The sequence below is a fragment of the Calothrix sp. FACHB-168 genome, from assembly GCF_963889195.1.
GTDB lineage: Bacteria > Cyanobacteriota > Cyanobacteriia > Cyanobacteriales > Nostocaceae > Aulosira > Aulosira anomala_A.
In genome coordinates this window covers 57,672-102,652 of record NZ_CAWPNJ010000032.1, presented here as the reverse complement: position 1 = coordinate 102,652, position 44,981 = coordinate 57,672, and the positions used below count along the sequence as shown (strand labels likewise).

Below are 44,981 nucleotides of genomic sequence, written 5' to 3'. Positions count from 1 at the left end.
TGTAGGTAAGGTCACCTGTAGATTACAGGTTAATAGGCTCTATGTGGAAGTGCAGTAATGCATGTAGCAGAGGAGTACTAACAGACCGAGGGCTTGACCTCAACATAATTCGTAATTCGTAATGCGTAATTCGTAATTATGGATTGCTAATTATCACAACATTGGTTTCGCGTTACTTGCAGTCTTCAGGGTTTTGTGAATTTTAGATTTTAAATTTGAGATTTTGGATTGATTAGTCCAATCTAAAATCTCAAATCCAAAATCCAAAATCGACAGGTTTTCCTGGTGTCTATTGCGCGGTGGAACCACTCTGACCCCATCCCGAACTCAGAGGTGAAACGCTGCTGCGGCGACGATAGTTTGAGGGTTGCCTCCTGCTACAATAGCTCGATGCCAGGTCTATTCATAAACACAAAAAGCCGCTTCTACACAAGAGTAGGAGCGGCTTTTTGCTTAGTGGGTAAAGCAGGCCTATATTAGGCAACCTTGAGATTTTCGATTTGCTGTATGACTGAAACTGCATTTGCAATGCCATTTTCTGCTTTGATTTTTGCGCCTAAGTTAGCTGCTCGTTGACGCATTGTTTTATCGGTCACTGCTTTTTGAATGGCTTGTGCAAGTCGTTCAGCTGTAAGTTGTTTACGTGGAATTGGTTTTGTACCAACGCCTAATTGTGCTACACGTTGTCCCCAAAAACCCTGATCTCCAAAGAAGGGAATAATAATCGTCGGAATTCCCGCCCGTAAACCTGCGGCTGTGGTTCCAGCACCACCGTGATGTACGACTGCTGCGACACGCGGGAAAAGCCATGAATGAGGTATGGAGTCTACAAGATAAACGCTATCTGGCAAATTTTCTGTCTGCATACCACTCCAGCCAGAGTAGATGATAGCTCGTTGTTGAGTTTTTGCTAGGGCTTGTAAAACAAGATTGGCTGTTTCTTCTGGATTGCGGTTACCCATACTGCCAAAGCCAATATATACAGGGGGTGGCCCCTTGTCCAGAAATTCCATGAGGGCTGAGGGTGGAGTCCAATTAGGTGCAGGGTCTAAAAACCAGTAGCCTGTAACGACGGTATTTTGCCAATCTGATGGTTGGGGAATTACAGATGGGCTGAAACCATAGAGAGTTGGATAGCGATGGAGATGGCTGGACTTGTAGGGGCCTAAAAATGCTGCTGGGGGTAGGTTTAGCACTTGCTTTCGGGCTAATGTATCGCCTGTACGAGATCCTTGCCACATGATTTGTCTAATCAAATGATGGGATAGCCAATTGACAGTACCTCCGAACCTACTTAGGGAGTGGGGAAAAAGAACACCAGGAAATGTTTGTGTTGGGGTAAAGGGAAAGACGTAGGCTTGTAGCAAGGGAATGTCCAATTTTTCGGCTAGTGAAATACCAAGGTATAGTCCCCCAACTCCTGCTACCAATAAATCCATGTCTTGACAAGCTGCTAAACCTGCTTGCGCCCAATTGATAGCTGCACGTTGGGTTTCTTTTGCTGTGCGGGTGGTAATCGCCAGAAAATTTCCTTTATCCAAAAGATCTCGCATTTCCTGAGTTTCGATGATTTCTTGAACATTACCCTGCATTGGACAAAACTCTAAATCATAGGAACTCACTAGCCCAGCAAAGTTTTCATGACTCAATAGACGTACAATGTGACCTGCTGCTTTTAAGCCTGTTCCTAAAGCAAGGTAAGGTTGAACATCCCCTTGACTTCCCAAGGCAATGATAGCGATCCGCATAATTGGCGCTCCTGTTGCACATGATTAGCGATCATTAGCAAATAAATGACATTTATGTCATATTGACGATAACGTCATTTTGATGATGGCGTCAACGCTAAGGTATGCTAAGTTCATTGCTATTTTTCTGCCTCAATATGAAGTCATCGCGTCGAGCATCTATAGGTTTAGAAAAACGAGAACGGACACGATCGCGTTTAATTGAGGCCGCCTATCAGGTATTTGCTAGCAAAGAAGCAGATGCTGTGACTATTGACGACATCATTGCCGAAGCAGGTGTGGCTAGGGGAACTTTCTATAACTATTTCCAGACTCGAGAGGATGTGCTGAAAGCAGTTGCAGCATCCCTCAGCGATGAGATGAATCAAAAGATTTGGGCGCATTCTGTGGCGATTGAAGATCCGGCGGAAAGAATGGCGATCGCACTCCGGCAATTTCTGCATCAAGCAAGACATGATTCTACATGGGGATGGGTAATTGTACGGATGGGATTAGTCGCAGCACCATTGAGCGAAACTATAGAAAGGGGCGTGATGACTGATTTGGAAGCGGGTATAAGAATTAACCGTTTTCAGATTGATAGTCTACAAGCCACAATTGATTTGATTTTGGGGACAGGGCTGATGGCAATGCGTAGTATTTTGGCGGGAAATACAGCGCCAGATTACCCCGAACAAATCGCTAAAATTATTCTCAAAACTTTAGGGGTGGCTGATGCTGAAGCGATCGCATTTAAAGTTCTCGAACCACTATCAGCACAGTTGCCGGATAATAAGTTTTCTAGCCTTTAAACTGTTCTCAATTTATGAACAACACAGGTAAAACACCTGTCTCATTAGGGCTGTTGGGTGCAGCTGCCTTTATGGTAATCGCTGATGTGCGAGTAATTGACCCACTTTTGCACATCATTGCTGACGAGTTTAAAGTTGGTGTAGGTAGTGCGGCAATTATTGTTAGTGCTTACACAATTCCCTATGGACTATTTCAATTAGTCTACGGGCCATTGGGCGATCGCATTGGCAAACTCAAGGTAATTACAGGCGCACTCACAGCTTTTGCTGTAGGAACTGCGGCTTGTGCTTTTGTGCCAAATATTATTCTTTTAACTTTACTGCGCTTCCTCACAGGGATGGTAGCTGCGGGAATTATCCCCGTTACCCTGGCTTATATTGGCGATAATTTCCCCTACGAACAACGCCAAGCTGCTATCGGTAAATATTTGAGCGCACTAGTATTAGGGCAAATTCTCGGCGGGAGTTTAGGCGGTATTTTTGGCGAATATCTCAGCTGGCGAGAGATATTTTTAGTCTTTGGGGTTGTATCCCTGATGATTTCTATAGAATTGTGGCGGAAGATTGGCAAACTAAACAATGAGCAATATTCCCAAGTACCTTTTGGTTGGGCAACATTCCGGCCTTATTTTCAATTAATCACCCAACCAACTGCCCGAACTGTAATGATTGGCGTATTTATCGAAGGTTTTTGTTTATTTGGGGGATTTGCTTATGCGGGTGCATTCCTCAGAGATAGATATAACTTACCTTACGTGACAATTGGTTTTATCATTAGTGCTTTTGGCTTAGGTGGACTGATTTATAGCCGTTTTGTCAGGTGGTTCGTAGGGAGATTGGGAGAAAAGGGGCTGATGGGATGTGGTGGGGCGTTTATGTGTATTTCTTTTTTAGCGATCGCATTATTGCAAAATTGGGTGCTATTTATCCCCTGCAATATTCTCATGGGATTAGGCTTTTATATGATGCATAGCACATTGCAAACCCAAGCCACAGAACTAGCACCAGAAGCACGAGGAACTGCAGTGTCCCTATTCGCCTTTAACTTATTTATCGGTCAAGGAATTGGTGCAGCAGCCTTGGGCAGAATTGTTGATAATTATGGCTATGTTCCTTGTTTTTTGATTACAGGAATTGCGATCGCTTTACTTGCTATTTGGCTGGTACAACAAGGTAGGAGCCATCATGCCTAAAGTTCACGTTAATGGAATTGATTTATTTTATGATATTAAGGGAATAGGAGAGCCTTTATTATTAATTCCCGGCTTCTTTTGCGATTTTACCTACTGGTCATTGCAGATGTCTGCACTGGTGAAAAATTATCAGGTAATTCGCTTAGATAATCGCGGTTTTGGGCAAAGTTCTGCACCCGATAGTCCCTATACGATTCAGCAGATGGCAAGTGATACAGGCGCACTGCTAGAACATATTGGTATAGAAAAGGTACATTTAGCAGGCCATTCAATGGGGGGTCATATTGCTCAAGAATTAGCTTTAGCTCACCCAGAAAAAGTAGAAAGTCTCATACTTCTTTCATCTTTGGCTAAGGGTGATACTTTATTTAAAAATATAATTTCTACTTGGGGCGAACTCGCCGATAAACTCGACCTCAAACTTTACCAGCAAGTTATATTACCTTGGATATTTACTGATGAGTTTTACTCAATTCCTGGGATGATTGAGATGATAGTTAATCTGGCGATTAATTACCCATTTTCTGTCACGCCTCATGGACTTTATCATCAAAGTCGCGCTATTTTGGCTGCTGATACTAGCCAACGCCTCAAGGATATTCACTGTCCGACGCTAATTTTGCTAGGAAAACAAGATATTCTCACGCCAATAAAATTTTCTCAGGAATTAGCGCAAGGTATACCCAACGCTGAACTCGTAGTTCTGGAACGTGGTGGACATGGTTTCTTGATTGAGACACCAGAAGCTGTGACTTCAGCAATGCTCAAGTTTCTTTCTCAGCTTCCGAAAACAAGGATGCCTTTGATGTAGTCAAACTACAGCAATATACATTAAAAGCTAAACCTAGTATTTATGAAATCTACCGCCCTAGCCTTAGCTGTGATCGTTGGTGCGCTTACTATTAGCCAAAGTGCATACGCTAACCAAAAAAAAGTTCCGACTACTGCAAAAACTCAAGATAGTCAGGCTGCGGTTTTAGCCACTAAACCAGTCACATTCCTTGGGCGGTGGGGTTATAGCCTTAATGAAGATAATAATGTTTCTCCAAATGCCAATTCAATTACCCTAGAACAAAGCAGAGAATGCGGTAAGCTGAATCCGTTTGATATTATTAAAAACCCAAATATCTTATTTACGCCTTGCGAGCAACCAACTAAGAAAACAACTGCTCAACTTTCTGAACCAATTGAATATTTAAAAGTACCGCCTCTTGATTCAGGAATTAAGGTAACTGTTTCTAACTTTTAATTAGTGAAAATGGGCATTGGGCATTGGGCATTGGGCATTGGGCATTGGGCATGGGAAATACAGATTTTAATGTTTGGTTTTGAGATTTTCTCGTGAGTGGCTGACTACGAAATAGTCCAACATTAATAGCACCCCTTTAAAGTGAATTTAGCGGGATGTTAATTAGTCAGGTTTTAAAAATAAGCCAGTTCGAGAAACAATGTGTCATAACAATTTGAAAAAACAATGCGACAGATGGTAGGGGCATGGCAATGCCCATTGGTGTCAACTTAAGCTAAAAATAGCCTCTGTCTTAGCTTTGCTATCCGCCTGAGAATGAATTCTCAGGCTAATAACCCAAGTCTACTAAAGTAGACTCAAGATTTTGAAGATATTTAGTCATCTTGAGATGACTTTGACTATTAGCAAGGAACTTCAGTTCCTTGCGGTAAGCGGGTTTTGGTTAAGTTGACACAGGTGGGCAATGCCATGCCCTATAAAATATATTGATGTACCACAAAAGCTATTTAAATTAGTTTCAAGAGGATTTGAAGAAAAAATAGAGATGCATCCTTGAGTAATCGCTCAGAAAGTAAATTTTTGATTAGAGATAAACCAGCTTTTAAAACTTGCGCATATTTCGACTAACTGGATCAAAACCTATACTAAATCGTGTGCTTTCATCGTAATAAGCACCAGTTAAATCGGCTCCATACAACTTAGCATAGTTCAGCTTTGCTCCCCGAAGATTTGCTTCATTGAGCTTGACACCACTTAAATTTGCTCTAGTTAAGTTGGCTTGTGCTAGGTTAGTTCTACTCAAATCTGCTCCCCATAATTTAGCTTTAGCTAAGTTAGCTCCGCTCAAGTCGGCTCCCCATAAATTGATTCCTGGTAAGTTAGCTGCAATTAATTTGACTTTAATTAAATGTGCGGCGGGAAAATATCTTTCTCCTTCCGTATAACGGCGGATTAATTCTGCTGCGTCCATGCTTATTTCACCTTTTTCAATAAATAAGAAGTAATCGCTTCCCATTCCTGGTTGAGTTCCCCAGAGAATTCTAGCTGATTGCTACGTCGATACCAGTAACGAGCATTACTCAAATCCCCTTCTTTGCGGTGCAAATAAGCATGAACCCAAGCGCTGTCAGCATCACTGGCATTTTGCACTATTTCATGAGCTTGGTTCCAATTACCCTTTTTGTCATAAAACAGTGCTTGTAGAGCTTTTGGCAGAGTTTCCAGGGATAATTGCTGTGTTTCGATTAACTGCTGAAATTCGGTTAAGTTTACCATTGTTTCTCAAACAGTATCAACTCTCTATTTTTAAGATACTGCCTAGTTTGTAACTAATGAAGACAGATCATAATTATTTTGCTAATAGCTCTAGTCAACAGGTGTATATTTATGTTTTTCTATAAGTAGAAATATCACTATTATTAGTTTTAATGGTAATATTTATACTCAGTTAATTACATATTTTTACTTGAAAAACAACTATCAAAAGAAATACTTGTACTCACAAGATTAATTGTCACAAGTAATTAGAGGAATAATTTATGGTTCAAGTCAAAATTTACGGTATTAGGGATTATTTAAACCCCATCAAGCAACAACTTTCTGATGTGATTCATAGTTGCGTAATGGATGCATTACAATTTCCTGCAAATAAGCGATCGCATCGTTTTTTCCCCTTGGATAAGTCTGACTTTTATTACCCGGCTGGGCGCACTGAGCGTTATACTATCATCGAGTTGAGTATGATTGAAGGGCGGAGTGTCGCCGCGAAAAAACAATTGATTAAGCTGTTGTTTGAGCGATCGCTTTCTGTAGGGATTACGGCGCAAGATTTAGAGATTACAATTTTTGAGAACCCTAAGCATAATTGGGGTTTTCGCGGATTACCAGGTGATGAACACGAATTGAATTACAAAATTGAGGTTTAGCAAAATAGCTGCATCTGGAAGTAGCCAAAACTCTTGAGGCTGTTCTTACAGATGCTTTTTGCTGATTTAAACCTGTAAAAGCGTTAATTTAGCGGATTATAGTCTGACAGTAGCAGATCTAAAAGTTTGCGTTCCGATTGAGTTAAATTCTGAGCAGCTTTTTCTAGTTCTTGTAATTTCTGGTATATTAAATCGTGTTCAAAGGTTTCAATTCGTTCTTGGAGTTCTCCATAGAGTTCTTGTAAAGTAAACTCAGTTGCTAAAGCTAAGGCGATTTGTTCTCTATCTTTACCTAGCGAGTGACCTTGGAATTGATAATTACCTTGAGAATTTTGGGATAATAGCCCTAGCGCGATCGCTAATAGCAAAGTTTGATAAGCTAGCTTCAATTCCTGACTAGAGCCGATTTCCTCAGGAATTAAATCGGGAATGTTTTCGTCTGGCGCTGGATGTTCGCTTTGAGTGCGTTCATAACAATCGCGGTAAAACTCTATCTGACTGAGAAAATAAGCCGGAAAGCCTAAAGAACGGGTTAAAAGAGCTAAATGTTGCTCGTCTTCCCCTAACAAAGCTGTTAAAGTCCGACTAAAACGACTGTAAATTGCAAAAATTTCTTCCTTATCTTTAGCTCCCACCCATATTGTTAGCTCTCGTTGAGAGGTTGGGTTTAAATGTGCATCAATATCTTGCAACCGTAGCAAGAGTTTAGCATTATCATATAGCTGATTTAAACGTAAGCTAGCACTGTGAGACGCGATTAAATCTGGTTGTTTTAATACTTCTGCAATTGACAAATTAGTTAAATGCTCAAACTGTTGACGCGCAAATGAAATGAGTAGATTTTGAAATTCTCCCACAGACATTTGCCAGGATTGCGAACGCTTTACCTGTTCCTGAGTGAATTTTTCTGTGGGTAGTTTAGCTAAGAAATTCTCGTAATAACTATCAATATCTGTATCTGTCAGCACTGACAGGCGAATTTCTGAAAAGCTAGTTGTCGCTTTGTGATGTTGAGCTAGTAAATCATCATATATTCTAGAGAAGTTAGTAAGAGTTGTACGTAAAGTCTCGGTTTTTTGTCGAGCTATTTTAATTAAATAATTTAACGATTCAACGCGGAGATTTTGCACATAGAGGTCGTATTCTAATTTTAGTTGCTCGTTATAATTGCGGCGTAATTCTACAGCCGTGGCTTTTAAACTGCTTTCTAAGCGTTGAATTTGCTTTTGGACTTTTTGAATGCGATCGCGGATATCACTGCTGTATTTCAGCCAAACTATCCCTAGATATGTTAAAATAAACACCGCAGTTCCTAGCAGATGATTAGCTAAGTTAGCCCAGATATTTTGCAGTAATAACCACAGTATTGACTGGCTGAAAATACCTGTGAGAATCACCAGAGCCAGGATAAAAAATACAACAATACTAGGGAAAATTACTAAGTATTTAGTCCGAAAAAGGCTTTCTTCGGCTAGCAGTTCACTGAGTTTATCGGTATGGCTTTCCAGTTGATTCTCAATACCAGATAGATGTTTTTGTGATTGTTCAATTTCTGCTCTGGCGGTTTCCCGTGCGTGAGCGATCGCTATTACCCGGAGTTGTCGCGCTTGTTCGCTTTCCGTATTTACGGCTTGTTTGTAATTTGCGATCGCAGTTTCTAGCTGTTCTTGAATTTTATCTACTTCCGAACTGTTTTCTACAGTAGAATCTTGTAATTGTTGCCGTTGTAATTTTAAGGATAAAACTTGATTGAGTAGCTTTTTCGATGCTTCTTTATCAATTGTTACCTGCAATCTAGAATCGAGAAATGCTTCCGCAAATCGCAATTGAGTCACAAGATTTTCTGGTTGTTCGCTAATTGAATCGGTTTGCAGTTCTAAGTATAAATAAGTTAATAAGTTTAATAACTTAACTGCTTCATTTAAACCTCTAGGTGTAGCATCAATATAGCGATTAATGCTGTCATCTAAAAAATTTGCTAAAGTTTTTTGGGCTTGTTTACTAGAATTTTCTAATGTGCGTTTATAAGCAAGTAATTCGCGATTTTCAAATTGTTGATAAGCACGCTGCAATTCCATGCCATATTCTTTCGCCATACCATTACGGATATCAAGGCGTGGGTTAAAATCTTGCCATACTGGTTTACCGTTATCTCGTTCTAATTGAAGGAAAGCATTATTAAATTCATCACTCAAGACTAAATCTTTAGCATCTAATAGCCATTTGCGATTTGCTTCGGGAGTATATTCTGCTCTGGGTAAAAACTGCCTCATAATGATATCAGCAGCTAAAGCACTACTTAAACGAGTAATTATTGTTTCTTTGGGAAAAAACAATTCTCCATAACCAAAAGTACTGTAAGCAGGTATTTTTCCTCTAACTTTATGCGTACCAATTAACAAGCCATTGGTTTCTGGTTCCAAAGTTAAAAAACCTGCAAATGCATCAGCATAACTGAGTAAATTCTCTTTGATTCCCCCGATTCTTTCATCAATTAGCCAGCAGTTATCAAAAGGTGGTACTTTTTGGTTAGCTGTAATGACTACACCACTAGTCATTTTGTAATCTAGCTCTTTGAGAAATGTATAAGCAGCGCCATAATCAAAAGCTGTAGCTTGGTTAAATAACCCTGGTAAAAGCAATAAAGCCTCTAAACTGTGAGGTGTATCTGTGAAATATTTAGTAAATAACCAGCGCATCAAACGTACTAGCTCAAATACTACTCCTGGTGCAAAATTATTGCTAGCTGAGAGCATGAGATAGACGCGATGACTATTGCTAATTTCTATTCCCTGGCGTTTAGCAGCAATCGCTTCTGGTAATTGATTTAGGGTTTTGAGTAAATCGATTAGTTGCGTTTGTAGTTGGTTCGCAGCTTGGTTAAATTGAGTGCGGATTTGGGAGACAGCAGCTTTTTTACTGTGGGTTTGAGCTAAATCAAAACTTTCATCAGCAAATTGATCTAAATCGGTGCTAAAGCCAAAAGTTTGATTATCCCAAGTTAAAGCGTAAGTTTGAATTAAACGACTTTGGAGCGTCGATAATTCTTGCAACTGGCGTTTAATGGCTGCACAAAAAGCAGCACTGTGCGGATCGAGTGCAATTAAAATAGTTGGTTTTGGCATGAGGCTAATCTCTACATAATCACATCCAAATCTTCCAGGTAGGCTTCAATTTCTTGAATTTCCATTTCTACCTGTTCTTTAATCTGAGCATCTACCTTGTTTTCTCTTAAAACTTTATTAATTTGGTTGATATATCCCTCCAAAGCTAATCTTGCTTTATCTTTATCTTCGTGGGTAATACTTTCAACTTTGTCAGCAATTTCTTTAACTAAAAGCTGGTTACCTTTAAAAGCTTTAAATGCGGATTTGCGATCGCTTCCCAAAGGTAAAACTCCGCCTTCTAACTTTCTGGCTTGATCTGTATAAACGGAGTATTGTCTTTTCTGATTGACAATCAATTTATATGGCTCTGTTGCTAGCGCCAAAGCAAACCAACGCAACGCCCCACCGTCATCTTCTGGGGGAATTAAATTAGCTAAATTTGTCCACCGCCGATCTAAGTGTTTGAAGACTTTATCTGGATCTAGGTAAGCTAATTCCATATCTTTCATACCGTTAAAGGCAAATAAAGGTACACCTATTTCTACACGAAATAAAGTAACTTTATGAGGTTCGCCGGTGGGGACAAAAGACGGATTTGTTCTGCCTTTTGGTACTCTGCTTGCTAGAGGTGGACTGCTAAAAATGGTTTTATTACTTTCTACGCCGTAGTAATAAAATTCTGTAATGACATGCTGCTGTTTAGCAGGAATTTCTGTTTCTTGATACTGCCACAAAGGTACTGCTAATTTACCGAGTTGTTGTAAATCTTCTCCTGCATCTTCGGGATTGCTATCTGCTAATACTTCCTCAACAGTCATGCTAGTTAGAGGTAGGTAAGTTTCATCTAAAAATTCGATAAATTCATCCCTAACATTTTCAGCTTTTTTATCTGCCCAATGGCTCAAAGTTTGAGATTTTTCTCGATACCAGCGAATGAAATCTTCACCTGTAACTTTGGGGCGTTTGGATTCTAAATTAACGCGCTGGATGGTATGAATAAAAGGATTATCGTTACTTACTTGACGACTAATATCTTGATAACTCTGCTCGATATCGCGATAAACTTTATCTAGGTTGCTGTGTAGACGCTGACATTTTTCTTTAACGACATCTACCTTATTACGCAACACACCATAAAGTTCAGCAGCTTTATCACATCGCTTCCAATGTAAATAAATCTTCCATTTGTGATCCGCTCGTTCTTTATATCTTTGACAAGCTGCTTGGATATTATTCTTATTTAAAAAGAATGCTTGAGCCGCTTCTGTAATTTTTTCTTCTTGTGGTTCTAACTTCAAATTGTTGAAATTAAATTGAGCTTCTTGAGATTTGCGCTGTACTAACTGCTGCAACTCATCTAGTTTTTCGGAAATTTTGGTTAAAAAATACCAAACGTAAGCTAAACCATTAGGACGATTAATTCCCTTTTCCCAACCATTAACAATAGCAGAAGTAGCAGCTTGATCTAAACGTTGAAGATTGGCTGTTAGTTCTTTGGCTATGCGTTGTTCAAATTGGTCAAATTGCCGCTTGTAGAGTTCCTTAATCTTGAGTAAGGATGTGCGATCAAAGACCATTTCACCAATTCTAAATTCTGGTTTAATTTGTCCAACAGATTCGATTTCTGTTAACGCATTTAAAATAGTAGTTTCTGCTAACTTACATTCTTGCAGAAAACGCTCAATTTCGCTATCAACATCAATGTTAATCGTCGTTGCCATTAACTCATTTTTGAGCAATTTTAGAGCGTCTTCTAATTTCATCCGCTCATATTTTTTGGTTGGTAGAGTTAGGGTAGCAAAGCCAAAGCTACAATAATTAATTTTTCGTCCTCGGACTGTTTCACCAGTTGCGATGTAAGCACGAATATTATCGGCAACGTTAGCCGCATCTAAACCAATTTGCGAACCAATTTGTACATATAAACCATCAGCAACTAAATTTTGTAAATCATCAGGACGGTTAACTACAGTTCCCTTTTTATTGACACCATCAATTAAAAATACTGCGTCAAAAGGAGGGCGATCGGCTTTAACTTTACAAATTCCATAATCGACTTCAATTGCATTTGCTGGTGATAATCCCCAAAAGTGTTCAATTTCTTTGAGAGCGCCATAAGCATTAGATTTAACTAAATGAGTTTGGGGAAGATTAGCAAATACTCTTGGTAAAACAAATACTCCTGTAACATTAGAAAAACTATTAAGATATTGCCTAGTTAAAAACGCCACATCTAAAAATGTGCCGCTCCCTGTTCCACCTGCTATACTACCAACAATAAAAACTTCGACACCATCACGATTAGAAACTTGAAAATTATCTGAATATGCTTGTGTATTAGTGCGAATTTCTCTGACAGTATTGATTGCTTGGGCGATTAAACCGTTAATATCGCCAACTTTAGCAAATAATGCTAACCTTCCCCTAGCGCGAATTTGTCCCGCACCACTAATTAAGCTAGTTGCTGGAATATCTTTCGGCCACCATTCGCTGATATTATCGTTACGTGTTAAGGGTATGGGATTAGCAACAGAAATTGCATAAAGTTCATTAGGTTCTAAGAAAACCTTATTACCATCCGGTGATTTTTCTCGTTCTTGAATATTTTCTGTAGTATCAATAGAAAGAAACCGAATAATTTCTGGTACTGAGCCATAAACATCTATAAATCGCTTTTTCAGCTTGAGTACCACTTCATAACCTGTTCCACCTAACCCAATGACAACGGTAGGACGAAAGACAACGGTAGGACGCTCAACCCTGTTAGTAGACATGCACTCTCCTATGAGATGATTTAAAAGTTTGTTTGCTCGCTATTTGGCTCAAATGGTCTTTGATGCGCAATCCAATTAAATTGCAGCTTTACATCACCAATTTCGATAATGTCCTCGTCGTAAAGTTCTTCTGTATTGATTTTCTTAGTATTGACAAAAATTACACCTTTCAAACACTGGATAGAAATATTCTTTTTACCTGCACGCCAAGCTACAACTAACTCAGCATCAGCATCGGTATCCGCAATTGCTGGTATTAAATTACTGAGACAAACTTTACTTTGATGCAGGCGAGTCAGGCTAATCTCTTCGTCGTCTAAGGATTTTGGTAGTGGTTTGAGGACTAACAGCGCTCCTTCTAAGCGATTGCGCGTGCGTAAATCTTCGACTAATTCCCAGGGGGTTTTGCGTTGAATTAAACAAATGGCGATGAGAGTAATTAGCAATAGCAGCAGCACTAAGAGCGTCCAAGTGATGATTTTGCGCCCCAGTGGAATTAAAATATTCAGATTAACTTCTGGATTGATAGGACTTGCAAGGGAGTTATCTGGCTGTAATACCAAGGTGAAGTTGCGTTTACCTTCAGAACCGCGATCGCTTACTTGAAATTGCAGAGGAATTTTCGTTTCCCCAACTTGCAAGGATATAGGTTTTGGCGATTCTATAACAGAAATATCTTTAAAATTGCCTTGCAGTTGTAATTGAGCAGTTGTGGCGATATTACTCTTAACTACTAAAGTTTGAGTTGCTGTAGATTGTCCAACTTCTGTAGTCCCAAAGTCTAACTTTGTCGGGGAAAATTCCAGCGTTGGCTTAACGGTGACAGGTAAATCAACAGTCATAGGCGCGATCGCATTATTTGCTGTCGTCAGCACCAAGCGCAAGTTATGCACGCCTCCCTGAACCTGGGCTGGTATCTGTAAGCTTAAAGGTATGCTTTTGGCTTGATTTGCAGCTAAATCAATTGAGCGATCGCCAGAAGTTAAGCTAATACCACTTTGGTGAGGATCTTCCAGTTGTACATTAACTGTAGAGTTAACATTACTAATGCTATTAATTTTGATTTTTTTAGTAGTTCCGGGTAAAACTGGCTGCAAATTTGTTCTAGGTAAATTTACATCTAATTTCGGTTTAACTAACACTGGGCGAATATTTTGCGCCAGTCTATTTAACTGCACCCCTCCCGGATCTCTTAATACCAGTCCTTTACTACAAAGTGCAGGATTATTCGCAAATTCATTCAATTGTTTCTCGTGTTCTTCTAATCCTAAAGATACGAAAAATACATAAGGTTTACATTGTTGTTGGGTTAAAAGTTGAGTGCTGCTAGGGATAGAAACAGGATTATCAATACCACGTATATCTTCTAATCCATCAGTTAAAAATACTATGCTGACAGTCCGCCCCAGAGAATTATCGCGTTGATTTAAGATAGCGGAATGTTGTAGCGCTTGTTGTACAGCTTTTCCTGTATGAGTCCGCACGCCATTTGCCTGAAGCGAGTTAATTATTTGCTTGAGCTTTCCTCGGTCGGGATTACTATTAATAGCGATATCATTAGCATTGAGAGTGACATCTTTGTCAAAACTATAAATAGTAACTGTATCGCCTAATCTGGCAGTATTTACAAACTCAGTAATAGAATTTTTTACTTGCGAAAAAATATTCTTTGTACCGCCTACACCACGCATGGAAGCAGAAGTATCTATGACCACAATCCAGTCAATTCCTCCTTGAGGATTGCTGGATGCAATAGATAAGTCAGGAATTGACATTAAACTCAAAACCGCAATACTTTGGATTGAGATGTATTTCCTCCAATGCTTGAAGTATTTAAAATTCATTGGTAGATTGCTCCAGACATACCAGCGATAAAACTATATGCGACAGATTGCAATTCTGCTGACTAAAAATTAGCAGCAAAATTGGTCATGTTTCTTTTATGAACCACAGAAATAAGATATTTTGAGTTTGTAATTGCAGAAATTAATCTGTAAAACTTAATTATTAATTTTTGATGCAATTCTATTAAGAGCCAGAAGCAGTTGATAATTTTTCATATCTGACTGAATACATAAGTAATTAATTTTTTTGAAATTATCATCTACATTTCAGCCCAATTAGGCGGAATCTATTAAATAGATGGAATATCAAGTTATATATTAACTACTTGATTGCCAAATGTCACGTTTTATTAGATACAAGTGAAATTACTGCTATAATAAAGCTAAACTAATTGATGAACTCCGCAAATATATAGATATTAATTGAGATCGGAAAAAGAATAATTTTATATTTAAGTTGAATTCGCCTTGACAATAATACTGATAAATTGTTAATCATGGACAAATCGTTAAGGGTGGGGAGACCCCACCCCGAAATGCGATCGCTCTAAATTCTCCCTTCGGCTTTCGGCTTTCTGAGAGGAACAATTTCAAACTCGAACACAGCAATTAGGCGATCGTCAATATAGACTTGAATTCTATGTTTACCATCAGGATCGCCAGGTGCGATCGTCCAAAAATTCTTAATCACGCCATCGGTAGTATTTTGTGTGCGCTTCGTTACTGCTTCTTTACCATCTGGGGAGATGTTCAAGTCTTGTCCGCTATCTACACCCCAGGTTTCTGGACGTTTTGGTAATCTAAGAATTTCTCTCCATGTTACAGCACCTTTGTAATTTTTGAGTTGAATTTGCCAGCCATATTTAGTTCCTTCTTGTAGGGGGACTCTAAAGGTAGGAATAAAGGTGGTTTTACCTTGGGAATCAACTCGTTGTACGCCAAATTCAGCTTTATTGACAATAATGGGTTGAGCATCGCTTTGGGGAGAAGCAGCGACAACTTGGATTGGTTCAGCAGCTACGACTTCAGCCATTAACCAAGAATAAGTTACTAAAACGGTAACAGCCCAAATTCTCATCAACATAGTTTTTTCTTCGGCTCTTTTTATATTTATTTCTCACCTTTTTACCTATCCTCCGGTTGAGGTTACTCGCAATTAAAGAGAATTATTTTTATGGAAAAATATACTAAATTCAGCTAATAGCTAAATTTTAAACACGAGGTATACCAAGTAAAAAAAAGTTTCTCGTATCAGAAACTCCATTTGACTGCGGAAACTACTATAACGAGTAGTAGGTGTAGGTGATGGATATGCATCCATATCTAAGTTTCTAGCCATCAGTACCGCGCGTTTCATGTGCAACGGATCGCTGACAATGAGAAATTTATTTAATTTAGAATTATCTGCTACAGAACGAGCATTTTTGAGATTTTGATAAGTCGTGCGCGATTCGGTTTCAGTGAGAATATCATTTAATTTTACTTGTCTAGCTAAAGCATAATTTTTGCCAATTATTGCTTCTGCAGCTTCATTAGGTTCGCCAACTCCCCCAGTAAAAATTAATTTCTTCACCTGCTGATTTTGATACAAATTAATTGCGTGATTTATTCTTTCACGAAATACAGGAGATGGTTCTTCTCCCCAAACGGCTGCACCTAAAACAATAGCTGCTTCTGCTTTAGCCGTATAGGTTTTATTACCGTACAAATAAATACTGATAGCTGTAGATGTAATTGCTAACAATAGAGCAGATATGAAAGCTAGTAAAATCAGCATCAGCCATCGTTTTTGTGATTTTGTCATTTGTCAGAGACGCGATGAATCGCGTCTGTACAATTGTCCTTCTTCCTTCATCCACCTTCTACCAAATTCCAGAAATAGCCATCGGGAGAACGGAAGGAGAAACTTGTCTCGCCAAATTCGTTAGTGACTATATTCGTGATATTTTGGGCTGAACTGTTGTGAATGCGATCGCAATATTTTTCAATCCCTCGCACTCTGTAGGTATATAATGACATTCCCAAGCTACCGGGTTGTGCGGATTCAAAGCGTGACTCTAAATTGATGCTTTCGGGGAAGCGAACGATGTAAAGTCTACCACTGCGGGCAGCCATGAAGTCATAAACAGAAGAACGCGGATCGTCAAAGGCGGTAACAATAAATTTTTCCCCAGGATTAAGGTCAAAAATATCACGCCCTGCCGGGGAAGCTTCATAGGTAGTTTCGACATCATCGCGTACACGCAACAAACCTAAAACATCTTCGTAAAAATTCAAGGTTTCTTTGCTGTCATCTTGAACAATTAAACCCATGTGGGTAAACTGGCTAGTCTTAAATGCTGCATTAGAGTTAATTTGTCCATAATGGGGCATTGTATAACCAAATCTTTGGAAGAAAACTTGTCTTGATAACGGTTGTAATAACAATATTTCTCTTACCCCAACCGCAGGTTCAGTAAAAGGTTGGCTTTTTCTATCTTTGTTATAAATTATTTCCCAATAAGGATGTGTATAGCGAATATCCCAACCAGCAGCTTTTGCTTCATCGGCATGATTTAAAATAGTTAAGATATCAGCAGTTAAGGCTGTCGCCCAACGATTTCCCTTAATTTTCATGGAAGCTGTTCCTAATCCCCGATTGATGGGATTTTGCCAAATCATTAAGCGAATTAATCCATGATCCGCATCTTGGTGGTAAAGGCGAATTGAACGTAAAGCTGAATTCACACCATATAATTGCTTGGCGACATCTACAGATAATTCCCCGACTTTACCAATCCGATAACCAAATTGTTCCCAATATTGAATTGCATAAATTGGGTCTGTAATTCCAATACATAGTTCGTAGATACCTGTAATTGTAGATTGTGGTAATTGAGTCATATTTCATTAATTGATAAATAATTATGTAGAAAATTCCCATTAAGCAGAACACATTAACACCAATTTCATATAAAGCTGCACCTAATAATCTTACAAAATATAAACCTCCAAAAAAACTCCGCGTACCTTTGCGTTAACCTTCGCGTACCTTTGCGTTTTAAAAAAAAATCTACTTTTAGGCATCTGTAAATGGCATTGCATAATCATGGAATAATTGTCTCACGCAGAGACGCAGAGACGCAGAGAGAATTAGGAGTTGAAGAATTTTAAATTTTTCATGCCCTCATCCCAGTTTTATAAATAGTGATGATAATTTTGAGATTGCCACTATCTCCAAGTTTCAGTTTACAAATTAAATAGGAGTAATATACCAAACATGAACAAATTTTTACCTAACTATTTTTTAAGTTGGCTAGTTGGTGTATGTTTATTATCACCACTGACTGTGCAAGCAAAATCGGACAATCCTAACGGCTCTCGCAATGAACCACAAGCAGGATGGAGTTTATGGCGACCAAAAGCACAAGCTTCTAAGGCTGATTTTAATTCGGGTTTTTCTAATTTAGAGTTAGGGGGATATTTAGATTTTGAGAATGCTTGTAAAACTGATGCGGGGTCTAAGAAAATTACATATTGGTTTAGATTGAGTAATTCACTTCAGCGAATTGGTACAGGACAGGTAGAATCTGGTTGTTGGGTTGGAGGACGTTTTTTGCATACATACAGCAGCACTGCAATTAAAACGAGTTTGCAGAATGTGAATTGTCTGCGGGTTGATACTTACAATAAACAAGGTTTGGTAATTAGGGAGGAACCTAGACAGAATTCCCGCAGCTTGGGAACAGTAGCTCACGGAAAAACTGTTAGACTGGATAGTTATCCAGCCTCTATTGTAGAAGTGGATGGGAAAAATTGGATTGCGATCGCGTCTCCGAAAGAAGGTTGGATTTCTGATGGAAGTTTTGCTAGTCGGGGAAATCTCCGGTTATGTTCTGCGAAAAAGCGGTAACTGAGATTTTTCCTAATGTTCCCTAATTTCAATGTTTCTCGGCTATCAGTTTTTTGGACTATTTGTTTGTAACATAGCGATAAAAAATAAAATCATCAAGAAGCTTGTTAACCTCTGGTACTTTCTAAGGCAGGCGCATCTTCAAGGATAGTTATTTTAATTAATAAATAAAATAATCAAGTAATTTATTATTTCCTCTGCGTTCTCTGCGTCTCTGTGGTTCAATAAATTAATTTAAACCGCAGAGACACAGCGAAAAGTCTGAGCGGAGGCTTCCTCCGATGGCTTCGCCAACGTCTCCGACGAACAGAACTTTTCAAGACAGAGGACGCTGAGAGAAAAAATAGATTTGATAGCTCATCTAAAAAAAAGAATATTTAGAAATTAACAATTTAAAATCATATATTTATTGTAGGGGTTTAGCAATGCTAAACCCTCATAATGTCGATATTTTCACTTAGTCTGATTAACAATACGTTCTTGATATTCTTCTTCTGTTATCATATCCTCTTTGCTCTCTAATCGATCTACAAACAGGATACCTTCAAGATGGTCATATTCATGTTGAAATATTCGCGCGACAAAATCAGTTAATTCTTGTGTTTGTAAATTGCCATAACGGTCTGTATATTCAACTGTAATTTTTTGATATCTTGGCACAAATCCTCTAATTCCAGGAACGCTTAAACAACCTTCCCAACCTTTTACTACTTCGGGAGAATGAGCAATAATTTTTGGATTAATCATTGCAGTAGGTGCCATTTCTGGCGCATGGGGATATCTGGGATTAGGACGCGATGCGACAATAAATAAACGATGAGATTCGGCAATTTGTGGTGCAGCAATACCTACGCCATTGGCTTGAGCAACTGTTGTAATTAAATCGTCAATGAGTTTTTGGATTTCTGGGTTGTGGATATTATCAATTGATGTGGATTGCTGGCGTAGGATAGGATTACCTATTTGAATAATTGGCAGTAAATCAGACATTTAATTAACTCCTTTTTTAGTATTTGTATATATAAATTTATTTGCCTAGTGGCGTGGCAAGCTTAAAATGTTGCCATAGAATTTGCTTGTGGGGTGGACAGCGTTCGACTGAGCGCTCACGCCGAAGTCTTGTCCGCCCAGGACGGGCGAGACGCCCATCCCACAAGAGTTTTATTAATGCATTATTTTAACCTTGCCAAGGGTATACAAGATTTTTAACACAATTTTAAATGTAGATTCAAGTTGAATAAATAACAAATAAACACACATTATTGATGGGTGTTTATAACAGGTTGATGAGTTACAAAACCTAATTTTAACTATTTCCTTCCACAGAAAAAACTACCCGAAAGCCACAAATTCTCAATCCACCGTCTGACTCATTCCAACTGCGACTAGCGCTGCGACAAAGTTCTGCGCCAAAACTCCAGGAACCACCACGGAGTACGCGACGATGAATATCACCACCTTCTTCCCAAACTCTAGCGTCTGCGGGTGCGCCTTGATAATTATTGTGCCAAGGATCGGCGCACCATTCCCATACTAGCCCGTGCATGTCGTACAATCCAAAGGCGTTGGCAACTTCAAAACTACCAACGTTGGTGGTTTCTTTGCGGTATTTGGTATCGCTGTAACTACAACTGACTAATTCTGGGGTAATGGTTTCCCCAAAGTGAAAGGATGTCTTAGTTCCAGCGCGACAAGCATATTCCCATTCAGCTTCGCTGGGTAAACGATATTCGCGTCCGGTTTTTTCGGCTAATCTTGCACAAAATTCCACCGCTTCATGCCAAGATACATTCTCGACTGGACGATTGGGGCCTTTATTTTTCGAGGGGTTGGGATTTAATGATTGTTTAATTTTTGGTAATGCGGTGACAACTTTCCACTGTGCTTGGGTAATTGGATATTTCCCCATGAAAAAGGGTGCGACTGTAACTAGATGTTGGGGACGTTCATCAGCATCACCTTCACATTCTGGGGAACCCATCATGAAAGTACCGCCAGGAATTGAAACCATTTCTAGGGCGATCGCTTTTCCCAATTCTTCGGTAAAGTATTTACTATACATGCGATCGCGGTTTACTTCTCTACCACCTGTGTCTACTGTGACGACATCAAATTCAAAGTTTTGTAAGGAAGGTAGGGGTTTGATGGGTTTTTGTTGTTTTGTCTTTGGCGTTCCCGTGAGTAATAGGCGCTGAGAAATCGCGAAAATCTCTGCTTCTAAGCTGGATGTGGTGGTAGATTTTAAATCATTCAGGACTTCGTTAGCTGTTTGATATCTATCTTTCGGTAAATGTTGCAGCAGTTTATCCAGGATTTTCGCTAAACCATCACTAATGGTAATGCCATGTTCTTGTAATTTCTCTGGCCATAACCATTGAGCATTCATGGCATCATACAGATTATCTTTAATGTTGCCATCACCGTTTTGTAAGGGCAAACATTGAGTTAATAGGCGAATACAAGTTACACCTAAAGCATATAAATCGCTAGCATGACAAGCAAAACCAGCCATTTGTTCTGTAGGCGCATAACCAATTGTATAAATGACTGTAGCTTGTTTGGCTAAACTGGTTTGGGTGACTTGTTTCGCGCCACCAAAATCAATTAATACTGGTTTCCTATCGCTATCGCGGCGAATAATATTTTCTGGTTTAATATCTCGATGAATTACATTGCGTGAATGAATAAAATCGAGAACTGGCAATATATCAGTTAATAATTGGCGAATTTCATTTTCCGTAAAGCATTGTTTTTGAACTTCTTGTAACAGGGTTTTACCTTGAATAAATTCTTGGACTAGATATAAACTAGAACCTTGTTCAAAGTAAGCTAATAATCGGGGAATTTGGGTGTGATTTTCTCCTAATTCATACAGCCGAAATGCTTCTTCTTTAAAGAATTCTGCGGCTTTCTGACGTTGTCCTGTACCTTGAACTTGAGGAAAAAATTGCTTGATGACACAAGGCGCATCTAGTCTATCTGCGTCTTCGGCTGCATAAGTTCTACTAAAACCGCCTTCACCTAATAGTCTTAAAACACGGTAGCGGTTGCGCAACATTTTGCCAAAGTTGCTTTGTCCGCAACTTATACAAAATACATTGCCGTCATGATTGAAGGGATTTGAGCAATTGGGATTTTGGCAGATTTGCATAATGTAGGGTAGGTAGCATCTTGTCCAAAGTTAGCCCCAATATTATCTAATAGTAAAAACAGATTTACAGACAAATAAATACGTACAGATTTAATCTGTGTAGATACTTAAATGATGCAATTAAGATGGAGCTATGTGATTTATTTGTTGAACTCTGTTTGTAACTTTTTAAATAGGTGTAAATATAAGAGCAATTATTTTTATTACATAAGAATAATAATAGTAATTTCCTATATTTGTCAACAGAATTAGAGTTGTATTACCAAATACAACTAATTAGTAAATTTATTAATTGCTGTGGCGAAATTCAAAGCGGCTTGCTTAAAGCTTTTGGCTGTTAATTAACCGCTAATTTTTAATTTTCATCTCCGTAAGCGCGAATTAATTCGGCTACAAAAGCGACGAAGGCAGAAATTAAAATTAAGATGACGCTCAAAGCGTTAATATCTGGTTTTACTCCGGTTCTAATGCGACTAAAAATTTCCATTGGTAAGGTGTTATAACCACTACCTGCGGTAAAACTGGCAATCAGAAAATCGTCTAAACTCAAGACAAAAGCTAATAGACAACCCGCAATAATACCAGGCATTAATTGAGGTAATAATACTTTGATAAAAGCCTGTACTGGTGTTGCGCCTAAATCTAAAGCTGCTTCCTCTAGGTGAGGATTTAAGTGCGCCAAGCGGGAAGAAACGACTAAGCCGACGTAGGCGAGACAAAATACTACATGGGCGGCAATAATTGTCCACAAACTTAAGGGAATGGCAAATGCGGCTAAAAAGACGAGGGTGGCGACTGCGATCGCAATATCGGGAATAATCAACGGTAAATAAGCTATTCCCTGATACAATTTCTTCAGGGGAAACTGATAACGCGCTAAACCTACAGCCATTAATGTTCCTAAGACTGCGGAAATTGCCACTGCGCTAAAGGCAACGATTAAACTATTCTGTAAAGCTGAAGCAATACGCTCATCGCTGAATAATTGCCGATACCAATCGAGAGTAAATCCTTGCCAACTTGCACTGTAAGGCGATTTGTTGAAGCTATAAAAGGAAAGTACCAGTATGGGCAGGTACATAAAGATAAATATAATTACTGATAAAACCGCCTGCCAAACGACACGCGGTTTTTTTGAGGAGGAAGAGATATTCACGTTAAGGTGGTTAGATAAATTTTAATCAGCCAATAATTATATTCTGACTATGTTTAGCAGTCAAGATAAGTAGTTACACGCGATCGAACAAAGGCAGAAGGCACACTTCGACTTCGCTCAGTGTGCAGAGGGCAGAAGTCAAGAAAAAAGAATTTTTCCCTTTGCCAAAAGGAACACAAAGAAGGTGTTCGCAAATCATTGAGAGTTTACTGTAGCAGCAAGACTTAAGCATCTGTTTCCAGATGATTTGATTGCTAAATCAATCAATTGCACAATTATTTGTAGCGGAGCATAAATATAGAGAAGTCTTATATATTGGCTCAAAAAGCATTTTTTTACCTCTGAAGTATCAGATAAATTCCCTATAAAGATAGAAGAAAAGACTTAAACTAAAATTTTACTATTCTCTAGTAATTCAAAATACGCTTGGCGTTCACAGGGTGCTTTGAGCTTAGGTTGCATTGCTGAAAATTATTCATTAACTATGCAACTTGCAAAGCAGAAATATCTCAGCCAAGACTAAATTTTTAGGAGGTTTGTGATGCGAATTGCTCAAATAGCCCCACTATGGGAGAGAGTCCCACCTCCCGCTTATGGAGGTATAGAGTTAGTAGTGGGGTTGCTAACTGATGAACTGGTGCGACGCGGACATGAAGTGACATTATTTGCGTCTGGAGATTCTATCAGTTTGGCAGAGCTGCAATCGGTTCACCCTCGTGCTTTAAGACTCGATCCCCATGTCAAGGAATATGGCATTTACGAGATGTTGCAATTGGGTTCAGTCTACGAGCGAGCCGACGAATTTGATATCATTCATTCTCACATGGGTTGTGCAGCATTACCCTACGCGAATCTCGTAAAAACTCCTACAGTTCATACCTTGCATGGGATTTTTACCCCTGACAACGAAAAGATGTTTCAATTTGCCAAAAATCAACCTTATATCAGCATTTCTGAGGCGCAACGCGAAACTAGATTAGGGTTGAATTATGTAGCCACTGCATATAACGGAATTGATGTTAGCAGTTATAAATTTCACGCTCAACCTAACGATCCCCCTTATCTAGCATTTTTAGGTAGGATATCGCCAGAGAAAGGAACCCATTTAGCGATACAAGTTGCTAAACAAGCGGGTTGGCATTTAAAAATTGCTGGGAAAGTAGATGTTGTGGATGTGGAATATTACGAGAAAGAAGTTAAACCCCTAATTGATGGTAAGCAAATAGAATATTTAGGTGAAGCCAACCACGAGCAAAAAAATGCTCTGATGGGAGGTGCTGTAGCTACCTTATTTCCTATTACTTGGCGCGAACCATTTGGGTTAGTCATGGTGGAATCTATGGCGGCGGGGACACCAGTAATTGCCATGAAACTCGGCTCAACAGTGGAAGTCATCGATGATGGTAAAACAGGCTTTCTCTGTGAAAATACTGATGAGTTTATCAGTGCGATCGCTAAAGTTGCAGATTTAGATCGCTACGCCTGCAGACAGCATGTAGAAAACCGCTTTAGCTTGCAAAAGATGACAGACAGTTATGAAGCCGTGTATCGCCAAATTGTACAAAAGCGATTTGCCCAAAATGGTCGTTCTCATAGCCTAGCCGGTTTAGGTGCAAGCAGCATTTAGGTGGACTTTTCTAGTTCACCTTTTTATTAGCTAGAAAACACAAGCAAAACTTCTCTCTAGACTATACAGATAAACATCTACGGGCGACGATGTTTATCTGTTTTTTGTCATTTGTCATTTGTCATTTGTCATTTGTCATTTGTCAGTAGTCAGTAGGGGAACTCCAAAAAATAAATTATGCCAAATTGTAGGGGCGGGGTAACCCCGCCCCTACGAGTTACGGGTTTGGTAAGTTAATGATTGGAATATTTTTTTATTTGGAAGTCCCTAGTCAGTAGTCAGTAGGGGCGGGTTTATTGAGAATAATCGTTAATCGGTGAGGATATTTGTGAACCCGCCCGTACATTTGTCAACAGTCAACCGTCAACCGTCAACCGTCAACCATCAACCCCATCTGTAAATCTTCTGCCATATTTGCAGGACATATACCATAAATATGGTTAATATATTTAGACAATGTTAAATCTACTGAATTTAACAGGTTTTCATCAACAATGAGCGCTTTAGCTACAGGGTGTATTTTTTATGGCGCTTTCAGGCTTTTACAAGTCTGAACTCTTAGTATATTAGGTGTTATCTCCCACGGCTTCATAATACTTAATATTTATTTGAGCAAAAACCAGTTTTTTGAACTTATGACTGTGTATATCCCAATAGGCAATTGGTGAATATGTTGAGTAACATAATCGACATACTATTAATTCAGAGTATAAAAATTTATTCTATCTTCACAGGAGTGCTGTCACGGTGATTTCCCCTATTGTGTTTCCTAGAGATCGTAGGTCTGAAATTCTGCCAGCAACGGTAGTTGCTAAGAGCGATCGCCCATTTTCTACCGCAAATTTGAGACTAAATCCAGTTAGTCGCGTCTCCGTATTATCTTTGAGTGTTGGTATCAGTTTAGCTCTGTTGACTTTCCTGGGAGGCAGTGTTGGTAGTGCTTTCGGACAAGTACCGCCTGTGGGAGAAAAGCAAATTTCTCAGGTAAACGAGCTATTTGTCAACCCGGCGATTGGCGAAGATAAAGAAGGTAATGGTGGGGAAAGCAATCCTTTTAAAACTATTACCCAAGCATTACAGAAAGCTACACCAAATACAGTAATTACCCTGAGTCCAGGTACTTATAGCAGTGAAACTGGGGAGTCGTTTCCTTTAATCCTCAGACAAGGCGTTTCTCTTCAAGGTAACCCTAGCAATCAAGGTCAAGGGATTACAATTCAGGGTGGTGGTGAATACCTCAGCCGCAGTTATGGCGGTCAAAATGTGGCAATTGTCGGCGCAAACCAAGCAGGTTTAACTGGGGTAACTGTAACTAATCCCAATCCCAGAGGTTATGGTGTATGGATTGAGTCTAGTAATTCAGTAATTTCACAGAACACATTTACTGGAAATACCCAGGATGGGGTATTTGTGACGGGAACTGCGACACCCACTATTAGCCAGAATACCTTTTATCGCAATAGCGCTAATGGGATCACCCTTGCGGGTACTTCTCAAGCCCAGGTAAGAGAAAATGTATTTCAAGAAACTGGCTATGGAATTAATATTGCTCAAAATGCGACTCCGATTATTTTAAATAATCAAATTATACAAAATAGGTCTGGTATAGTCGTTCAAGCTAACGCTCGCCCAGTTTTACGCAATAATATTATTGAAGGTAGTAAAGAAGATGGCATGGTAGCGATCGCGCAAGCTATGCCAGATTTAGGTAATAGTGCGGAACCAGGTGGTAATCAATTTCGTAATAATGCCCGTTACGACATTAACGCCAATGCAGCCAAACAGGTAATTACTGCTGTCGGGAATAATCTCGCAAGCGATCGCATTGCTGGTAAAGTTAATCTTCAAGTTCCCAGAACACTCATTGCTAGTAATACCCCTCCCGCATCTAGCGCACAGCAAGAAGTACCAAATACAGGTGAGATTATCTTCTCTGCGCCGGGAATGGCGGAAACTCCTAGCCAAGTAAACATCCCAGCTAATAACAGTAATTCGCCTAATAACCTAAATATTGGCAGATTGAATCCCCAACTATTACCACTCCATCCAGCCAATACATCACGCAACCTTCCTAAACCGAATCCAGTCGTTACTACACCTACCCCAACAGTTAACTCATCAGTTCCTGGCTTTCCTGTTCCCAGCAGCTTGGTAGGTGGACAAACACCAGTAGCGAATGTAGCACCTGTAACTAATTCGGGCAATGTACCCCAGTTAAATTACGTACAAATTAATCCTAGTGCAATTGAGTTTACTCCACCCCAACCGCCAAGCAACTCTGTAGTTAAGCCAGCATCCAGAGCTAGAGGGAAAAAACAGTCGTCACAAAGGCGACCTGTTGCATCTACGGGTTCTAATATTTTGCCTGTTCCTAGTTCCAATATCCCGATGGGTAATACTCGGAATATGCGCCGAGTTCCCGTACCGGACAGTTATCCAACTGGGAATTATGGCGTAGCTACACCGAATAATATTGCACCAAATAATATCGCACCCATAAATCCAGATTCCTTACCCAATGCAGTAGCACCAATGGGTAATAGTGCAATACCGAATAGTGCGATGACGCCAATGGGTAATAGTGCAATAACCTACAGTCCTACAACACCCATAAATCCCGACTCCTTACCCAATGCAGTAGCGCCAATGGGTAGCAATCCCCCATCATACACAACAGGGTTCGCACCAATGGGTGTACGTTTCCGCGTATTAGTGGAAGTCGCCAGCGAAAGAGATCAAGAAGTAGTCAGATACCTTGTTCCTGGTTCTTTCTCCACTGTTTCCCAAGGACGCAACTTGATGCAAGCGGGAGTATTTAGCAATCGCTCAAATGCTGAAGGGGTAGTGAATATGCTCAACACCAATGGTTTAAGAGCGATGATTCAAGTGTTGAATTAGGGGCTAAGGAAGGGGGACAAATGATAATTGTACAGACGCGATTAATCGCGTCTCTGATTAATCGCGTCTCTAACTCTTCACTCCCCTGCTATCTCTCGATACGCTTGTTGGCAATGCTCATAATTTTCTGGCAAAATTTCGGCATTGCTAAAACACAATTGTTCGTGAGTGGTAATTAAAGTTTCATAGGGTTGGATGGGGGTAACAGAAGAACGTAGCAATTGCAAATATTCGCCATCAGTGCGGCTGGGTTGATGGCGAATGACGCTGCGATCGTGCAATTGCTGTAATAAGGCGAGATATAATGAACGACAAGCTTCTCGGTAATTACCCTGTCGGTAAAATTGGCGCGATCGCTCTAACAATAAACCAATAGATAATTCATTAGATGCGGTTGCTGGGTTATTTGCAAAATTATTACCTCTACTCCTTAACCAAGCATAGATATAGGGGCGAAATTCTCTCCACAATAGCCAAGCTAACCAAATCAACAATCCGCCTACAACCAACCAAAACAGAAAATAGAGTATCTTCGCTAACCAAGGACTAATAGCCCATTGTTGAGGCCATTCTGGTAGCGCCAATTGAAATCGGGAAAATTCATATTCTATCCATTCACTCACTTGTTGGCGTAACTGAGAAAGCTGCCAATCCCAGCTTGTTTTTTCAAAAGAATCTGTAGGCATAGAAAATTGGGAAAGGGGTTTTTCCAGTCGCGCTATCACTAATATTGAATGCGGCGAGTTTAGACAGGGAAATACAAAAATAATATGTTTATTATATCAAGTATAATCAAACACTGATTTTCCTATATATACCACAATGTAGCGCAGATTATTTTGACGATAAATGTAGTTCAATTACTGGAAAATATGTAGTTAGTAAAAATTTGGTCTTGATGCGATCGCTCTTACTACCTCATTCCAAATACATATTTACACTGATTTTATTAGTGATTGTAGTAATTTCGGAAATTCTTCTGCGTGATTTTTACAGGGCTGTGTTTTGGGATCGCAGATGATTGGGGATGATGGCGATTTTGCACCAATACTAATGCTGCAACTGCAAGCAGAAAATAGCCAAAGGTTTTCTGAAGTTTCTGCGCGGGGACAAACTGCGCTAAATATGCACCGGGAATTATGCCGAAACTGGCAGCGATAATAAACGACAGCATCAGATTCCAGTTAAGTGAGACTTGTCCCAGATAACCCAAAAAGCCTGTAACTGAATTGAAGACAATAATTAGTAGCGATGTGCCGATCGCCTTTTTCATCGGTACATTTCCTAATAGTACCAAAGCTGGGACGATCGCAAATCCACCACCAACGCCCACCAATCCAGTTAATATCCCTACGCCTAAGCCTTCAGTCATTAACCACAACCAGCAATATTTACATACAGGTCGGGGATAAAATGCTAGTTGTGGATCTGGGGTGCTAGGCTGAGAACTCCGGCGAATCATAAATACTGCTGCTAACAACATCATGATGGCAAACAGCATCATTTGCAAGCTTTCGGTGATGATGGGGAGTGTGGCAATTTTCGCCCCGATAAATGCACCCAACATTGTGGCGGAACCAAATATCATAGCTGTCTTCAAGCTGACATTTTTGGCTCGCCAGTGGGGAATTACTCCCAGTAAACTAACTGTACCGACAATTACCAGGGTCATAGCGATCGCAGATTTTGGCGGTATACCCATGACGTAAACTAAGATGGGCAACGCCAGCACCGAACCACCACCACCAATTAAGCCCAGGCTTAAGCCAATACAAGCAGCTAGTAGATGTCCAACAATCCACAGTGTCATACAATACTCCGCCGATTGTAAGGTAGTTTCGCCAGCATCATCCCCAATATACAAGTGTCTGTTATGCCTGAATAGATTAAGCCTGCTCCCATGACGCCACTAACAAGTAGAAACCAGGGAGAAACAAATGCTCCTAGTAATGTACTGATTAATACTGTTGAACCTACAATAATTTGAACTTGGCGCAACAAGCTAATTGGAGCTTTGCGGTTGATGTTGGTAGGATAACCAGCTTCTTTCCATGCACCAATCCCACCGTTTAAATGAGTAACGGTTGCAAACCCAGCACTAAATAGCTTTTGGGCTGCCATTGCCGAGCGATTACCAGAGCGACAGTAGAGAACGATGCTACCATCTTGAGGAATCTTGCGCGGGTCAAAGTTGGAGAGGGAAACTAATGTTGCGCCTGGGATATGTTCTCCTGCATACTCAGCTGGTTCGCGCACATCTATTAATGTCACAGCTTTTTGTTCTACTAGCTGTTTGAGAGTTTGCGCGCTCACAGTTTGTAATTTGTTCACACCAGAAGTAGTCATCGAATTGTATCCTTGTAATGAAAAGGCAGAAGGCAGAAGGCAAAGGGCAGAAGTAAAGAAGTTTGGAAGTATATTTTTTTGACTGTATATTCAACTAAGCGGCGGCGCTACCACAACGCTGATTTGCTGGAACGGCTTCTTGGATTTTCTTGGGTTGGGGTAGGTTGAGATTTGCCATTAATTGAACAAATTCGCTGCGGCTACGTCCGGCTAATCGTGGGTTCCATTGTTTCTCTTCACCAATAGTAGAAACTGTCTGTCCGCGATAATCGTGACCGGGATAAACTAAGGTTTCATCGGGTAGGGTAAACAATCTCTGCGTGATGGCGTCATACATGGCTTCTGCATTCCCGCTTTGGAAGTCTGTTCTTCCGCAACCACGAATCAGTAGCGCGTCTCCAGTTAACAAGTGAGTACCATTAACCAGATATGCATTATGGCTGTCGGTATGACCGGGAGTAGCGATCGCTTCTATTTTCACAGTCCCTAACTCTAATACTTCTTTATCTTTCATTAAGCGGTCTGCACAAGCAACTTGCGCATTCTCTGGTACGATTCCTTGACAACCTGTTAACTCTCGCAGTTTTGCTGTACCTGTAATATGGTCGGCGTGAATATGAGTTTCTAGACAGTATTTGAGAGTTAGTCCTAGTTCATTGAGCAATTTGATATCCCGTTCCACTTGCTCTAATACCGGATCGACTAAGACCGCAAATTTAGTGGCGCGATCGGCAATTAAATAAGTATATGTACTTGTTTCTGGGTCAAATAGTTGTCTAAATAACATCATGGCTGACTCCGATTATTGTTTTTGCTAGTTATCTTTATCTATCATACTACTATATAGTAATATAATTAAATTGTCTAGAGATTTGGCAAAAATATAATTGAAATTCTTGATTAGTAAGCCTTTCTACTCTATGTCATCACAGGAACGGCGACGGCAGTAATACCGTAAGCCCCATAGAGAAGTAACTAAAATCACAATCTTTAAGACCATAGGACTGAAAACAAAACTAATAAATAGGCTGATTACGGCAATGGTGCTGGTTAAAATCACTACTATCTCTTCATGACGGAAGTTGAATCGCAGAAACATGGCGATCAGTGCAACCATAAATGCCAGGATCGAGGATGTATACATAGAAATGCACCTTGCAAAAGAGTCAATAGTCAATAGTCTTGAGTCCGTAGGGGCGGGTTTATTTGGATCTTTGTTAATCAATGAGGATAGCGGTGAACCCGCCCCTACAGTTGTCATTTTTCAGGGAAATGAAGTAAACAGAAGTCACAATCTGCCGTATTTGTTCCTCATACCCTATTCCTCAAAAACTGCCATAGCGTAAAAACCTGAAATTGAATGTAAAGATTTTTATGATTTTAATTTACCAACAGCTTTTATTACTATATAGTTATATCATAAGATGGTAGTTATAAGGTAAAACTGCTGGAGTAAGTCAGTTGCAGACGCCACGAGACGGTATCAGTGAGCAAACCTTGTAACTAGTGAGAGCTGGTTGACTCTAGCTTGATTAAATAGTTACCGGGGGGAATTTTATGGCTCGAATTGTGGTGATTGGTGCGGGAATCGGCGGATTACCCGTTACCTACGAACTGCGACGACTACTACCAAAACAGCATCAAATTACACTCATTTCCAATACCCCTAAATTCACTTTTATTCCTTCTCTACCTTGGGTAGGTTTGAATCTTAAAGAACTTGAGAGTATTCAATTAGATGTAAAAGATTTGCTAGTAAATCGCGGAATAAATTTGATATTAGGAGGAGTAAGCCAAATTCAACCAGAATTACAGCAAATAGTTGTAGACGATACTGTAATTGCTTATGACTACATAGTGATTGCGACGGGTGCAGAACTCGCATTAGACGTAATCCCTGGATTGGATCGAGGATATGTGCAATCGGTGTGTAATCCACATCATGCAATCCAAGCTGCCGAATGTTGGAAAAAATTTCTTCAAGAACCAGGGCCTATAGTGGTGGGAGCCGTACCCGGTGCTAGTTGTTTTGGCCCGGCTTACGAGTTTGCATTACTAACAGATTGGTTATTGCGAAAATATGGATTACGCGATCGCGCTTCCATTACTTTTGTCACCCCAGAACCCTATGTTGGACATTTGGGAATTGGGGGAATGGCAAATTCTGCGGAGTTAGTTACTAAATTACTGCAAGAAAAAGAAATTACAGTACTGGAAAATACTTCTATTAGCTATGTTGGGACAGACACAATTTATTTAGCAAATGGGCGTTCTCTACCCTTTAGTTTTAGTATGTTACTTCCGCCATTTCGCGGGCCGCGTTTCTTACGAGAAGCGCCTGGTTTAACTGATCAAAAAGGATTTTTACCTGTACTACCAACTTATCAGCATCCTCAATTTCCTTCCATATATAGCGTAGGAGTAATTACCCAACTCAAACCACCAGAACAAACACCGATTCCCATCGGTGTACCCAAAACCGGACAAATGACAGAAGCAATGGGAATGGCTGTAGCTCATAACATTGCTGTCCAACTTAAGGCGATTTCTGCACCCTTGGTAACACCAACGTTAGAAGCACTTTGTTTAGCCGATTTTGGCGATACAGGAATTGCATTTTTAGCAGACCAAGTTTTACCAGATCCCATTACTCAAAAAAGGCGACGAGCCATAGCTAAAGAAGGAATTTGGGTAAGCTGGGCGAAGACTGCTTTTGAGCAATTTTTCTTAGCTAAAATGCGTTGGGGTTTAGCAGTTCCTTGGTTCGAGCATTGGGGATTAAATCTTATAGGTTTAACCCTAGTAAAACCAGTTAAAGAATTGGATTTATCACAAAATCCTCAACCTGTGGAAATGAAATAGTAATTGGTCATTGGTCATTGGTCATTTGTAGAAAGTTTAGAAAATGTAGGGTGTGTTGTCGCGTAGCGCAACGCACCGCTAAAAAATCAAAGTTTCTTACTAAATCTAGCTATTTGACGACTGAATTTATGGGAATAATCGTTATTAAAGATGTATGGAAATTGCGCTAAACCCGAACGAATTAGAATTACTAGCACGCCGCTTTAAAGTTTTAGCAGAACCGACAAGATTGCAGATTTTAGGAGCATTATGCAATCAAGAGCAGACTGTGCAAGAAATATGCGATCGCACTGGGCTGAAACAAGGAAATGTCTCTAGACACCTGCAACTAATGAAAGACGCAGGAGTTTTAACCTGTCGCCGTGAGGGTTCTTGGCGCTACTACCGCGTCATCGACACAGAACTTTTATCTATGTGCAAACATGTTTTCCGCAACGTTACGAGGTGAATTATGATCCCTTGCCACATCCGACGAATTTTTTCTTGGTTATTACTACTTGGCAGTTTAGCTCTACTAATTTGGGGGAATCAGTAGTTTGTTAGTCATTTGGTATCTCTCCCTAACCCCTAGTCCCTAGTCCCTAATTGGAGTAAAAACATGACAGAATTATTTTCCTCAGAATGGATGCAAGCTTACGCAGAAAAATGGAATCAAGAGCCTGAGTTAGCAGATGCACTCAAACAAATTCATTTCAGTTCCGTAATTGGTTATGGGTTTGAAGATGAGCCAGAACCAAGAGGTGTACTGACCATTATCGATGGAAAAGCCATCCATGCAGAGACCTACAATGGGCAAAAACTCAACTGGGACTTACGCGCCGACAAGGATCATTGGCAACAGTGGGTAACCAAAGGCTTAAACATGATGGGATTAAGCATGGCTTATATGTCACGAAAACTGCAATTCCGTGTAGGAGATTATCTTGCCATGATTAAAGATCCACGTATGGCAGGGCCATTTATCAAATCCTTCTCAGTTATGGGTAGAGTTTAAATCACTCCTCAACCTCATTTTCTCTGCGCCTCTGCGCAACGGCAGTCGCTACAACGGGGGGAACCCCCGCAACGCGCTGCCTCCTCTGCGTGAGAAAAATTATCTCTAAACCCCAATCCAAAATCCTGATGAAACGTACTCTCAACGATAATTACCACAATCAAACCCAACCTTTTAGCTTAAATCCTCGACAACTGCGATCGCGTCTAGCACAATTCACAATTATCGATGCTCGCAGTTGGATGGAGTACCTTCTTGGGCATATTCCCGGAGCGCGTTACCTCAGCCAAAGCAGTATCTTAGAGGAAATTCCCAAAGACGAATTAATAGTTGTTACTTGCCTATCAGGACACCGCAGTTTAGCTACAGCCCGTTGGTTAGTGGAGCAAGGCTACTTTAAAGTTTACAACTTGCAAGGCGGCATCATGACATGGCAACAGTTGGGCTATCCTTTGCAACGCGGAAACAATCCCTAGCTATATAAAACTTATGTTTAACGATCAATCGTCCGTTCACTTGGAAGCTACTCATACAGATATTACCGCAGAACTACAACCCAAGAAACCCAAGCGGCTGCGGGCGATCGCTTTAATTAGCGTTTTTGCGATCGCTTTTGGGGGTGTGGCTTGGTTGTGGTTATTGCGTCATCCTTCCAAATCAACGGAAACGATAACCGCCCATCTCGAACCTCTAGAAGTGGAAACAACAACAGCCGCCCCAGAATCTATTGCTGGTGGCAGCAGTCTCACTGGTACTATTGAATCTGTAGAAACTGTCACGACAACCAGCCGCATCCAAGGACAAATTCAAAGTTTACCTGTAGCAGAAGGTGACAAAGTTAAAGCCGGTCAAGTCCTCGCTATTATTGATGTTAAAGATATCCAAGCCCAAGGTAATCAAGCATTAGCCGCCATTGCTCAAGCGCAAGCTGGTGTTACAGTCGCCTCAGCCGCAGAAACTCAAGCAATAGCTAGTAAATCTCAAGCTGAAGCACAGTTAAATCAAGCGGAAGCGGCGCAACGGGAAGCCGAAGCCCAATTACAAGAAGCAGAAGCACAGCTAGCTGATGCCCAATTAAATCAACGCCGCATGACAATGCTGCAAAAAGATGGCGCTGTGAGTCAGTCACAGTTGGATCAAGCAAATACACAAGTCGCATTAATCCAAGCCAGAATTAAACAAGCCAAAGCAGGTATCGATCAAGCCAAACGGGGTATTGATCGCGCCAAAGCCGGCGTACAACAAGCCGGTTCCCAAGTCCAGCAAGCCAAAGCCGGTGTAGAACAAGCACGTTCCCAAGTCCAACAAGCCAAAGCCGGACAACAGCAAACCCTCGCTAACTTAAACTATGGTACTGTCACCGCCCCCTTTGCCGGCGTGATTACCAAAAAGCATACAGAAGTGGGTGCGATCGCGGGGCCAGGACAGCCTATAGTGACATTAGAAAGCACCAATCGCCTACGTTTAACTGTCGCAGTCCCAGAATCATTGATTTCTCTAGTTAAATTAGGGGACGAAGTCACAGTACAGTTAGATACTGTGAACCGTTCCGTCACTGGTCGCGTGCGGCAAATTGTACCTTCAGCCAACTTAAATTCCCGTAGTTTCACTGTAAAAGTTGCTTTAGATAACTCCTATCAATTAATGCCAGGAATGTTTGGGCGCTTAGAATTACCCCGTGAAACGCGCACAGTGATGATGATTCCGGAAAATGCTGTTTTTCAGCGTGGGCAATTAGAAGGCGTTTATGTAATTGCTGCGAATAATATTGCTCAATTACGCTGGGTAAAAACCGGCAAAGCGCAAGATAAAAAAGTAGAAATTGTTTCCGGGTTAGAAATAGGCGATCGCATTATTACTAGCAATGTAGAAGAACTGCATGATGGACAGCAGGTTGTTGCTAATAAATAAAGGGTTTTATCTCACGCAAAGGCGCAAAGGCGCAAAGAATCATGAACTATCTTCTACTCTCTTTACTTCGTGTACTTCGTGTACTACCCTTCGGGAACGCCTTCGGCGAACGCGGTTCGTTTTTTCCAAATCTTCCAAAACTGCATATTTTATGAACGGTAAAAGTTCACAACCTAAACTTGGTTTTGTTGGCAACCTAGCCAAAAAATTTATAGCCTCTAAATTAACTCCCCTAATTATTTTAGTTTCATTATTATTAGGCATTGGCGCAACGATAGTTCTCCCCCGCGAAGAAGAACCGCAAATTACAGTGCCAATGGCAGATGTATTTGTGCAAATGCCTGGTGCAACAGCCAAAGAGGTAGAACAGCGTGTTACCTTCCCAATGGAGAAGTTAATTAAAGAATTACCCGGTGTTGAGTATGTTTATTCTACTTCTCGCCCTGGTTCATCTGTTGCCATTGTCCGGTTTTATGTTGGTCAAAAAACCGAAGATGCTATTGTCCAATTGTACAACAAACTCTATGCTAACTTCGATAAAATACCTGCTGGTGTTTCTCAACCTTTAATTAAATCTCGCGCCATTGATGATGTCCCAATTCTCACTCTAACCCTGTGGAGTAATCAAGCCAACGCTACCGATTTACGCCAAATAGCGGCGCAATTAGATGAGCAAATTAAGCAAGTACCAGATGTTTCTGAAACTACCATTATCGGCGGACAAAAACGACAGCTACGTATCGAACTTGACCCAGTTAGATTAAATTCCTTTGGCTTAACTCCCTTAGATATTTCTCAAGCTTTACAGTTACAAAATACAGAGCTAGCAAGCGGTGCTTTAAGTCAAAATAATCAATCTTTATTAATTAGAACCCAAAGCTTTATTCGCTCGGCGTCAGATGCTCAAAATTTAGTTGTGAGCGTGGCGAATAATCAACCAGTATATTTGCGTGATGTCGCTAATGTTACTGATGGTGCAGAAGAACCAGCTAGTTATGTATTTTTTGGACAGGGTAAAAAAGCAACTCAGGGTGAAGCGGATGCGGTGACAATTGCGATCGCAAAACGTCCAGGTGCAAATGCAATTCAAGTTTCCCATCATGTATTACATAAATTAAAGGAAATTCAGCACAATTACATCCCCAACTATGTACAGCTAACAGTCACGCGGGATTATGGCGAAACTGCTGCGGAACGTTCTAATGAGTTGTTAGTTCACATGGGGATTGCGGTAATTTCTGTTACTGTCCTGATGTGGTTTGCACTAGGTAAAAAAGAGGCGATGGTGGTGGCTGTATCCATCCCTGTAACCTTAGCGCTGACTCTGGCTAGTTTTGTATTTTACGGCTTTACTTTAAACCGGGTAACATTTTTTGCGCTAATCTTCTCCATTGGGATTTTAGTCGATGATGCGATCGTGGTGGTAGAAAATGTTGGTCGTCATTTGCAACTTCCCGAAAACAAAACCCGAATGCAATTATCGCGCAACCGCCAAAAGACGCTACAAAAAATTGTCCTCGAAGCTGTAGACGAGGTGGGAAATCCGACGATTTTAGCGACATTAACCGTAATTGCGGCGATTTTACCAATGGCGTTTGTAGGCGGCTTGATGGGGCCATATATGCGCCCAATTCCTTTAGGAGCCTCCGCCGCTATGATATTCTCAGCTTTGGTGGCGTTTATTGTTGTCCCTTGGGCGACGATGCGGTTTTTTGGGAATTATAATACTCACAATCATGGACATGAAGAGGAAGACTTTCTCAGCCGATTGTATCGCCGTTTCATGAGTCCATTAATTGCGCGTCGTCAATGGGGAAACGCTTTTATTGCGGGAACACTGGCGTTATTAATAGCAGCTTTGGGATTAGCTGGATTTCGGTTAGTAATTCTGAAAATGCTACCCTACGACAACAAAAGCGAATTGCAGATTGTTTTAAATATGCCAGAAGGGACAACCCTAGAACAAACGGCGAGGGTAACGCGAGAAATGGGACAATATTTAACCACAGTCCCAGAAGTAACTAATTACCAAAGCTATATCGGCACTGCTTCACCTTACAACTTTAATGGCTTGGTGCGACATTACTTTTTGCGTTCTGGTGCGAATATCGCAGATATGCAGGTGAATTTTTTACCAAAAGGCGATCGCCATCGCCAAAGTCATGATATTGCTAAAGCTATCCGCCCTCAATTAAAGCAAATTGCTGATCAGTATAACGCCCGCGTACAAGTAGCAGAAATACCCCCAGGGCCACCAGTATTGCAAACTTTGGTGACAGAAGTATACGGTGCAGATTACGAAAAACAAATTGAACTAGCGCGACAAATCCGGCAAATTTATCACAATACCGCCGATATTGTCGATGTGGATTGGTACATGGAATCACCACAAACAGAATATAATTTGATAATTGACAGAGAAAAAGCTGCCCTTAATGGTATTAGTCCGGCGCAAATTTCCCAAGTTTTACAAATTGCTCTATCTGGTCAAAATGTGGGTTTACTACATGATGCCAAATCCCGCGAAGATGTGGCGATTAATTTACGCTTAAATCAAGCTAATCGTACCAGTTTAGCCGACCTTAAATCCTTAAAAATCAAAGGAGTCAACGGAAATTTAGTAGCCGTCAGCGACTTAATTAAAACCGAAACCACCACAGCAGATCACAGTATTTATCACAAAAACTTACAGCCTGTCGTTTATGTAACTGCTGATGTCGCCGGCAAAGTTGAAAGTGCAGTTTATGCTATGCTCAACGTGCAATCTCAAATCGATAAACTCTCCCATCCTAAAGGCTATAACATTGCTACGTACTTTACCGAACAACCACCAACTACAGAAAAATTCGGCATCAAATGGGATGGCGAATGGCACGTTACTTTTGAAGTATTCCGCGATTTAGGAATTGCTTTTGCTGTGGTGTTGGTGTTAATTTATGCCCTTGTTGTCGGTTGGTTTCAATCGTTTATTACTCCCTTAGTAATTATGGCAGCTATTCCCTTTTCTTTAGTAGGAATTATGCCAGCACATTGGTTAATGGGAGCCTTTTTCAGCGCTACTTCCATGATTGGCTTTATTGCGGGGGCTGGAATTGTGGTGCGAAATTCGATTATTTTGGTAGATTTTATTGAATTGCGATTGAAAGAGGGAATACCTTTAGAAGAAGCGGTAATTGATGCAGGTGCAGTCCGATTCCGTCCGATGTTATTAACAGCCGCAGCAGTAATAGTTGGTTCAGCAATTATTTTAACTGACCCAATTTTTCAGGGATTAGCGATTTCTTTAATGGCTGGGGAAGTAGCATCTTTGATATTATCGCGGTCGGCTGTGCCAATCTTATATTATAAAGTGTGGCGGGGGAAACAATCAAAATCGCAAGATGCCCCTATTCCCTCTGTGGTTCAACAAATGAATTGAAAACCGCAGAGGACGCAGAGAGCGCAGAGAGAAAACAGATTTATTGAGTCATACCAAATTCTCTGTGAACTTGCACTTGATAATTACTTTCTTTCTCTTGGCGTTCTTGGCGTCTTCTCTGCGAGACGCTTCGCGAAGGCGGTTCATTAAATAAAATATTACCTGCATCATAGCGAATTGGTATTACTCTTATCTCTGTGTCACACCAGTTGAATAAGTAAATTTGAAAAAGCATAGCTATACAAATAAGGCTTTTATTCGATAAAAATTAATACCAATTTGCTATGATGGATTTAATATTGAATTAAACCGCCAAGACGCCAAGGACGCCAAGGAAAGAGAGATAATTTATTTAGAACAAAGGCACATTTAACCCGATACTTATACCTATAGAAAAATTATCTAAATCCACATTGGGATCGGATGAATCACCGAAAAGATAGGATGCTGAACCACTAATAAACAAATCTGGATTAATACTGTAAATTGCTTCTAACCCAATTTGATTTTGCGTATCAAATCTCTCTTGTTGAGTGAAGTCTCTTAAACTTAAGCGATAATCTAATGCACCTTGAAGTTGGGGTGTAATATCATAGCGCAAACGCGCCCCTAAGCTGTTAGCAACGCGATTTTGATCGCTGGGTGTGGCAAAGCTGGCGCGGAGTTCGTAAAATGAATCTAATCTTAGGCGATCGCCTAATTGGTCTTGTCGTCCTACAATTAAGCGAACCGAATCATCTAATAATAAGCGATCGCCATTTCCATCTCTATATAATCTCTCCTGCACCCATCCTAGTTGACCATACATTCCCCTAGCAATTCTTTGCTGTATCCCCACATTAAAGTTGAGATAGTTGTAATTAAAGTCTCCTTGGTCAGCATATCTTACCAAACCACCACTAGCAGCCGCTACTAACCGGGTTTCTTCTCCTAGTTTGGGTGTTGCTAGTAAGGTAGCACTATTAATAAATACTGTATCACTCGGTTGAAATGCTTCAAAGCCTGTAATATTAGAACTGGTAAAAGCCGAGGAACGCAGTAATAGTTGCACATCAGGTTGGCGACGTTGGGGTGGTTGTTGTTGACGAGGAGTAATGATTTCAATCTCGCCTAATTCATCCTTCACATCTTCTGGATCTACTGCTTGATTAGTGTCATTGACAGGAAAATCTGCGGGATTATTGGGATCGCCAGGAACTACAGGTAGTTGGACGACAATTGTATCTTCTGGTGATGGTTGCGGAGAATCTGCTGTTGGGGAAATGGGATTAGCGGCGATACTAGAATGAATGTCCCAAGTTAGTAAGGTAGCTAACGAACAAAGCGCAATCTTATAAGTACGCATGGTTATTTAAGATTTAGAATAAATTCAGTTTGCTAGATTTGGCGATCGCATTTTACGGTATTTGTCCTTGATTGCCTGTTTGACCACCTGTTGGTACACCAGTATCCCTTCCAGTTTGACCGCCAGTTTGACCTCCAGTATCCCCTACGCTTGGATTGTCTTGGTCTGTTCTTGGTGGTTGGGGAGTCACGGGATTGCGATCGTCTTCAAATTTCCGCAGTGGGTCATCGTTAGTGGTGATACAATTCGTAGAGAGCGTACTAGCTCCACCACGAGAATTGACATTACACAAACCTTCAATCCAGACTTTTTGAGTCTCTAATCCTGCTAAAGTTTCTTTCCTCACTTTATTCAGAATTACCTGCACATTCGGAGATTCTTGAGCAACTAATGCTTCTTGTCCCGGCCCTAATCCCGTAGCTAATTGGCTGGTTTGATAAAATTTCTGTAAGTCAAAGTTTTGTACTGGACTGATTACCCCATTGTTAACAGTAACTGTTTGACCAGCTTGTAAAGTTTGGGTTTGCGTTCCGCTAAGATTGGTAACTGTAACAGGTAAATTAGTTAAATTAAAAACTTGAGTAGTATTAGTAGCACCATTATGAGTTACAGCTACAGCCCCACTGGTAACATTTGGGGGTAATATATCTGAACCTGGTGGTGGTGCGGCTGCTATGATATTAATCCGACTTTGAGGTGTTTCAATTGTCGTTCCCGTACTCCCAGCCGCACTGGCGATTACAGCTGTACCATTTTGCAATTGAAAAATAGTTTCTGCTTTATAAACGCCGTTAGTGATTTCATAACGCCGGAGTCCTGGTTTAAATAGAAAAGTCGCACTAGAACCAATCCTCGCTAGCGCACCTTCGTTAAATAATAATTCAGCCCGCGATCGCGTTTTTGTTTGTAGTGCATCTAAAGGAACCAACACATCAGCCTTTTTCGCAGCCCGTGGAGGTTTATCTTTCAATAACAATTGCACTTGATTTTGCAACTTGTAAACTTCTGCACGGGTAAGTAAATCTTGCTGCGCCAATGCTGGAGTTATCCAAGATGCAGTGAGACATATCCCCACAATTAGCTTTTGACTTAATGACTCCATCCCCCCACTCCATCACAACTTTAAATAAAAGTGCTAATTATAATTAGAACATTTGTTCTGTGATTTTCGACTACAAACAGCGATCGCTTTTTTCCAGATAAACACTGTTACGTTTAATAAATATCCAATGCCCCATGCCCTACAGTTAATAAACTGTTACACAAAATGAGTGTATATTTGCATCTCAGTAAAGTTTGCTTTCAAAATGAGACACCATAATTTAATAGTGCTATTTTAATAATTGAAGCTAAGGAGCTTCCCTGGCAGATACAACAGCCAAGTAGACGAAGTCCACGCTAGTTAAGAGGTAAAAAACGCTGTTACATAGTCTGTCTCGTCAACTAACAACAACACCCAACTCGAAAGCTAATATTTCCTCAATGTGGTAAAGAGGGGGTAATACAAGTAAACGTAATTACATAGCGAGAATGTAATTAGTAATTGTAACCCCGTGTGTCCTGAGTAAACAGAGGAAATCACTAAGCAAGTCGCAGCTTGGGTGTTGTTGTATTTATGGGGTAGGGAAATAATTGATATAAAAAAATATACAACTATTTATTGTGGGGTGGGCGTCTCGCCCGCCCATAGTCAAAGGCGGGCAAGACTTCGGCGTGAGCGCTCAGTCGAACGCTGCCCACCCCACAAGATTGGATAATTTATTTGTTGGAAGTCCCTAAAACGAAAAAATAAGTTTATGAGCCTGCCTACGCAGGCTACCCTGGGGGAAGCCGCTTCGCGTCTATTTTTGTATAGCCTCACCCTGATAGGCTGTAGGTGCAAGATATCAATTACCGCAGTTAGTTGAAATCGGACTCCGGGAAGCGTAGGCTTTGCTGCTGGAATCTTGATGTCTGGCGGGTTCGCCTATACACCTGCGGGGGATGCTCAGACGGGAATTTCCATAATAAACTCTGTACCTGCGCCTAAAACAGAATTGCAACTTAATTTACCGCCATGAGTTTCTTCTACAATTTGGCGCGCGATCGCTAATCCTAATCCCGTTCCTTTGCCCACGGCTTTAGTTGTAAATAAATGAGCGAATATTTTTTGTTGAATTTCTGCATTCATGCCTTTACCATTATCACTAATGACAATTTTCACCACTTTATTTACTAATGCAGTTGTAATTGTAATGCAGTTAGGCTGGGCTTGAATTTCTTTAAAGCTCTTACCAATATTTGCTTCTTCTAAAGCATCAATCGCATTCGCCAGAATATTCATAAATACTTGATTTAATTGTCCGGGAAAACATTCAATTTGGGGTATATCTCCATACTGGGTGATGACTTCAATTGCTGGGTGTTGTTCATTAGCTTTGAGACGATGTTTCAGAATAAGAATCGTGCTATCAATGCCTTGATGAATATTAAATGGTACTTTGTAATCTTTATCGGCGCGAGAAAATGTCCGCAGACTGGTACTAATATTTTTCAGTCTGTCGCAAGCCATCACCATTGCATCGATGGTTTTGGGTAAATCTTCTAAGAGATAATCTAATTCAATTTCTGCGGCATGTTCTTGAATTTCATCGCCAGGATTTTCTATTATTTCTTGATAGAGTTGCAAGTGTTCAGCGATATCAGCAAAATTTGGTTTAGTCTGTTGAAGAGTAGCAAAAATAAAGCCCAACGGATTATTCATTTCGTGAGCGACACCAGTAACTAAGTTGCCCAATGCAGACATTTTTTCACTTTGTACAATTTGTAAATGGGCGTTTCGGAGATCTGTTAGGGCTTGTTCTAAGTCAAGTGATTGTTGTTGCAAAGCCAGTTCTGCTTTTTTACCATCGCTAATATCAATTAGCACCCCATCCCATAAAATTGCACCATCGGCTTGTCGTTCTGGCCTAGCAGCAGAGCGTACCCATTTTACAGTTCCTGAAGGCAAAACAATCCGCCATTCATGGGCAAATGGTGTTAAATTTTGGGCAGATTCCATCGTTGCTTGGATTATATTCAGATCATCATCAGGATGATGCATAGCACTCAGGCTATGTACGCCAGCCATGACTAATTCTGGCTCTAATTCATACAAGTCAAAACAGCCAGAACTCACATAAGGCGTGGAAGTTGAACCGTCCGGAGCGAGACGGAATTGATACACCATCCCCGGAATATTATTTGCCAAATTTTGGAAGCGGGTTTCGCTAGCCTGCAATTTTACGAGAGATTCTTGAGACTTTTGATAAAGTCGGGCATTTTCTAGAGAAATTGCTGCTTGAGTGCAAATTAAGTTCAGCAGTTCCACTCGTTCGCTGGTAAAGGCTCCTGTGGCTAAGTTATTCTCTAGATACAAAATACCTAGCAATTGACCTTGACGTAAAATTGGACTGCACAAGCTACTTTTTGGCTGTTGACGCATAATATATGGGTCATTTGCTAAAGTCAAATCGGCAGTTGCATCAAACAGCACAACAGTTTGTTGATTGTGCTTGACTTTGTAGATGAGCTTCAGGGGAATATCTTGGCTTTCCTCAATGGGAATACGCTGTAAAATCACTGGCTCCGTTCCCACAGTAACTAACCCTTTGATTAACAGGCGTTCGTCTCGCAGCATCATAAACACACATTTATCAGCCCCCACATTTTCAATCACAATCGACAGCAACAAGGAAAGCAGTTTTTCTAGTTCAATTTCCCCAGAGATAGCATGAGTCGCTTTGAGAATGGTAGCTAAGTCAAGGGAATTAGAGATACTGTGAGAAGAAGAACTAGCGGAGGTGAAGGTTTCCCTGGCGATGAGGGTTTCCTTCAGTGAGAGGTGAGGGCGAGTTGACTGTAAAATAGCAGTCAAAAGTTGCGGGTAACGTCTTTCTAAGTCGTTAACTTTGGCTTTTGCACCCCAACGAGCATAGTTATAGTAGGCTTTGATTGTGTATTCTTCAGCAAGGCGCTGTTTATCCCATTGCAGATAAAATTTGGCTGCTAATTCGTTGGCGAGGGCTTCTTCGTTGATAAATTGATGTTCTTGAGCCAAATTTATCGCTCGATCGTAACATTCGCTAGCAGCAAATTTTTCACCCAATACTCGATGACGTTCCGCTTCTACTAAATACCATTTATGCAAGTGGTTCATCGGTGCATATTGCGCCCACTGGTGCAGAATTGTTTGATGGTTGCTAGCAGCAGTCAGCAGTTCGGCTTGCTGTGGTTCTGGCTGGGTGGGGATAAGTCCGAGATAAGTTAGCGCCGCATAAAAATGGAAAATGGGCACAAAAATCGTGCCGGAAACTGCCATTAAACAAGGCTGGGCTTGGGCGATATAGTCCCGTGCATCTGTATAATTAGCAAAATAGCAAGCAAGTAGCAGTTTGTAGATATAAGCTTGCGCGATCGCAATCAAGTCATGATCCTGGTGATGCTTGGTTAGCATCAAGGTTTCATTGTAGGTATTGCCAATCAAGTAATCTGGTTGGCTGACTGGTTCTATGAAATTTTCTGCGGCTTGTTTTCCCAAATTTAGATATATTTGAGCCGAATATTGTTTCACCTGAGCCAATGCCAAACTATAATCAGCCATGACTTGAACAAAACTATTCAGTTCTTCACCACTAAAAAACCTACCATCACTGTGACCACCCAGAGCAAAACCAGCATGTAAAAAATCTCCGGTTTCGATGCCAGTTTGGTAGGCTGTTAACAAAAGTGG

Annotated in this window: 35 protein-coding genes and 2 rRNA genes (1 of these 37 only partly in view); 16 read left to right on the top strand and 21 right to left on the bottom strand. The window is 40.5% G+C overall.

What is annotated here, in order from left to right:
- Both AACW45_RS20450 and rrf read left to right on the top strand, forming a co-directional pair.
- A 23S ribosomal RNA gene (locus tag AACW45_RS20450) occupies window positions 1–101 on the top strand; the annotation flags it as partial.
- 180 nt (window positions 102–281) lie between these two features.
- Window positions 282–399, top strand: a 5S ribosomal RNA gene (rrf, locus tag AACW45_RS20445).
- A 77-nt stretch (window positions 400–476) separates the two neighbouring features.
- Here the strand turns inward: rrf and AACW45_RS20440 are convergent.
- Entirely contained in the window at window positions 477–1,748 is a 1,272-nt protein-coding gene (locus AACW45_RS20440) for a glycosyltransferase (protein ID WP_190634259.1), read from the bottom strand.
- A gap of 137 nt (window positions 1,749–1,885) precedes the next feature.
- Between AACW45_RS20440 and AACW45_RS20435 the strand changes: the two genes are divergently transcribed.
- From AACW45_RS20435 to AACW45_RS20420, 4 genes are read left to right on the top strand one after another with little or no spacing between them, the layout of a single operon-like run.
- Complete coding sequence (locus tag AACW45_RS20435; RefSeq protein ID WP_190634257.1) at window positions 1,886–2,539, top strand: TetR/AcrR family transcriptional regulator; 654 nt, start codon at window positions 1,886–1,888, stop codon at window positions 2,537–2,539.
- A 14-nt stretch (window positions 2,540–2,553) separates the two neighbouring features.
- Window positions 2,554–3,732 (top strand): MFS transporter, encoded by a 1,179-nt coding sequence (locus AACW45_RS20430; RefSeq protein WP_190634255.1) that lies wholly within the window; start codon window positions 2,554–2,556, stop codon window positions 3,730–3,732.
- Complete coding sequence (locus AACW45_RS20425) at window positions 3,725–4,543, top strand: alpha/beta fold hydrolase (protein WP_190634253.1); 819 nt, start codon at window positions 3,725–3,727, stop codon at window positions 4,541–4,543. Before AACW45_RS20430 ends, AACW45_RS20425 begins: the two co-directional genes overlap by 8 nt.
- Window positions 4,544–4,585: 42 nt before the next feature.
- Window positions 4,586–4,981, top strand: coding sequence for a hypothetical protein (locus AACW45_RS20420; protein WP_190634251.1), 396 nt, complete (start codon window positions 4,586–4,588; stop codon window positions 4,979–4,981).
- 601 nt (window positions 4,982–5,582) lie between these two features.
- Here the strand turns inward: AACW45_RS20420 and AACW45_RS20415 are convergent.
- Together AACW45_RS20415 and AACW45_RS20410 are read right to left on the bottom strand one after the other, a co-directional pair.
- Window positions 5,583–5,951 carry a pentapeptide repeat-containing protein gene (locus AACW45_RS20415; RefSeq protein WP_190634249.1) on the bottom strand — a complete coding sequence of 123 codons (369 nt, stop codon included), beginning with the start codon at window positions 5,949–5,951 and terminating at the stop codon, window positions 5,583–5,585.
- Between the two features lie 2 nt (window positions 5,952–5,953).
- Window positions 5,954–6,256, bottom strand: coding sequence for a hypothetical protein (locus AACW45_RS20410; RefSeq protein WP_096646420.1), 303 nt, complete (start codon window positions 6,254–6,256; stop codon window positions 5,954–5,956).
- Window positions 6,257–6,519: 263 nt separating this feature from the next.
- Between AACW45_RS20410 and AACW45_RS20405 the strand changes: the two genes are divergently transcribed.
- Window positions 6,520–6,906, top strand: a complete 387-nt coding sequence (locus AACW45_RS20405) for a tautomerase family protein (RefSeq protein WP_190634247.1) — start codon at window positions 6,520–6,522, stop codon at window positions 6,904–6,906.
- An 83-nt stretch (window positions 6,907–6,989) separates the two neighbouring features.
- On the opposite strand, the gene AACW45_RS20400 is transcribed toward AACW45_RS20405, so the two are convergent.
- From AACW45_RS20400 to AACW45_RS20375, 6 genes are all read right to left on the bottom strand, one after another.
- The gene (locus AACW45_RS20400) at window positions 6,990–10,031 is read right to left on the bottom strand and encodes a hypothetical protein (protein ID WP_190634246.1); all 3,042 of its coding nucleotides are present in this window, start codon (window positions 10,029–10,031) and stop codon (window positions 6,990–6,992) included.
- An 11-nt stretch (window positions 10,032–10,042) separates the two neighbouring features.
- Window positions 10,043–12,787, bottom strand: coding sequence for a tubulin-like doman-containing protein (locus AACW45_RS20395; RefSeq protein ID WP_190634243.1), 2,745 nt, complete (start codon window positions 12,785–12,787; stop codon window positions 10,043–10,045).
- 20 nt (window positions 12,788–12,807) lie between these two features.
- Complete coding sequence (locus AACW45_RS20390) at window positions 12,808–14,631, bottom strand: vWA domain-containing protein (RefSeq protein WP_190634242.1); 1,824 nt, start codon at window positions 14,629–14,631, stop codon at window positions 12,808–12,810.
- A gap of 547 nt (window positions 14,632–15,178) precedes the next feature.
- Complete coding sequence (locus AACW45_RS20385; protein WP_190634275.1) at window positions 15,179–15,709, bottom strand: hypothetical protein; 531 nt, start codon at window positions 15,707–15,709, stop codon at window positions 15,179–15,181.
- Window positions 15,710–15,835: 126 nt separating this feature from the next.
- Complete coding sequence (locus AACW45_RS20380; protein WP_190634239.1) at window positions 15,836–16,435, bottom strand: YdcF family protein; 600 nt, start codon at window positions 16,433–16,435, stop codon at window positions 15,836–15,838.
- A 47-nt stretch (window positions 16,436–16,482) separates the two neighbouring features.
- Window positions 16,483–17,514, bottom strand: a complete 1,032-nt coding sequence (locus AACW45_RS20375) for a VOC family protein (RefSeq protein ID WP_190634238.1) — start codon at window positions 17,512–17,514, stop codon at window positions 16,483–16,485.
- Window positions 17,515–17,890: 376 nt separating this feature from the next.
- Between AACW45_RS20375 and AACW45_RS20370 the strand changes: the two genes are divergently transcribed.
- The gene (locus AACW45_RS20370; RefSeq protein WP_190634236.1) at window positions 17,891–18,523 is read left to right on the top strand and encodes an SH3 domain-containing protein; all 633 of its coding nucleotides are present in this window, start codon (window positions 17,891–17,893) and stop codon (window positions 18,521–18,523) included.
- Between the two features lie 453 nt (window positions 18,524–18,976).
- On the opposite strand, the gene def is transcribed toward AACW45_RS20370, so the two are convergent.
- The 3 genes from def to AACW45_RS20355 all read right to left on the bottom strand — a co-directional run bounded on the left by def (window position 18,977) and on the right by AACW45_RS20355 (window position 22,755).
- Window positions 18,977–19,513: a peptide deformylase gene (gene def / locus AACW45_RS20365; RefSeq protein ID WP_190634233.1), complete on the bottom strand. Its 537-nt coding sequence runs from the start codon at window positions 19,511–19,513 to the stop codon at window positions 18,977–18,979.
- A 316-nt stretch (window positions 19,514–19,829) separates the two neighbouring features.
- Window positions 19,830–21,674 (bottom strand): bifunctional serine/threonine-protein kinase/formylglycine-generating enzyme family protein, encoded by a 1,845-nt coding sequence (locus tag AACW45_RS20360; RefSeq protein ID WP_190634231.1) that lies wholly within the window; start codon window positions 21,672–21,674, stop codon window positions 19,830–19,832.
- 355 nt (window positions 21,675–22,029) lie between these two features.
- Complete coding sequence (locus AACW45_RS20355; protein ID WP_199322672.1) at window positions 22,030–22,755, bottom strand: ABC transporter permease; 726 nt, start codon at window positions 22,753–22,755, stop codon at window positions 22,030–22,032.
- Between the two features lie 616 nt (window positions 22,756–23,371).
- Between AACW45_RS20355 and AACW45_RS20350 the strand changes: the two genes are divergently transcribed.
- Together AACW45_RS20350 and AACW45_RS20345 are read left to right on the top strand one after the other, a co-directional pair.
- The gene (locus AACW45_RS20350; protein ID WP_190634230.1) at window positions 23,372–24,457 is read left to right on the top strand and encodes a glycosyltransferase family 4 protein; all 1,086 of its coding nucleotides are present in this window, start codon (window positions 23,372–23,374) and stop codon (window positions 24,455–24,457) included.
- A 747-nt stretch (window positions 24,458–25,204) separates the two neighbouring features.
- Complete coding sequence (locus AACW45_RS20345; RefSeq protein ID WP_190634228.1) at window positions 25,205–27,355, top strand: DUF1565 domain-containing protein; 2,151 nt, start codon at window positions 25,205–25,207, stop codon at window positions 27,353–27,355.
- A 77-nt stretch (window positions 27,356–27,432) separates the two neighbouring features.
- On the opposite strand, the gene AACW45_RS20340 is transcribed toward AACW45_RS20345, so the two are convergent.
- The 5 genes from AACW45_RS20340 to AACW45_RS20320 all read right to left on the bottom strand — a co-directional run bounded on the left by AACW45_RS20340 (window position 27,433) and on the right by AACW45_RS20320 (window position 30,845).
- Window positions 27,433–28,041, bottom strand: coding sequence for a DUF4129 domain-containing protein (locus AACW45_RS20340; protein ID WP_190634226.1), 609 nt, complete (start codon window positions 28,039–28,041; stop codon window positions 27,433–27,435).
- 263 nt (window positions 28,042–28,304) lie between these two features.
- A complete protein-coding gene (locus AACW45_RS20335) occupies window positions 28,305–29,165 on the bottom strand; it encodes a sulfite exporter TauE/SafE family protein (RefSeq protein ID WP_190634224.1) in 861 nt (286 codons plus the stop codon).
- Complete coding sequence (locus AACW45_RS20330; RefSeq protein WP_190634222.1) at window positions 29,162–29,701, bottom strand: rhodanese-like domain-containing protein; 540 nt, start codon at window positions 29,699–29,701, stop codon at window positions 29,162–29,164. The genes AACW45_RS20335 and AACW45_RS20330 overlap by 4 nt, the downstream gene beginning before the upstream one ends.
- A 94-nt stretch (window positions 29,702–29,795) precedes the next feature.
- Window positions 29,796–30,488, bottom strand: a complete 693-nt coding sequence (locus AACW45_RS20325; RefSeq protein WP_190634273.1) for an MBL fold metallo-hydrolase — start codon at window positions 30,486–30,488, stop codon at window positions 29,796–29,798.
- A gap of 126 nt (window positions 30,489–30,614) precedes the next feature.
- Entirely contained in the window at window positions 30,615–30,845 is a 231-nt protein-coding gene (locus tag AACW45_RS20320; protein WP_190634221.1) for a hypothetical protein, read from the bottom strand.
- 413 nt (window positions 30,846–31,258) lie between these two features.
- Here AACW45_RS20320 and AACW45_RS20315 point away from each other — a divergent pair, with 413 nt between their 5' ends.
- The 6 genes from AACW45_RS20315 (at window position 31,259) to AACW45_RS20290 (ending at window position 38,886) form a co-directional block, all read left to right on the top strand.
- Window positions 31,259–32,563, top strand: coding sequence for an NAD(P)/FAD-dependent oxidoreductase (locus AACW45_RS20315; protein WP_190634219.1), 1,305 nt, complete (start codon window positions 31,259–31,261; stop codon window positions 32,561–32,563).
- A gap of 154 nt (window positions 32,564–32,717) precedes the next feature.
- Complete coding sequence (locus tag AACW45_RS20310; RefSeq protein ID WP_190546227.1) at window positions 32,718–33,011, top strand: ArsR/SmtB family transcription factor; 294 nt, start codon at window positions 32,718–32,720, stop codon at window positions 33,009–33,011.
- 150 nt (window positions 33,012–33,161) lie between these two features.
- Complete coding sequence (locus tag AACW45_RS20305) at window positions 33,162–33,557, top strand: SCP-2 sterol transfer family protein (protein ID WP_096646170.1); 396 nt, start codon at window positions 33,162–33,164, stop codon at window positions 33,555–33,557.
- A gap of 128 nt (window positions 33,558–33,685) precedes the next feature.
- Window positions 33,686–34,033 (top strand): rhodanese-like domain-containing protein, encoded by a 348-nt coding sequence (locus tag AACW45_RS20300; RefSeq protein WP_190634217.1) that lies wholly within the window; start codon window positions 33,686–33,688, stop codon window positions 34,031–34,033.
- A 13-nt stretch (window positions 34,034–34,046) separates the two neighbouring features.
- Window positions 34,047–35,468, top strand: a complete 1,422-nt coding sequence (locus AACW45_RS20295) for an efflux RND transporter periplasmic adaptor subunit (protein ID WP_190634215.1) — start codon at window positions 34,047–34,049, stop codon at window positions 35,466–35,468.
- A 151-nt stretch (window positions 35,469–35,619) separates the two neighbouring features.
- A complete protein-coding gene (locus tag AACW45_RS20290) occupies window positions 35,620–38,886 on the top strand; it encodes an efflux RND transporter permease subunit (protein WP_190634213.1) in 3,267 nt (1,088 codons plus the stop codon).
- Between the two features lie 40 nt (window positions 38,887–38,926).
- Here AACW45_RS20290 and AACW45_RS20285 read toward each other — a convergent pair whose 3' ends face one another.
- From AACW45_RS20285 to AACW45_RS20270, 4 genes are all read right to left on the bottom strand, one after another.
- The gene (locus AACW45_RS20285) at window positions 38,927–39,121 is read right to left on the bottom strand and encodes a hypothetical protein (RefSeq protein ID WP_190634211.1); all 195 of its coding nucleotides are present in this window, start codon (window positions 39,119–39,121) and stop codon (window positions 38,927–38,929) included.
- A 117-nt stretch (window positions 39,122–39,238) separates the two neighbouring features.
- Complete coding sequence (locus AACW45_RS20280; RefSeq protein WP_190634208.1) at window positions 39,239–40,231, bottom strand: outer membrane beta-barrel protein; 993 nt, start codon at window positions 40,229–40,231, stop codon at window positions 39,239–39,241.
- 52 nt (window positions 40,232–40,283) lie between these two features.
- Window positions 40,284–41,333 (bottom strand): hypothetical protein, encoded by a 1,050-nt coding sequence (locus AACW45_RS20275; protein WP_242045720.1) that lies wholly within the window; start codon window positions 41,331–41,333, stop codon window positions 40,284–40,286.
- 885 nt (window positions 41,334–42,218) lie between these two features.
- On the bottom strand, window positions 42,219–44,981 hold the final stretch of the coding sequence (locus AACW45_RS20270; protein ID WP_190634206.1) for a trifunctional serine/threonine-protein kinase/ATP-binding protein/sensor histidine kinase. Its footprint extends 3,045 nt past the window's final position; 2,763 of the gene's 5,808 nt are visible here — the last part of the coding sequence; the start codon falls outside the window, past its right edge — the gene reads right to left on this strand; its stop codon occupies window positions 42,219–42,221.

What these genes read in the sequence shown, in the direction of transcription:
- AACW45_RS20440 (WP_190634259.1), bottom strand. Translation starts at nt 1,748, where the DNA reads ATGCGGATCGCTATCATTGCCTTGGGAAGTCAAGGGGATGTTCAACCT.
- AACW45_RS20435 (WP_190634257.1), top strand. Translation starts at nt 1,886, where the DNA reads ATGAAGTCATCGCGTCGAGCATCTATAGGTTTAGAAAAACGAGAACGG.
- AACW45_RS20430 (WP_190634255.1), top strand. Translation starts at nt 2,554, where the DNA reads ATGAACAACACAGGTAAAACACCTGTCTCATTAGGGCTGTTGGGTGCA.
- AACW45_RS20425 (WP_190634253.1), top strand. Translation starts at nt 3,725, where the DNA reads ATGCCTAAAGTTCACGTTAATGGAATTGATTTATTTTATGATATTAAG.
- AACW45_RS20420 (WP_190634251.1), top strand. Translation starts at nt 4,586, where the DNA reads ATGAAATCTACCGCCCTAGCCTTAGCTGTGATCGTTGGTGCGCTTACT.
- AACW45_RS20415 (WP_190634249.1), bottom strand. Translation starts at nt 5,951, where the DNA reads ATGGACGCAGCAGAATTAATCCGCCGTTATACGGAAGGAGAAAGATAT.
- AACW45_RS20410 (WP_096646420.1), bottom strand. Translation starts at nt 6,256, where the DNA reads ATGGTAAACTTAACCGAATTTCAGCAGTTAATCGAAACACAGCAATTA.
- AACW45_RS20405 (WP_190634247.1), top strand. Translation starts at nt 6,520, where the DNA reads ATGGTTCAAGTCAAAATTTACGGTATTAGGGATTATTTAAACCCCATC.
- AACW45_RS20400 (WP_190634246.1), bottom strand. Translation starts at nt 10,031, where the DNA reads ATGCCAAAACCAACTATTTTAATTGCACTCGATCCGCACAGTGCTGCT.
- AACW45_RS20395 (WP_190634243.1), bottom strand. Translation starts at nt 12,787, where the DNA reads ATGTCTACTAACAGGGTTGAGCGTCCTACCGTTGTCTTTCGTCCTACC.
- AACW45_RS20390 (WP_190634242.1), bottom strand. Translation starts at nt 14,631, where the DNA reads ATGAATTTTAAATACTTCAAGCATTGGAGGAAATACATCTCAATCCAA.
- AACW45_RS20385 (WP_190634275.1), bottom strand. Translation starts at nt 15,709, where the DNA reads ATGAGAATTTGGGCTGTTACCGTTTTAGTAACTTATTCTTGGTTAATG.
- AACW45_RS20380 (WP_190634239.1), bottom strand. Translation starts at nt 16,435, where the DNA reads ATGACAAAATCACAAAAACGATGGCTGATGCTGATTTTACTAGCTTTC.
- AACW45_RS20375 (WP_190634238.1), bottom strand. Translation starts at nt 17,514, where the DNA reads ATGACTCAATTACCACAATCTACAATTACAGGTATCTACGAACTATGT.
- AACW45_RS20370 (WP_190634236.1), top strand. Translation starts at nt 17,891, where the DNA reads ATGAACAAATTTTTACCTAACTATTTTTTAAGTTGGCTAGTTGGTGTA.
- def (WP_190634233.1), bottom strand. Translation starts at nt 19,513, where the DNA reads ATGTCTGATTTACTGCCAATTATTCAAATAGGTAATCCTATCCTACGC.
- AACW45_RS20360 (WP_190634231.1), bottom strand. Translation starts at nt 21,674, where the DNA reads ATGCAAATCTGCCAAAATCCCAATTGCTCAAATCCCTTCAATCATGAC.
- AACW45_RS20355 (WP_199322672.1), bottom strand. Translation starts at nt 22,755, where the DNA reads ATGTACCTGCCCATACTGGTACTTTCCTTTTATAGCTTCAACAAATCG.
- AACW45_RS20350 (WP_190634230.1), top strand. Translation starts at nt 23,372, where the DNA reads ATGCGAATTGCTCAAATAGCCCCACTATGGGAGAGAGTCCCACCTCCC.
- AACW45_RS20340 (WP_190634226.1), bottom strand. Translation starts at nt 28,041, where the DNA reads ATGCCTACAGATTCTTTTGAAAAAACAAGCTGGGATTGGCAGCTTTCT.
- AACW45_RS20335 (WP_190634224.1), bottom strand. Translation starts at nt 29,165, where the DNA reads ATGACACTGTGGATTGTTGGACATCTACTAGCTGCTTGTATTGGCTTA.
- AACW45_RS20330 (WP_190634222.1), bottom strand. Translation starts at nt 29,701, where the DNA reads ATGACTACTTCTGGTGTGAACAAATTACAAACTGTGAGCGCGCAAACT.
- AACW45_RS20325 (WP_190634273.1), bottom strand. Translation starts at nt 30,488, where the DNA reads ATGTTATTTAGACAACTATTTGACCCAGAAACAAGTACATATACTTAT.
- AACW45_RS20320 (WP_190634221.1), bottom strand. Translation starts at nt 30,845, where the DNA reads ATGTATACATCCTCGATCCTGGCATTTATGGTTGCACTGATCGCCATG.
- AACW45_RS20315 (WP_190634219.1), top strand. Translation starts at nt 31,259, where the DNA reads ATGGCTCGAATTGTGGTGATTGGTGCGGGAATCGGCGGATTACCCGTT.
- AACW45_RS20310 (WP_190546227.1), top strand. Translation starts at nt 32,718, where the DNA reads ATGGAAATTGCGCTAAACCCGAACGAATTAGAATTACTAGCACGCCGC.
- AACW45_RS20305 (WP_096646170.1), top strand. Translation starts at nt 33,162, where the DNA reads ATGACAGAATTATTTTCCTCAGAATGGATGCAAGCTTACGCAGAAAAA.
- AACW45_RS20300 (WP_190634217.1), top strand. Translation starts at nt 33,686, where the DNA reads ATGAAACGTACTCTCAACGATAATTACCACAATCAAACCCAACCTTTT.
- AACW45_RS20295 (WP_190634215.1), top strand. Translation starts at nt 34,047, where the DNA reads ATGTTTAACGATCAATCGTCCGTTCACTTGGAAGCTACTCATACAGAT.
- AACW45_RS20290 (WP_190634213.1), top strand. Translation starts at nt 35,620, where the DNA reads ATGAACGGTAAAAGTTCACAACCTAAACTTGGTTTTGTTGGCAACCTA.
- AACW45_RS20285 (WP_190634211.1), bottom strand. Translation starts at nt 39,121, where the DNA reads ATGCTTTTTCAAATTTACTTATTCAACTGGTGTGACACAGAGATAAGA.
- AACW45_RS20280 (WP_190634208.1), bottom strand. Translation starts at nt 40,231, where the DNA reads ATGCGTACTTATAAGATTGCGCTTTGTTCGTTAGCTACCTTACTAACT.
- AACW45_RS20275 (WP_242045720.1), bottom strand. Translation starts at nt 41,333, where the DNA reads ATGGAGTCATTAAGTCAAAAGCTAATTGTGGGGATATGTCTCACTGCA.